Annotated in this window: 56 protein-coding genes, 1 tRNA gene and 1 other RNA gene (1 of these 58 cut by a window edge); 25 read left to right on the top strand and 33 right to left on the bottom strand. The window is 67.9% G+C overall.

What is annotated here, in order from left to right:
- Nucleotides 1-187, top strand: partial view of a 3-hydroxyacyl-CoA dehydrogenase NAD-binding domain-containing protein gene (locus MF270_RS19165; RefSeq protein ID WP_238367387.1) — the end only. 1,877 nt of this gene lie to the left of the window's left edge; only the last 187 of its 2,064 coding nucleotides appear in the window; the start codon falls outside the window, past its left edge; its stop codon occupies nucleotides 185-187.
- Between the two features lie 7 nt (nucleotides 188-194).
- Here the strand turns inward: MF270_RS19165 and MF270_RS19160 are convergent, their stop codons facing one another.
- Complete coding sequence (locus MF270_RS19160; RefSeq protein ID WP_238367386.1) at nucleotides 195-410, bottom strand: hypothetical protein; 216 nt, start codon at nucleotides 408-410, stop codon at nucleotides 195-197.
- 161 nt (nucleotides 411-571) lie between these two features.
- On the opposite strand from MF270_RS19160, the gene MF270_RS19155 reads away from it, so the two are divergent.
- A complete protein-coding gene (locus MF270_RS19155; RefSeq protein ID WP_238367385.1) occupies nucleotides 572-844 on the top strand; it encodes a DUF2312 domain-containing protein in 273 nt (90 codons plus the stop codon).
- Between the two features lie 37 nt (nucleotides 845-881).
- Here the strand turns inward: MF270_RS19155 and MF270_RS19150 are convergent, their stop codons facing one another.
- A complete protein-coding gene (locus MF270_RS19150; RefSeq protein ID WP_238367384.1) occupies nucleotides 882-1,757 on the bottom strand; it encodes a hypothetical protein in 876 nt (291 codons plus the stop codon).
- Between the two features lie 112 nt (nucleotides 1,758-1,869).
- Here MF270_RS19150 and MF270_RS19145 point away from each other — a divergent pair, with 112 nt between their 5' ends.
- Nucleotides 1,870-3,522: an ABC transporter permease gene (locus tag MF270_RS19145; RefSeq protein WP_238367383.1), complete on the top strand. Its 1,653-nt coding sequence runs from the start codon at nucleotides 1,870-1,872 to the stop codon at nucleotides 3,520-3,522.
- 103 nt (nucleotides 3,523-3,625) lie between these two features.
- Here MF270_RS19145 and MF270_RS19140 read toward each other — a convergent pair whose 3' ends face one another.
- Complete coding sequence (locus MF270_RS19140; protein ID WP_238367382.1) at nucleotides 3,626-3,982, bottom strand: roadblock/LC7 domain-containing protein; 357 nt, start codon at nucleotides 3,980-3,982, stop codon at nucleotides 3,626-3,628.
- 600 nt (nucleotides 3,983-4,582) lie between these two features.
- Between MF270_RS19140 and MF270_RS19135 the strand changes: the two genes are divergently transcribed.
- The 4 genes from MF270_RS19135 to MF270_RS28380 all read left to right on the top strand — a co-directional run bounded on the left by MF270_RS19135 (nucleotide 4,583) and on the right by MF270_RS28380 (nucleotide 5,821).
- Complete coding sequence (locus MF270_RS19135; RefSeq protein ID WP_238367381.1) at nucleotides 4,583-4,981, top strand: helix-turn-helix transcriptional regulator; 399 nt, start codon at nucleotides 4,583-4,585, stop codon at nucleotides 4,979-4,981.
- Nucleotides 4,974-5,360, top strand: coding sequence for a PAS domain-containing protein (locus MF270_RS19130; protein ID WP_238367380.1), 387 nt, complete (start codon nucleotides 4,974-4,976; stop codon nucleotides 5,358-5,360). The genes MF270_RS19135 and MF270_RS19130 overlap by 8 nt, the downstream gene beginning before the upstream one ends.
- A gap of 66 nt (nucleotides 5,361-5,426) precedes the next feature.
- A tRNA-Thr gene (locus tag MF270_RS19125) sits at nucleotides 5,427-5,502 on the top strand.
- A gap of 61 nt (nucleotides 5,503-5,563) precedes the next feature.
- Nucleotides 5,564-5,821 carry a DUF6538 domain-containing protein gene (locus MF270_RS28380; RefSeq protein ID WP_336246037.1) on the top strand — a complete coding sequence of 86 codons (258 nt, stop codon included), beginning with the start codon at nucleotides 5,564-5,566 and terminating at the stop codon, nucleotides 5,819-5,821.
- On the opposite strand, the gene MF270_RS19120 is transcribed toward MF270_RS28380, so the two are convergent.
- The 4 genes from MF270_RS19120 to ppk2 all read right to left on the bottom strand — a co-directional run bounded on the left by MF270_RS19120 (nucleotide 5,755) and on the right by ppk2 (nucleotide 7,768).
- Nucleotides 5,755-5,964: a hypothetical protein gene (locus MF270_RS19120; protein ID WP_238367379.1), complete on the bottom strand. Its 210-nt coding sequence runs from the start codon at nucleotides 5,962-5,964 to the stop codon at nucleotides 5,755-5,757. The genes MF270_RS28380 and MF270_RS19120 overlap by 67 nt on opposite strands.
- A 239-nt stretch (nucleotides 5,965-6,203) precedes the next feature.
- The gene (locus MF270_RS19115) at nucleotides 6,204-6,356 is read right to left on the bottom strand and encodes a hypothetical protein (protein WP_238367378.1); all 153 of its coding nucleotides are present in this window, start codon (nucleotides 6,354-6,356) and stop codon (nucleotides 6,204-6,206) included.
- A 126-nt stretch (nucleotides 6,357-6,482) separates the two neighbouring features.
- Complete coding sequence (locus MF270_RS19110; protein WP_238367377.1) at nucleotides 6,483-6,626, bottom strand: hypothetical protein; 144 nt, start codon at nucleotides 6,624-6,626, stop codon at nucleotides 6,483-6,485.
- Nucleotides 6,627-6,850: 224 nt separating this feature from the next.
- On the bottom strand, nucleotides 6,851-7,768 hold the full coding sequence (ppk2, locus tag MF270_RS19105; RefSeq protein WP_238367376.1) for a polyphosphate kinase 2: 918 nt from the start codon (nucleotides 7,766-7,768) through the stop codon (nucleotides 6,851-6,853).
- A gap of 80 nt (nucleotides 7,769-7,848) precedes the next feature.
- On the opposite strand from ppk2, the gene MF270_RS19100 reads away from it, so the two are divergent.
- On the top strand, nucleotides 7,849-8,172 hold the full coding sequence (locus tag MF270_RS19100; protein ID WP_238367375.1) for a hypothetical protein: 324 nt from the start codon (nucleotides 7,849-7,851) through the stop codon (nucleotides 8,170-8,172).
- A gap of 219 nt (nucleotides 8,173-8,391) precedes the next feature.
- Nucleotides 8,392-9,339 (top strand): SDR family NAD(P)-dependent oxidoreductase, encoded by a 948-nt coding sequence (locus MF270_RS19095; RefSeq protein ID WP_238367374.1) that lies wholly within the window; start codon nucleotides 8,392-8,394, stop codon nucleotides 9,337-9,339.
- 36 nt (nucleotides 9,340-9,375) lie between these two features.
- On the opposite strand, the gene MF270_RS19090 is transcribed toward MF270_RS19095, so the two are convergent.
- Genes MF270_RS19090 through MF270_RS19055 form a run of 8 tightly spaced genes read right to left on the bottom strand, consistent with a single transcriptional unit; the run spans nucleotide 9,376 to nucleotide 18,888 of the window.
- Nucleotides 9,376-10,941: a flotillin family protein gene (locus MF270_RS19090; protein ID WP_238367373.1), complete on the bottom strand. Its 1,566-nt coding sequence runs from the start codon at nucleotides 10,939-10,941 to the stop codon at nucleotides 9,376-9,378.
- A 13-nt stretch (nucleotides 10,942-10,954) separates the two neighbouring features.
- A complete protein-coding gene (locus tag MF270_RS19085; protein WP_238367372.1) occupies nucleotides 10,955-12,430 on the bottom strand; it encodes an aldehyde dehydrogenase family protein in 1,476 nt (491 codons plus the stop codon).
- A gap of 15 nt (nucleotides 12,431-12,445) precedes the next feature.
- On the bottom strand, nucleotides 12,446-13,627 hold the full coding sequence (locus tag MF270_RS28235; RefSeq protein WP_272490818.1) for an ATP-binding cassette domain-containing protein: 1,182 nt from the start codon (nucleotides 13,625-13,627) through the stop codon (nucleotides 12,446-12,448).
- The gene (locus MF270_RS19075; RefSeq protein WP_238367371.1) at nucleotides 13,620-14,348 is read right to left on the bottom strand and encodes an ABC transporter ATP-binding protein; all 729 of its coding nucleotides are present in this window, start codon (nucleotides 14,346-14,348) and stop codon (nucleotides 13,620-13,622) included. The genes MF270_RS28235 and MF270_RS19075 overlap by 8 nt, the downstream gene beginning before the upstream one ends.
- Entirely contained in the window at nucleotides 14,345-15,277 is a 933-nt protein-coding gene (locus MF270_RS19070) for a branched-chain amino acid ABC transporter permease (RefSeq protein WP_238367370.1), read from the bottom strand. The genes MF270_RS19075 and MF270_RS19070 overlap by 4 nt, the downstream gene beginning before the upstream one ends.
- Nucleotides 15,274-16,140, bottom strand: coding sequence for a branched-chain amino acid ABC transporter permease (locus MF270_RS19065; RefSeq protein ID WP_238367369.1), 867 nt, complete (start codon nucleotides 16,138-16,140; stop codon nucleotides 15,274-15,276). The genes MF270_RS19070 and MF270_RS19065 overlap by 4 nt, the downstream gene beginning before the upstream one ends.
- Before the next feature lie 57 nt (nucleotides 16,141-16,197).
- Entirely contained in the window at nucleotides 16,198-17,397 is a 1,200-nt protein-coding gene (locus MF270_RS19060; protein WP_238367368.1) for an amino acid ABC transporter substrate-binding protein, read from the bottom strand.
- Between the two features lie 42 nt (nucleotides 17,398-17,439).
- Nucleotides 17,440-18,888: an aldehyde dehydrogenase family protein gene (locus MF270_RS19055; protein ID WP_238367367.1), complete on the bottom strand. Its 1,449-nt coding sequence runs from the start codon at nucleotides 18,886-18,888 to the stop codon at nucleotides 17,440-17,442.
- A gap of 135 nt (nucleotides 18,889-19,023) precedes the next feature.
- On the opposite strand from MF270_RS19055, the gene MF270_RS19050 reads away from it, so the two are divergent.
- Nucleotides 19,024-19,914, top strand: a complete 891-nt coding sequence (locus MF270_RS19050) for a helix-turn-helix domain-containing protein (protein WP_238367366.1) — start codon at nucleotides 19,024-19,026, stop codon at nucleotides 19,912-19,914.
- 36 nt (nucleotides 19,915-19,950) lie between these two features.
- Here MF270_RS19050 and MF270_RS19045 read toward each other — a convergent pair whose 3' ends face one another.
- Both MF270_RS19045 and MF270_RS19040 read right to left on the bottom strand, forming a co-directional pair.
- Nucleotides 19,951-20,427, bottom strand: coding sequence for an anthrone oxygenase family protein (locus MF270_RS19045; RefSeq protein WP_238367365.1), 477 nt, complete (start codon nucleotides 20,425-20,427; stop codon nucleotides 19,951-19,953).
- 12 nt (nucleotides 20,428-20,439) lie between these two features.
- Nucleotides 20,440-21,069 carry an NAD(P)-dependent oxidoreductase gene (locus tag MF270_RS19040; RefSeq protein ID WP_238367364.1) on the bottom strand — a complete coding sequence of 210 codons (630 nt, stop codon included), beginning with the start codon at nucleotides 21,067-21,069 and terminating at the stop codon, nucleotides 20,440-20,442.
- A gap of 168 nt (nucleotides 21,070-21,237) precedes the next feature.
- On the opposite strand from MF270_RS19040, the gene MF270_RS19035 reads away from it, so the two are divergent.
- Entirely contained in the window at nucleotides 21,238-21,735 is a 498-nt protein-coding gene (locus MF270_RS19035; RefSeq protein WP_238367363.1) for a TetR/AcrR family transcriptional regulator, read from the top strand.
- Nucleotides 21,736-21,792: 57 nt separating this feature from the next.
- On the top strand, nucleotides 21,793-22,590 hold the full coding sequence (locus MF270_RS19030) for an SDR family oxidoreductase (protein WP_238367362.1): 798 nt from the start codon (nucleotides 21,793-21,795) through the stop codon (nucleotides 22,588-22,590).
- Nucleotides 22,591-22,908: 318 nt separating this feature from the next.
- Here MF270_RS19030 and MF270_RS19025 read toward each other — a convergent pair whose 3' ends face one another.
- The 4 genes from MF270_RS19025 to MF270_RS19010 form a co-directional block, all read right to left on the bottom strand.
- The gene (locus MF270_RS19025; protein ID WP_238367361.1) at nucleotides 22,909-24,396 is read right to left on the bottom strand and encodes an aldehyde dehydrogenase family protein; all 1,488 of its coding nucleotides are present in this window, start codon (nucleotides 24,394-24,396) and stop codon (nucleotides 22,909-22,911) included.
- Nucleotides 24,396-25,889, bottom strand: a complete 1,494-nt coding sequence (locus MF270_RS19020; protein WP_238367360.1) for a tripartite tricarboxylate transporter permease — start codon at nucleotides 25,887-25,889, stop codon at nucleotides 24,396-24,398. Before MF270_RS19020 ends, MF270_RS19025 begins: the two co-directional genes overlap by 1 nt.
- 1 nt (nucleotide 25,890) lies before the next feature.
- Nucleotides 25,891-26,430, bottom strand: coding sequence for a tripartite tricarboxylate transporter TctB family protein (locus tag MF270_RS19015; RefSeq protein ID WP_238367359.1), 540 nt, complete (start codon nucleotides 26,428-26,430; stop codon nucleotides 25,891-25,893).
- A 70-nt stretch (nucleotides 26,431-26,500) separates the two neighbouring features.
- A complete protein-coding gene (locus MF270_RS19010) occupies nucleotides 26,501-27,436 on the bottom strand; it encodes a tripartite tricarboxylate transporter substrate-binding protein (protein WP_238367358.1) in 936 nt (311 codons plus the stop codon).
- A gap of 139 nt (nucleotides 27,437-27,575) precedes the next feature.
- Here MF270_RS19010 and MF270_RS19005 point away from each other — a divergent pair, with 139 nt between their 5' ends.
- Together MF270_RS19005 and MF270_RS19000 are read left to right on the top strand one after the other, a co-directional pair.
- Nucleotides 27,576-28,361, top strand: coding sequence for an IclR family transcriptional regulator (locus MF270_RS19005; protein WP_238367357.1), 786 nt, complete (start codon nucleotides 27,576-27,578; stop codon nucleotides 28,359-28,361).
- 15 nt (nucleotides 28,362-28,376) lie between these two features.
- Nucleotides 28,377-29,729: an aspartate aminotransferase family protein gene (locus MF270_RS19000; RefSeq protein ID WP_238367356.1), complete on the top strand. Its 1,353-nt coding sequence runs from the start codon at nucleotides 28,377-28,379 to the stop codon at nucleotides 29,727-29,729.
- Nucleotides 29,730-29,756: 27 nt separating this feature from the next.
- Here MF270_RS19000 and MF270_RS18995 read toward each other — a convergent pair whose 3' ends face one another.
- Genes MF270_RS18995 through araD form a run of 4 tightly spaced genes read right to left on the bottom strand, consistent with a single transcriptional unit; the run spans nucleotide 29,757 to nucleotide 34,043 of the window.
- Nucleotides 29,757-30,659, bottom strand: a complete 903-nt coding sequence (locus MF270_RS18995; RefSeq protein WP_336246038.1) for a 5-dehydro-4-deoxyglucarate dehydratase — start codon at nucleotides 30,657-30,659, stop codon at nucleotides 29,757-29,759.
- A 20-nt stretch (nucleotides 30,660-30,679) separates the two neighbouring features.
- Nucleotides 30,680-31,405, bottom strand: coding sequence for a ribonuclease activity regulator RraA (locus MF270_RS18990; RefSeq protein WP_238367354.1), 726 nt, complete (start codon nucleotides 31,403-31,405; stop codon nucleotides 30,680-30,682).
- Nucleotides 31,402-32,313, bottom strand: a complete 912-nt coding sequence (locus MF270_RS18985) for a dihydrodipicolinate synthase family protein (RefSeq protein ID WP_238367353.1) — start codon at nucleotides 32,311-32,313, stop codon at nucleotides 31,402-31,404. Before MF270_RS18985 ends, MF270_RS18990 begins: the two co-directional genes overlap by 4 nt.
- Nucleotides 32,313-34,043 (bottom strand): L-arabinonate dehydratase, encoded by a 1,731-nt coding sequence (gene araD / locus MF270_RS18980; protein WP_238367432.1) that lies wholly within the window; start codon nucleotides 34,041-34,043, stop codon nucleotides 32,313-32,315. The genes MF270_RS18985 and araD overlap by 1 nt, the downstream gene beginning before the upstream one ends.
- Nucleotides 34,044-34,321: 278 nt before the next feature.
- Between araD and MF270_RS18975 the strand changes: the two genes are divergently transcribed.
- From MF270_RS18975 to MF270_RS18955, 5 genes are all read left to right on the top strand, one after another.
- Nucleotides 34,322-35,032, top strand: coding sequence for a GntR family transcriptional regulator (locus MF270_RS18975; RefSeq protein ID WP_238367352.1), 711 nt, complete (start codon nucleotides 34,322-34,324; stop codon nucleotides 35,030-35,032).
- Nucleotides 35,033-35,129: 97 nt separating this feature from the next.
- On the top strand, nucleotides 35,130-35,894 hold the full coding sequence (locus MF270_RS18970) for an SDR family NAD(P)-dependent oxidoreductase (protein ID WP_238367351.1): 765 nt from the start codon (nucleotides 35,130-35,132) through the stop codon (nucleotides 35,892-35,894).
- Between the two features lie 85 nt (nucleotides 35,895-35,979).
- Nucleotides 35,980-36,840, top strand: coding sequence for a DMT family transporter (locus tag MF270_RS18965; RefSeq protein ID WP_238367350.1), 861 nt, complete (start codon nucleotides 35,980-35,982; stop codon nucleotides 36,838-36,840).
- A gap of 66 nt (nucleotides 36,841-36,906) precedes the next feature.
- On the top strand, nucleotides 36,907-37,845 hold the full coding sequence (locus MF270_RS18960; protein ID WP_238367349.1) for an AEC family transporter: 939 nt from the start codon (nucleotides 36,907-36,909) through the stop codon (nucleotides 37,843-37,845).
- A gap of 150 nt (nucleotides 37,846-37,995) precedes the next feature.
- Nucleotides 37,996-40,467, top strand: coding sequence for a calcium-binding protein (locus MF270_RS18955; protein ID WP_238367348.1), 2,472 nt, complete (start codon nucleotides 37,996-37,998; stop codon nucleotides 40,465-40,467).
- Nucleotides 40,468-40,488: 21 nt separating this feature from the next.
- Here the strand turns inward: MF270_RS18955 and MF270_RS18950 are convergent, their stop codons facing one another.
- Complete coding sequence (locus MF270_RS18950) at nucleotides 40,489-40,803, bottom strand: DUF6476 family protein (protein WP_238367347.1); 315 nt, start codon at nucleotides 40,801-40,803, stop codon at nucleotides 40,489-40,491.
- Here MF270_RS18950 and MF270_RS18945 point away from each other — a divergent pair.
- Nucleotides 40,802-41,827 (top strand): RluA family pseudouridine synthase, encoded by a 1,026-nt coding sequence (locus MF270_RS18945; protein ID WP_238367346.1) that lies wholly within the window; start codon nucleotides 40,802-40,804, stop codon nucleotides 41,825-41,827. The genes MF270_RS18950 and MF270_RS18945 overlap by 2 nt on opposite strands.
- 347 nt (nucleotides 41,828-42,174) lie before the next feature.
- Here the strand turns inward: MF270_RS18945 and MF270_RS18940 are convergent, their stop codons facing one another.
- The 4 genes from MF270_RS18940 to MF270_RS18925 all read right to left on the bottom strand — a co-directional run bounded on the left by MF270_RS18940 (nucleotide 42,175) and on the right by MF270_RS18925 (nucleotide 46,166).
- On the bottom strand, nucleotides 42,175-43,176 hold the full coding sequence (locus tag MF270_RS18940) for an MBL fold metallo-hydrolase (RefSeq protein ID WP_238367345.1): 1,002 nt from the start codon (nucleotides 43,174-43,176) through the stop codon (nucleotides 42,175-42,177).
- Between the two features lie 14 nt (nucleotides 43,177-43,190).
- Nucleotides 43,191-44,504: a TRAP transporter large permease gene (locus MF270_RS18935; protein WP_238367344.1), complete on the bottom strand. Its 1,314-nt coding sequence runs from the start codon at nucleotides 44,502-44,504 to the stop codon at nucleotides 43,191-43,193.
- Nucleotides 44,501-45,034, bottom strand: coding sequence for a TRAP transporter small permease subunit (locus MF270_RS18930; RefSeq protein ID WP_238367343.1), 534 nt, complete (start codon nucleotides 45,032-45,034; stop codon nucleotides 44,501-44,503). Before MF270_RS18930 ends, MF270_RS18935 begins: the two co-directional genes overlap by 4 nt.
- Before the next feature lie 61 nt (nucleotides 45,035-45,095).
- Nucleotides 45,096-46,166 carry a C4-dicarboxylate TRAP transporter substrate-binding protein gene (locus tag MF270_RS18925; protein ID WP_238367342.1) on the bottom strand — a complete coding sequence of 357 codons (1,071 nt, stop codon included), beginning with the start codon at nucleotides 46,164-46,166 and terminating at the stop codon, nucleotides 45,096-45,098.
- Nucleotides 46,167-46,265: 99 nt separating this feature from the next.
- Between MF270_RS18925 and MF270_RS18920 the strand changes: the two genes are divergently transcribed.
- From MF270_RS18920 to MF270_RS18900, 5 genes are all read left to right on the top strand, one after another.
- Complete coding sequence (locus MF270_RS18920) at nucleotides 46,266-46,997, top strand: TetR/AcrR family transcriptional regulator (protein WP_238367341.1); 732 nt, start codon at nucleotides 46,266-46,268, stop codon at nucleotides 46,995-46,997.
- The gene (locus MF270_RS18915) at nucleotides 46,978-47,934 is read left to right on the top strand and encodes a fumarylacetoacetate hydrolase family protein (protein ID WP_238367340.1); all 957 of its coding nucleotides are present in this window, start codon (nucleotides 46,978-46,980) and stop codon (nucleotides 47,932-47,934) included. Before MF270_RS18920 ends, MF270_RS18915 begins: the two co-directional genes overlap by 20 nt.
- A gap of 231 nt (nucleotides 47,935-48,165) precedes the next feature.
- Nucleotides 48,166-48,610: RNase P RNA component class A (rnpB, locus tag MF270_RS18910), an RNA gene on the top strand.
- A 316-nt stretch (nucleotides 48,611-48,926) separates the two neighbouring features.
- Nucleotides 48,927-49,094 carry a 50S ribosomal protein L33 gene (rpmG, locus tag MF270_RS18905; RefSeq protein ID WP_076622039.1) on the top strand — a complete coding sequence of 56 codons (168 nt, stop codon included), beginning with the start codon at nucleotides 48,927-48,929 and terminating at the stop codon, nucleotides 49,092-49,094.
- A 133-nt stretch (nucleotides 49,095-49,227) separates the two neighbouring features.
- Entirely contained in the window at nucleotides 49,228-49,917 is a 690-nt protein-coding gene (locus MF270_RS18900; RefSeq protein ID WP_238367339.1) for a nitroreductase, read from the top strand.
- 4 nt (nucleotides 49,918-49,921) lie between these two features.
- Here MF270_RS18900 and MF270_RS18895 read toward each other — a convergent pair whose 3' ends face one another.
- The 3 genes from MF270_RS18895 to MF270_RS18885 all read right to left on the bottom strand — a co-directional run bounded on the left by MF270_RS18895 (nucleotide 49,922) and on the right by MF270_RS18885 (nucleotide 53,339).
- Nucleotides 49,922-50,716 carry a DUF1194 domain-containing protein gene (locus tag MF270_RS18895; RefSeq protein ID WP_238367338.1) on the bottom strand — a complete coding sequence of 265 codons (795 nt, stop codon included), beginning with the start codon at nucleotides 50,714-50,716 and terminating at the stop codon, nucleotides 49,922-49,924.
- A gap of 59 nt (nucleotides 50,717-50,775) precedes the next feature.
- A complete protein-coding gene (locus tag MF270_RS18890) occupies nucleotides 50,776-52,263 on the bottom strand; it encodes a replicative DNA helicase (protein ID WP_238367337.1) in 1,488 nt (495 codons plus the stop codon).
- Between the two features lie 398 nt (nucleotides 52,264-52,661).
- A complete protein-coding gene (locus MF270_RS18885; protein WP_238367336.1) occupies nucleotides 52,662-53,339 on the bottom strand; it encodes an orotate phosphoribosyltransferase in 678 nt (225 codons plus the stop codon).
- Nucleotides 53,340-53,381: the final 42 nt, after the last annotated feature.

Below are 53,381 nucleotides of genomic sequence, written 5' to 3'. Positions count from 1 at the left end.
GGTCTATGGAAACGGCTTCCCGCGGGTGTTGGGCGGGCCGATGAAGGCGGCCGACCTTGCGGGGCTCTTCACGGTCCAGCGGCGGCTCGAACGGCTGGCCGAGCGGGCCCATGCCGTCTTTGCGCCCGATCCCAAGCTGCTGGAGCTTGTCCGAAACGGCCTGCTGTTCAGCGATCTCGACGGCTGAGCGGTGCCTAGCCGAGGAAGATGCCGACGATCACCAGCATCAGCCCCAGGGTCGAGCAGAGCAGCGAGGCCAGGTTGACCGGGATCAGCTTGCGCAGCCGCTCGCGCGTCGTGTCGTCGTCGAGGCCCTGACCGCGCAGGCGGGCGGCGGCGACGATGCAGTAGATGATGCCGATGAGGCCGAGGACCGAAATGCCGGCTCCGATCCAGATGAGCGATTGCATGGCGCTGTCCCTCCTGCGCTGCGGGCCGCGCGGTCCTAGCAGGTTGCGGGGCGGGCGGGAACCCCTTGCGGCACCGCGCCGGGGCGGCTAACCAGAGGCTCGGCCCGGGGCAGGGCGCCCATGCGGCGCGGCCCGGCAATAGCGATAACGGAGGCGGCAGCATGGACGACCTGGAACCGGAAACGAAACCCGACAGCTACCGCGTCACCGCGGACGAGCTGCGCCAGTTCATCGAGCGCTACGAGCGGCTCGAGATGGAAAAGAAGGACATCGCCGACCAGCAGAAAGAGGTGATGGCCGAGGCCAAGGGCCGCGGCTACGACACCAAGGTCATGCGCAAGGTCATCGCCCTGCGCAAGCGCGAGCCCGACGACATCGCCGAGGAAGAGGCGGTGCTGGAGATGTACAAGGAAGCGTTGGGCATGCAGCCCTGAGCCCTGCGCGGCGCGGGCCCCTGCGGCCTGCGCCCGCCTATGGCGAGATCAGCGTCACCCCCGGCAGGCGCGCGATCCGGTAGACGTCTTCCTCGTAGCCCTCCGTCATGGTCTCGACCAGCTCGGGCGACCAGCCGGGCAGGTCGAGTTCCTCTTCGACCTTGTCGTCCTCGACATACTTGGCGAGAAAGGCGGCCATGACCCGGCGTTTCTGGATCTCGGGCATCTGCGGATGCTGCTTGAGATAGGCGCGGAAGCGCTTGGTCCCTTCCGGCGCCATGATGTTGGTCAGGATGTCGAAGGCGCCCTTGATCTTCTGCGTGCTGTCGAGCCCGCCGATGTCGCGCACGATCTGGCCCCAGGTCAGCGGCGTATCCTCGTTGCACCAGGCGGTGATGCGCAGGCCCGGCACCTCTTCGAGGATGCGCTCGACCATCTCGGACCAGCGGAATTCCAGCGGATCGCAGCCGCCGAGGAAATCGCGGTAATCCGTCGCCCCGCTGAACTTATAGACCGCCGGGATCCAGGTCGCCGGGTCGCGCAGGCCGAGGTACAGCTCGACCTCGTCGCCCTGCATCAGCTCGCGCAGGTAAGCGAGGTGTTCGCTGGCCCGCGCATAGGGCATCCCCCAGGCCAGCGCGCCCCGGTCGGTGGCAAAGAAATTGGTGTCCGACAGCACCAGCCTTTCGACGTGGTCATCGTCGAGGATCGCGTCGAGGAACACCTCGCGGGCATCTTGCGCCAGCGGCGCCTCGCGCGCGGCGCCAAGGATCTGCGCCAGCAGGCCGCGGTAGCGGCTGGGGCCGGGGACAACGGTGCCCTGGCTGCGCAAGAGGTCGGAGTTTCGCAAGAGGCATTTGACGAGGCGATCGCCGCCCGTGCAATGAACGCCCGCGTGGATGATGACCTGCATGGCTTGTCCGACCTTGTTATCCCGATGGTTGTAGCGCAGGGGAATGCAAAGGTGAACCACCCGCGCGCGGCCCCGTCTGGACAGGCGCGGGGCTTTGCGGCAACAGGGGGGCATGAGCGATACTGCCTCCTCCCCAACGCGGCTGCGCCTGCCCCGTGTCAGCCCCTGGTCCCTGGGCGCGATCCTGATCGCGGTCGTGGTGCTGGGGCCGATCCTGTCGGTGATCTGGATCGCCTTCCACCCGACGCAGAACATCTGGCCGCATCTCGTGTCGACGACGCTGCCGCGCTATCTCAAGACCACGGTGCTGCTGATGGGCGCGGTAGGGCTCTTGACCGCCTGCGTCGGTTCAGGCGCGGCCTGGATCGTGACGCGCTACCGCTTTCCCTTCGCGGGGTGGATCGAGTACCTCTTGCTGCTGCCCCTCGCCATCCCGGCCTATGTGGGTGCCTATGCGCTGGTCGATTTCCTCGAATACGCGGGGCCGGTGCAGACCGGGTTGCGGCAGCTCTTTGGCTGGCAGACGGCGCGCGATTACTGGTTCCCCGAGATCCGGTCGATGGGCGCGGCGATCCTGGTGCTGTCGGCGGCGCTTTACCCTTACGTCTACCTGCTGTCCCGCGCGGCCTTCCGCGAGCAATCGGGCGATGGCGAGGAGGTGGCGCAATCGCTGGGCGCCGGGGCCATCGCGCGGTTCTGGCGCATCGGGCTGCCGCTGGCGCGCCCCGCCATCGCCGCCGGCGTCGCCGTGGTGATGATGGAGACGGTGAACGATTTCGGCACGGTCGATTACTTTGCCGTGCAGACGCTGACCACGGGCATCTTCTCGGTCTGGCTGGAAAGCTCGAACGCGGGCGGGGCGGCGCAGATCGCCTGCGTGGTGCTGACGCTGGTCATCCTGCTGGTCACGCTGGAGAAACTCAGCCGCCGCCGGCTGCGGTTCTTTGCCCTGTCGCGGCGCAATCGCCCCGTGACGCGGCAGCAGCTCAAGGGGGCTGCGGGCTGGCTGGCGCTGGCGCTGTGCTTTGTCCCCTTCGCCTTCGGCTTCCTGCTGCCGGGCGGGGTGATCCTGTCGCACGCGCTGGCGAACATGGAGCTTTGGGCCGACCCCGCGCTGCTGCGTGCGCTGTGGCACACGTTGACCGTGGGCGGGATCGCCGCCGCCGTGACGGTGCTGGCCGGGGTCTTCATGGTCTACGGGGTGCGCCTCTCGGGCCACCCGCTGCCGCGCCTGCTGCTGCCGATCACCACGATCGGCTATGCCGCGCCGGGGGCTGTGCTGGGGGTCGGCATCCTGATCCCGCTCGCCTCGGTCGACCACGCGCTGGCCGATACGGTCGAGGCGGTGACGGGCATCGACATCGGCCTCGTGCTGACCGGCTCGGCCTTCGCGCTGGTGCTGGCCTATGGCGTGCGCTTCTTTGCCATCGCGCAGGGGGCGGCCGATGCGGCCATGGGGCGCGTGTCGCCCAACCTGGCCGCCGCCGCGCGGTCGCTGGGCCGGGGCAGGGGGCAGGTCCTGCGCGAGATCTACTACCCGCTGATCCGCGGCTCGGTCGCCTCGGCGCTGCTGCTGGTCTTCGTCGATTGCGTCAAGGAACTGCCGGCGACGCTGCTGCTGCGCCCGTTCAACTACGACACGCTGGCGACGCGGGTCTACGACCAGGCCAGCCTCGAGAACCTCGGCGATGCCTCGCCCGCCGCGATCCTCGTGATCGCCGTGGGGCTGGCCGCCGTGGGCCTGCTGGCCCGCGCCAACCGCTGATCGCCGGGACAAGGTCGCCAGGCGGCGCCCCGAAGAGCGCGCGCAACGGCAAAAGGGGCGCCCCGAAGGACGCCCCGGCCTGGTGACCCGAGGGAGAGGGTGATCAGACGGCGACTTTTTCCTCGATCCGCTTCAGCTGAAGGCGGGCCATGCCGAGGTTGGCGTTCTTGCGGTCCAGCGCCACGTAGATGAACTTGGACTGGTCACGGTCCAGCGGGCGGATCAGGTGGATCTGCGTGCCGAGGGTGATCAGGATGTCCTCGATGTTGGTGTCGAGCTGCAGCACTTCCATCGCCTCGCGCTTGGCGCGGATGAAGGTGGTGTTCATGGCCGCGGCCGCTTCGAGGTCCAGCTTGCCTTTGCCGCCGCCGACAGCGTCCAGCATCATGCCGGATTCGGTGTCCACGAGGCAGGCGCCGATGAAGCCGTGGATCTCTGCGGTTTCTGCGATGAGGCTCATGTCGAAATTTCCTTTCGTGATGATCGTCCGGGGTTCTGCCGGGGGGTCGATCTTGGTTTCTGTCTTCGTCTCTGGTTGAGGGTCGATCGCGGTCCCGATCGCCTCGTCTCGCCCGTCCGATGAGGGACCCTGCGGTTCGGCCCGGATGACATCAGCCTGCCCGTGGAACTTCCACGGCATCACCTGCCGCGCCAACTCCACAAGATTCCGCCTTGTCATCCGTCTTTCCCTTCTCCGGTCCGCCGTGTCCCTTGTGCCGTCTGGCCGTTTCGGGGGGCGTCTCTCTTCGTTTGGTCGATGTTCTTATTTATTGAGGTTACTCGTGGCTCCAACGTGACTCGAATGAGGTAAATTCGCGGCTCAACGGGGCGAAATTGCCGCATTCACCACAAAAAACGAGAAAAAACGCTGAAATTCCACGATGCCGGGCAGAGCTTCGCGAATAAATTGAGAATTTGGCGACGGAGTCGTGGGAGTCTCGCGTTCTGCGAGAGGCTTTCGGGAATCGCGGGCCGGCCCCGGCTTGTGCCGATTCTTGCGCCGTGCTAGCCCTGACGCATCCGCCCTGCGAGGGCGCGGCCAGCGATCCCCTGCAACCGGATGGACATGCCCAACCAGGTCTACAGATACATCGGCACCCGTCTGAAAGAGCTGCGCGCGGAACGCGGGCTGACCCAGGCGCAGGTGGCGCAGGTCCTGTCTGTCAGTCCGCAGCAATACCAGAAATACGAGGATGCCAGCACCAAGTGCAGCCTGATCCACATCTATTCACTGGCCCAGCACTACGGGATCGCGGCGTCGGACATCCTGCCGATCCGCAACAAGACGAACGGTGAGCCCGATCCCAACTACCACGCGCCCGAGGAGGACACGGGCAGTGATGCCGACCTGGTCGCCCGGCTCGTTACAGCCTTCGTGGCGATCAAGGATGCCAAGCTGCGCCGCAGCCTCGTGCACGTGATCGAGTCGGCGGCGGCCAATGGGAGCAAGAATGAGTGAGAGTAAGAAGTCGGGCGAAGCTTTCTCGGAAAACGAGATGCGCTTCGATCCTGACGTGCGTTGCGTGGTGATCTGTTCCGCCGAGTCCGGCAATCCGGTCACCTCGGTCACGGAGACGTTCTACCGTTACACCGGCTACACACCGGGCGAGGTGATCGGCCGGTCGCTGAGCATGCTGCACGGGCCCGACACCTCGCCCGAGGCGGTCGACATGTTCCGTTACCTGATCCACAGCGGCGAGTCCGGCAAGGTCAAGATCCTGAACTACGCCAAGGACGGCACGCCGTTCTGGCACCATTGCGAGATCCGTCCGATCAGCAACGGCTCGGGCGAGTTGACGCATTTCATCTGCGTGCAACGCCCCGAGTCGCTGGATTGACCAGTCGAGCGGGCGGGATTCTCTCTTGCGCCCCGGCCTGCGGCTGCTGTATCTGACGCCCCGAGTGCCCCTATAGCTCAGCTGGTAGAGCAACTGATTTGTAATCAGTAGGTCCGCGGTTCGAGTCCGTGTGGGGGCACCATCTCTTCGACTAACGCATTGGTTTCGCTTCAGATTCTTGCAGTTTCTTGGAGCCGTAGACCATGTCGGAGACCAATTCACCCGCGTTCAGGTATCCGAATTCAGGGATTTGTTACTTCAGCCGTCGCAACCCGACCGAGTTGGAAGCCCACGACATATCGCCTGGCATCGCGTTTTCGTTGCGCACCGGATCAGCCCGGATAGACGAAACCAAAGCCAGACGCGAAGCCGATCAGCTGGACGAGTACTGGTCTTATCTGCGGTCGCAGTCCGAGGAACTACTGGGAAAGGTGTCACAGCGTTCGAGGAAGTCTGCATGATGGAAGCCATAGGGAAGCCCGAGTGCTTCTATGAGGGGCTGGTCCAGCACATACCAAACAGAGCCGCCGCCATCATGGTGGGTGGCGATGTGGGTGGGCAGGGCGCAGAAGTCGTTGATGTCCATCGGGCTGGTCATGGTCATGGGGTTTCCTTTCCGGGTGTCGGAGGGCGCATTGGAGTGAACGATTGTGTGATCCGGCTTGCTTGTGAAAGGGTGCCGGGCATCATGTCGCGCAGAGGCGTGAGCGCAACAGGCCGAATGACAGTCAGGCTGAGCAAAGGTGGCACTTATCCCCCTCGATGGGGTGGGGGCGCTGAGGCGAAGGGCGTAAATCGCTCGGTCGCTGTATCGATAAGGCGCTCAGATGTCTGACCCCTACATCAGCCCAGGTCGGAGATCGTGACGTCGGCCGCCGGGTCCACGGGGAAGTCATCTTCCCGGCGCTGGATGCCTTTGGCCATCCTCAGCCCCTTCGAGGTCCGGCGCTCCAACTCGGTCACGGCGTAACCCCGGCCAGCGATCTCATCGAGCAAGCGTCGATCCGTGCCGATTTGCTTGTGGAAGGGGTAATATCCAAACTCTGTGGCGTTCGAGGCCCGCACCAAGCAAACTTGACCCGCTGTCCACGAAACCGGCAGCAAGCCAGGCCACGGGGATGGTCACTTCGGCTGCCTCGACAGCGTCGATGTTGGCGAAGAGCACCGGCGGAGAGGGGTGAACGGCAGGCCGATCCCATTGCCGCCGAGATCGGCATGGATGTTGCGCACGCCGGCGATGTCGAAATCGACGCCGGTCCGCTCCATTCGGTCATATCCCGCGACGGTCGCGCCGTGGGTGCCGGTCCCGGTGGTGCCCGCCGTCCGAAAGAAATGGCTCTGCCGCGGCGGTGCAATGGCGCCATCTCCGCGCCTGCGCTCGGGATACTCACCGCACCGGGATGCGCCCGGAGGCGGGCTGTGACAGCCCGGTCAAGGGAATGTCGAACTTGGGACGAATGCGCCGGGCGGGGGATGCCCCGGCGCCCGGGTCAGTACTTGGAGGGTACGTAAAGCTCGGGCGGCAGCACGGCGCGCTCGTACTCGGGGTTGTACGTCCGCTCGGGCAGGGTGACGTCCTCGTGCGGAACCGGCTCGTACGGGATGCGCGACAAGAGGTGGTCGATGCAGTTCAGCCGGGCGCGCTTCTTGTCGTTGCCGGGGACGATGTACCAGGGCGCCTCGGGGATGTTGGTGCGGTGCATCATCTCTTCCTTGGCCTTGGTGTACTGTTCCCACCGGACGCGGGATTGCAGGTCCATCGGCGACAGTTTCCACTGCTTAAGCGGGTCGTGGATGCGCATGAGGAAGCGCATCTGCTGTTCCTCGTCGGTGATCGAGAACCAGTACTTGAAGACGCGAATCCCCGACCGCACCAGCATCCGCTCGAACTCCGGCACGTCATCGAAGAACTGTTCGACCTGGCTCTCGTCGGCAAAGCCCATCACCCGCTCGACCCCCGCGCGGTTGTACCATGAGCGGTCGAACAGCACGATTTCGCCCGCGGCGGGCAGGTGCGGCACGTAGCGCTGGAAATACCACTGGCTCTTCTCGCGCTCGGACGGGGCGGGCAGGGCGACCACGCGGCAGGCGCGCGGGTTCAGCCGCTGGGTGATGCGCTTGATGACGCCCCCCTTGCCGGCGCTGTCGCGGCCCTCGAACAGCACCACGACCTTTTCGCCGTGGTACTGCACCCAATCGTGCATCTTGATCAGTTCCGATTGCAAATACAGCAGCTTGCGCAGGTAGTCGCGACGCTCGAGGCTGGGCGGATGCGCCTTCTGGTAGATCTTGCGAATCTCCATCGACAGCGCCGGCTCGGACAGCTCGAGCTCGTAATCCTCGTCCAGCGTGTCGGCCAGCTCCGCCTCGAGCCAGTCCAGCTCGGTCTCGTCCCTTTTCTTGTCCATCTCTCGCTCCGTTCGGCCCGGGCCCGTCATGCCGCGGGGGGCATGGGCCCCATTTCGTGACAAGTTTATGTGACAGAACCATGATCGTGCGATTTTGCAGCTTGTGCGAGGGCTATCTGCGCGGATATGGCGTCACGCTCCGGATGCACGCGCGTCGTCATTCGGTCACGATATGCGGGTACATCCGGTCCCGCGAGCGTTTCGAGAGTGAAGACATGATTACGGTATCCCGTGAGAGCGGCGGTTTCCTGGTGACCTGCCTGAGCAAGGCAGGCGAGGTCGAGGCCAAGGTGCGGTTCGACGCCGAAGCGGATGCGTGGGATTTCGCGCAGACCTGGGGCGATTGGGTCGGCGCGAAGGATGCGATCCTGGTGGAACAGACGGCGCGCCCCGACGCCGCCTGACAGGCCGATAGCTGACAACGCGAACGCAATGACCCGGCCGTGGCCGGCAGGACAGTCATGCGCGCAGAGAATGCCTTTGCCGGATGTTCCGCGCACTGGGGCACATCGCCGGTGCGGACGTGGGCGAGGCATCGGGCACCCTGGGGGAATACCTGTGTGACAGGCGGGACGGTGCATGCAAGCCCGGGCCCGCCCCCAGGAAATAATCCGGAGCATACAATGTCTTATGATCTGACAGGCAAGACCGCCATCGTCACCGGCGCGGCCGCCGGCATCGGCGCCGCCATCGCCGAGGAGCTTGCCTCGGCCGGCGCCACGGTGGTGATCGCCGATCTCAAGCAAGAGACCGCAGAGGCCCAGGTGGCGGTGATCGAAAGGGCCGGCGGCACAGCGCTGGCCGTGGCCGCGGACGTGTCGAACCCAAAGGATGTCGAGGCCATGGTCGCCTTCGCGGTCGAAAAGACCGGCGGGCTGCATATCCTTGTCAACAATGCGGGGATCGGCGGGCCGGACGTGTCGACGGGCGACTACCCGCTGGATGCCTGGCATGGCGTGGTGAACGTCGACCTGCACGGCACCTTCTACGGGCTGCGCTATGCCATCCCCGAGATGAAGAAGGCCGGCGGCGGCGCCATCGTCAACATCGCCTCGATGCTGGGCGCGGTGGGCTTTCCGGGCAACCCGGCCTATGTCGCGGCCAAGCATGCCGTCGTCGGGCTGACCCGAAACGCGGCGCTGGAACATGCCGCAGACAACGTGCGCATCAACGCCGTGGGGCCGGGCTTCATCAACACCAAGATCCTCGACACCAACCTTGACGAGGCGGGCAAGCAGTTCCTCAAGGATCAGACCCCGCTGGGCCGGTTGGGCGAGCCTGCGGACGTGGCCGCGCTGGTCGGATTCCTGGTGTCGGACCGGGCGTCCTTCATCACCGGGTCGTTCCACATGGTCGACGGCGGCTATACCGCGAAGTTACCCCAGCGCCGGGCGGACATCGCGCCCGCCCGGTCGCGCCACTGTCGGCGGGCGGGGCGCCATCGGCGTTCACAGTTCGATAACCATTTGTCGGACATGCTGCCCGAAGGCACCGGGGCGCCATGGATGAAAGCAAGAGGCCCGGACCCTGCGTCGCCGCAAGGTCCGGGCCTCCGCCCGACCCCGATTTGACCCGGCTGGTCCCCGCCGGGTCTTGTCCCCACGAGGTCAGTCCCGCGGCTTTCCCGGTGCCCCGGCGACATGGTCGCCGATCTGTTCGCCCAGCCGGGTCATCGCCGGCATCGACACCGCCATGTCGAGGATCGCGTTCACGACCTGCGACACCGGAGAGCCAGTGCCCGGCTCGCCTGCCTGCCCCTCGGCCCCGCCGCGCGGCCCGAGGCCGGACAGCTGGTGCACGGTGATGCTGTCGATCTTCTCGGCCGGCTTGACCATCTGCGCGATGATCCCGGGCGCCGCCGCAAGCCGCGCCTTTTCCAGCTCGAGCGCGGCCAGCGCCTCGGAGCGGGCATTCTCGGCCTCGATCCGGGCCGCGTCCGCCTCGATTTCGGCCATGCGCAGAAGCTTGAGCGCCTCGGCCTCGGCGCGCTTGGCCTCGGTCCGGTCCTTGGCCGTGGCCTTGTCGCTTTCGGCGGCGATCTTCGCCCGAGTCGCGGCCGTCTCGGCATCCTGCTGTGCGGCGATCAGGGCGATGGCCTTGCGCCGTTCGGCCTCGGCCATCTGGCGCGCGGTCTGGATCGCCTCTTCGGCCTTCACGGCCTCGGCCCGCACGGTGTCGGCCTCGGCCCGGGCGCGGCTTTCCTCCTGGCTCTTGGCCGAGATCTGGATCTGCCGCTCCTGCTCGGCGATGTTCAGGGCGCGGTCCTGCGCGATCTCGGCCTCGCGGATCGCCAGCTCGCGGGCGATGTCGGCGGACTGGATCTCCTGCTCCATCCGGATGCGGGCATGGGCGGCGTCGCGTTCGGCATCTGCCTTGCGGCGGGCCACCTCGGCCAGCTGCGCGGCCATCAGCGTCTCGACCTCCTGCGCCTGGGCAATCTCGGCCCGGCGTTCCTCGAGGTCGATCTCGAGCTTGCGGCGGCTGGCCTCCATCGCGGTGCGCCGCACCTCGACCTCGCTGTCGCCCTCGATCTGCGCTCGCTCGCGCTTGGACTTGGCGATCACCTCGGCCAGCTTGCGCATCCCGACCGCGTTGAAGGCGTTGGTCTCGTCCAGAGACGAGAACGCCGTCTGGTCGAAATCGGTCAGCGACACGGAATCAAGCTGCAGCCCGTAGCGCCCCAGCGTCTCGCCCAGGATGTTGCGCACCTCGCGCACGAACTCGGCGCGGTCCTCGTGCAGCTCGTCCATGGTCATTTGCGCAGCCACCGTGCGCAGCGCGTCGACCATCATGCCGTCGATCAGCGATTTCAGCTCGTCGGGCTGGAAGGTCCGCCGCCCCAGGGTCTGTGCGGCGCGGGCGATCGCATCCGCCTCGGGCACCACGGAGGCGTAGAATTCCGCGCCAACATCCACGCGCATCCGGTCTTTGGTGATAAGGGCGCTGTTGCCGCGCCGGACCACGTCCATGCGGATCGTCTGCATGTTCACGCGGTTGATCTCGTGGAAATACGGGATCGCCAGGGTGCCGCCGTCGATCACGACCTTGCGGCCGCCGATGCCGGTACGGACGAGGCTGACCTCGTTCGTGGCCCGTTCGTAGAACCAGGCGGCCAGCGCGATCAGCGCGGCGGCGAGGATCAGAAGGACGATGATCCATCCAAGTGCTGTCATGTTTCCATCCTCCTCAGAAAACCGGCGGGAAGTGCCGGCCGCCGCGATCCAGCGTGATCCAGCGCAGTTCCGTGAACGCGTCCAGCGACCAGCGCCCGCCGTAACGGCCGACGCCCGAAGCCTTGGTGCCACCGAAGGGCACGTGCGGCTCGTCGTTGATGTTCTGGCAATTGACGTGACAGATGCCGGTCTCGATATGCTCGGCCATGCGCAGGGCACGGGCCTCGTCGCGGGTCATGATCGCCGCCGTCAGCCCGTATTCGGTGTCGTTGTTCAGCGCGATGGCCTCGGCCTCGTCGCGGAAGGGGGCGACGATGACGACCGGGCCGAAGGTCTCGTCGTGCCAGATGTCCATCTCGGTCGTCACGCCCGTCAGCACGGTCGGCTCGACGAAGTTGTCCCAGGCCTTGCCGCCGATCTCGGCCCGAGCCCCCTTGGCCAGCGCGTCGTCGATCAGCGCCTTGACGCGCAGCGCCTGGCGGGTGTTCACCAGCGGGCCGATGACGTTGTCCTTGTCGCGGGTGTGGCCGGTCTTGAGCTTGGCCGCGCGGGCGAGGAACTTGCGCATGAAATCGTCGTAGATGCCTTCCTGTACCAGGATCTTTTCCGTCGACATGCAGACCTGGCCCTGGTGCATGAAGGACCCGAAATTGGCCGCCTTGGCCGCGTGGTCGAGGTCGGCATCCTCGAGGATGATCATGCTGTCCTTGCCGCCCAGCTCGACGCAGGCCTTCTTGAGATGCGCGCCGCACTTGGCCGCGATGTGCCGCCCCACGGCGGTAGAGCCGGTGAAAGACACGGCCTTGACGGTCGGGCTCTCGATCATCTCGTCGCCCACCGCGCCGACGCTCTCGCGCGAGCAGGTGACGACGTTGAAGACGCCGGCCGGGATGCCCGCCTCTTCGAGGATCTCGGCAAAGTACAATCCGCCGGCGTAGGGTGTGTCCTCGGACGGTTTCAGCACCACGGTGTTGCCGACAGCCAGCGCGGCGGCAAAGCCGCGCGAGGTCAGGATGCCGGGCATGTTCCAGGGGCTGATCACGCTGACCACGCCCAGCGGGAAGCGGGTGGCCATCATGAACTTGTGGTGCTCGGAGGGCAGCACCTCGCCGATGTTCTGGTAGCAGAGGGCCGAGGCGCTGCGGAACACCTCGGCGACATAGCCCGCCTCGAACATGCCCTTGCCGAACCAGCCCCCGCCTTCTGCCACGGCGGCCGCGACGAAGTCATTCTTGCGGCGGTCCCAGGCGTCGGCGATCTTGAGCAGGTAATGGGCGCGCTCGTGGAAGGCGAGGCCCGACCAGGCCGGAAAGGCCTTTTTCGCGGCGGCGATGGCGCGGCGCGTGTCCTCGGCCGAGCCGTCCGGGATGCGGGCGTAAAGCGAATTGTCCGACGGGTTGAGGTCGTCGAAGGTGCGGGCGGCGGGCGTCCATTGCCCATCGATATACATGCCCTTGATGGTCGGGGCGGTGGCGGAGTGGTCCAGCATGGGTGGCTCCTTTCCTCAGGGTTGGCGCGTGCGATTGCGCGAACGGTCGCGGGCACGGGCAGCGGCGGTTTCGATCTCTTGCAGCATGTCGCGCAGCCGGTCCGACTGGCCCGTCAGGTCGGGCATGACGGGGCGGGGTGGGCTGGCCGCGCGGGCGGGTTTCGTCGGCGCGGGCATCGGCCCGGGCTTGGGCGCGGCTGGCGGCTGGCCCCGGCGCGAGGCCATCTGGCTGGCCCGCGCCACGAGGTCGGCCGTGTCGATCCTTGCCGGCGGGACCGGGGCCGGTTGCGAGACCGCCCGCTGGGGCGGATGAGCCCTTGGCTCAGGCTGCGGCGTGGGCGTGGGCGCAGGCGCTGCGGCCGGTTTCGCCGGCGGGGCCATGCGCGCCATGGCCTGCGCGGCGATCTCGGACGGCGAGGGCCCCTTGGCGGGGCGCGGGGCCGACGGGGCAGGGGCGGGCATGCCCTTGCCGGCCCCAGGTTTCGCCGCCGCCCCGCCCAGGTAGGCCTTCTGCACCGCCGGGTCCTTGGCGAGGTTCGCGGCCGTGTCCTCGTGCACCACCTGGGTGTTCTCGAGCAGGTACCCGCGATCCGCGATGGCCAGCGAGGCCTTGGCGTTCTGCTCGACCAGCAGGATGCCGATGCCGGTGTCGCGCACCGCGCGCAGGCTCGAAAACAGTTCCTTCGACAGCAGCGGCGACAGGCCCAGCGACGGCTCGTCCAGCGTCAGCACTGCCGGGTTCGACATCATCGCGCGGCCGATGGCGACCATCTGCTGCTCGCCCCCCGACATGGTGCGCGCCACCTGTCGCCGCCGCTCGCGCAGCTTGGGGAACAGCGTATAGACGCGGTCGAGGTTCACCTCTTCGGCGTCCTTGGCGCGTTGGGCATAGGCGCCCAGCGTCAGGTTCTCCTCGACCGTCAGGTCGCCAAAGATGCCGCGCCCCTCGGGCACCAGCGCAATGCCTTCCTCGACGATCCGGTCGGGTTTCATTCCGACCAGCTCGTGCCCGTTCATGGTGATCGAGCCCGTGACCTTGCCCTCGCAGATCCCGCTGATCGCCTTGAGCAGCGTCGATTTCCCGGCCCCGTTGGCGCCCAGGATCACCACGATCTCGCCCTTGCCGACGCGGACCGAGGCGCCCTTGAGCGCCGGGTGCTGGCCGTAGGCGGCGGAAATGCCTTTGACTTCAAGCATCGTCGTCCCCCAGGTAGGCGCGGATCACCTCGGGGTCCGACAGGACCGCCTCGGTCGAGCCTTCCGCGATCTTCTTGCCCGAGGACATGACCACGCAGGCGTCGCAAAGCGACCGGATCGCGTCCATCACGTGTTCCACCAGGATGATCGTCCGCCCCTCGTCCCGCAGGCGGTGGATCAGGTCGATGCCTTCCGTCAGCTCGGTCGGGTTCAGCCCGGCCAGCCATTCGTCCAGCAGCAGCACCTCGGGCTCGCCCGCCAGCGCGCGGGCCAGTTCCACGCGCTTGGTGTCGATATAGGTCAGTTGGCTGACGTGGGACCGGGCCTTGTCGGCGATCCCCACGGTTTCCAGCACATGCTTTGCATGCCGCTCGGCCGAGGCGCCCCAGCGACGGCGGTGGCCAAAGACCGCGCCGGCCATCACGTTCTCGACCACGTTCATGGATGGCAGCAGCCGCACCAGCTGGAAGGTCCGCGCCACGCCCTTGCGGGCGATCTCGCGCGCGGGAAGCCCGGTGATCTCGCGGCCGCGCAGGGCGATGTCGCCATCGGTGACGGGCAGGGCGCCCGAGATCAGGTTCAGCGTGGTCGACTTGCCCGACCCGTTCGGGCCAATGAGCCCCAGCACCTGGTGCTCCTGCACTTCGAAGCTGACGTTGTCGACAGCGACGAGCCCGCCGAACTGCTTGGTCGCGCCGGAAAGTTTGACGACAGCGGTCATGCCAGGGCCCTCCGCCGGGCCGAGCGGTGCTTCACCCGGTCCCAGAGCCCGACGAAACCGCCCGGCAGCAGGTAGACGATGGCCAGGAAACTCAGCCCCAGCAGCAGTGTCGTCTGGTTGGGGAAAGAGGACGAGATCGCCTCCCACAGCAGGGTAAAGGGAATGACCCCCACGAGCGGTCCCCAGAGGCGCCCGGTGCCGCCCAGGAGCGCCATGATGACAACCTGGAAGGACAGCATGGGGGTAAAGGCGGTCGAGGGCTCGATATAGACGTAGCGGGGCGCGATGATCGCGCCGACCACGGCGGCGACCGCGCCCGAGACGATGAAGAGCGCGACCTTGCTGAGCGCGGTGTTGATGCCGACATGGCGGGCCACGTCCTCGTCATCGCCGATGATGCGCAGCGCAAAGCCAAGGCGCGACCGGCCCACGGCCCAGCCGATCAGGAACACGAGACCCGCGAGCGCGACCAGCTGCCAGTAGATGTCGTTGTCCGTGAGGTCGGTCAGCACGTAGGTGCCCTTGTGGCCCGTCTTGTTCTGGTACCAGGTGACGACCTGCCGCGTCATCTCGGCCAGGCCCAGCGTGAAGATGACGAAGTAGACGCCCGACAGGCGCAGCGTCGCCAGCCCCACCAACGCCGCCAGCACGCCGCCGACGACGGCGGCGATGGGCAGAAGGGTCCAGTAGGGCAGGTGGTCGATCCCCGCGCCGGTGACATAGGTGCCGACGCCGAAAAAGGCCGCCGTGGCGAGAGAGATGTAATGCGTCGGCCCCGAGAACAGCGCCCATGACGTGGCGAGCACGGTATACATCGCGATCGTCACGCCCAGCGAGATCAGGTAGCCGTCGCCGGTCAGCGGCAGCAGCGCCGCCAGCACCAGAAGGGCAGCGCCCCATGCAAGGTTGCTCAGGTCGCCGCGTTTCATGTCGGTTTCCTTCCGAAAAAGCCCTGCGGCCGGAACAGCAGGATGGCGATGAACAGCGCATAGGCGGCGGCCAGCGTCAGGCCGGGGTCGATGAAGGTGGCCACGAGCGTCTCGCCCAGCCCCAGCACCAGCGCGGCGAGGATCGTGCCGCGCACGTCGCCGACCCCGCCCATGATGACGATGATCAGCGCCTTCATGGTGAACATCACCCCGGTCGAGGCGTCGAGCGTCAGGAAGGTCGAGATGACCGCGCCGCCGACGGCCGTGACCGCTCCGCCAAGGGCAAAGGCACGGGCGGATAGCTTGGGCACGTCGATGCCGACCAGGCGCGCGTTCTCGGGCGACACGGCCACGGCGCGGATCGCCATGCCGGCGCGCGAGACGTTGAGCCAGAGGTAGAGCCCGGCGCAGAGCAGCGCCGCGCAGCCAAAGGCCACCACGCGGTTCAGGCCGAAATTGTCACCGAAGATGACCACGGGGCGCGCAAGGTAGGAATAGCTGAAGTAGTCGCCGCCAAAGGCCCAGAGCATCAGGCCCACCATGACGAATGAGAGGCCGAAGGTGGTCAGGATCGCGTCTTGCTCCAGCATCCCGCGGCTTTTGGCGCGTTTGACCAGAGGGCGCAGCATGATCCGGTAGACCAGCCAGTTGAGCACGTAGGCCACCGGCGCCACGATGAAGATGGTCAACAGCGGGCTGACCTGCCCGGCGGTGTAAAGGGCAAAGGCGGTGAAGCCGCCGATCACCAGCATCTCGCCATTGGCGAGGTTCATGATGCGCGACACGCCGTATTGCAGGTTCAGCCCCATGGCGATCAGCGCATAGGTGCCGCCCAGGATGAGGCCGGTTATCAGGATGTCCATGTCTGCTCCGCTTGGGGTCGCGCGGCCCCGGGATAGGGGCCGCGCGGGTCTTGGGGATTATTCCCAGCCGGTCTTGAGGATCGGGGCCACCGCGCCCTCGCGGCCGGTTTCCTTGATCCCCTTGAACTCGCCGCCCTGCCACTGGCCGACGGTCCAGTAGGCCGTGTTGTTGTTCTCGTCGTCGAAGTCGATCGTGCCCATCACGGTCTCGAAGGAATTGTCCTTGATGAACTGCGTCACCTCGGCCATGTCGAGCGTGCCGGTCGTCTCGATCGCCTCTTCGAGGATCTGAAGCGAGGCGTACATCATGCCCGAGGCCCAGTAGTCCGGCTTGGACCCGGTCGCGGCCTCGAGGCGCGCGGCGTAATCCTGGAACGCGGGCGAGGCGGTGTTCACGCCGCCGATGCCCATCACGCCCTCGGCCGCTGCGCCAAAGCGCCCGCCATAGGCCGGGAAGGCGGTGGCGACGGCAGTGTAGAAGGCCTTGACGTTCAGCTCTTCGATCATCGCCTGTTCGGTCAGCCCGAAGGTGTCGGGCGGGTAGGACCAGGCGACGAAGGCGTCGGGCTCTGCGGCCTTCGCGGCCTTCATGATCGGCGACAGGTCCGGCGTGCCCAGGGGATAGGAGGTCTCGTAGACCAGCTCGAACCCGGCCGCCTCGAGCGCGGGTTTGCCGACGGCCGCCAGCTCGATGCCGAAGGCGTCGGCGACGTTGACCATGGCGACGCGGTTGCCGATCTCGCCGGCCTCGCGCAGTTCGGCCAGCACCTCGACCGCGTCCTCGGCCAGGTCGGACGAGCGGCCCAGCAGGAAGAACATGTCGTTGAACTGGGCCGAAAGCTCACCGATCTGGTCGGTCGCGGCGGACGAGGTGATCTGCGGGAACCCCAGCCGGTCAAAGATCGGCGCGGCGGCAAGGTTCAGGCCGGTTGAATAGGGCGCGAGGATGATGTCGGCATCGTCCTGCGTGGCCAGGCGCTGCACGGCCTTGATCGTCTCGGCCGGGTTGGTCTGGTCGTCGTATTCGATGACCTCGAGCATGCGCTGCTCACCGCCGACGGTCAGCCCGCCGCGCTCGTTCACTTCCTTGACCCAAAGCGCGATGTTCGGCCAGTGGGTGACCGCCGCGCCGCCCGCCAGCGGGCCGGTCTTGGGCGCGACCGCGCCGACGATGATCGGATCGGCGGCCATGGCGGCCCCGGCCACCAGCGACGCGGCCAGCAGCGTCGTGGCCTTGAAGAACGTTCTGCGTTTCATTGTCGTTTCCTCCCTTTTGCCCGCGCCGAACGGCGCGGAAGTTTACATCCAGAACGGATAGTCGTGCCTGGGTTCCTGGATGGTGATCCACCGCAGCTCGGTGAATTCCTGGATGGCGGACGTGCCGCCGAACCGGCCATAGCCGGATGCCTTGCGCCCGCCGAACGGCTTGCTCGGGTCGTCGTAGACGGTGGGGCCGTTGATGTGGCAGACGCCGTTTTCCAGCCGCGCCGCCAGGTCGCGTGCGCGGCTCGTGTCGGCGGTGAAGATCGAGGCGACCAGCCCGTATTGCGTGTCGTTGGCGATCGAGAACGCCTCGGCCTCGTCGCCCGCGCGCATGATCGCGGCCACGGGGCCGAAACTTTCCTCGCCGTAGATCTGCATCTCGGGCGTTACCCGGTCGATCAGCGTGGGCGCGACATGGGCGCCCGAAACCTGCCCGCCCGCGATCAGCGTGGCGCCGCGCGCCAGGGCGTCGTCGATCAGCCGCTCGACCCGGCGGGCGCTGTCCGCGCTGATCAGCCCGCCGACCTTGGCGCGGTTCTTGCGCGCCAGCAGCTCGGCGCAGGCGGCTTCCATTTCCGAGACAAAGGCATCGGCGACGGAATCCAGCACGATCACCCGCTCGGTCGCCATGCAGATCTGGCCCTGGTTGAAATAGGCCCCGTAGACCGCCGCGCGGGCGGCGGCGGCCAGGTCGGCATCCTCGAGCACGATCAGCGGTGCCTTGCCCGACAGTTCGAGCAGGCAGGGCTTGAGATAGCGCGCGCCGATCTCGGCCACGATGCGGCCCACACGGGTCGAGCCGGTAAAGTTGATGCGCCGCACCGCCGGGTGGGCGGCCAGCGCGGTCACCACCTCTTCGGCCCTCTCGGGCGCGTGCAGGACGGATGTGACTGCGCCCTCGGGCAGCCCGGCCGCGCTGATCACGTCGACGATGCGCGAATGCAGCATCGGGCAAAGCTCGCTGCCCTTGAAGACCACGGTGTTGCCGCAGGCCAGCGGCCAGACGATGGCGCGGATCGCCAGGGTCACCGGCGCGTTCCACGGCGCGATGGACAGGACCACGCCCACCGGCTCGCGGAAGAGGGTCGAGGCGATGCCGTCCTTTTCCGACTGTTCCTGCCACCCGGTCACGGCGTCCGGCATCTTCATCGCCTCGTTGAAGACATCGACGGCGATCGAGACGTTGAACCGGATCCAGTCGGGGGTCGAGCCGAGCTCTTCGGCGGCGATTTCGACGAATTCCTCGGTATGGGCGACGATCAGGTCGCGGGCGCGGGCCAGGATCGCGCGCTTTTCGGCATTCGGCAAAGCGCGCCACGCCGGAAAGGCGGCGGCGGCGGCGCTGGCGGCATCCTGCGCGTCCCGCGTGCCTGCCGCGGCGGCACGGGTCACGGGGGTGCCGCTCACGGGCGAGCGACGCTCGAACACCGCGCCGTCGCGCGCATCGACACCCGCTGAACGGATATGAAGCCGGGCTTCGTACATGATCCTCCCCTGCGCCCCAGACTCCTCTTCCGGGGCGACAATCGTCAGCCTGCCCGAGTTCGGAGGCGAATTTAATGCTGTGAAATGGGCAAGAGTTGCTAAAACGTGGGAAGTATCGTCGGGGAAGGGAGGCCCATGTTCGATTCGCCCTCGGCACGGCTGCGATCGGGGCGCGTGGAATGCGCGTTGCAGGAACGGGTGATCGGCACCCGGTCGGCGGCGGCGCAGTACCAGTGGTTCGTCTTTTTCCTCGACGATGGTCACGCTGTGGCCGAGACGCATTCGGGTGAATTCGAGATGTCGGGCCCGGCGATGCGCTGGGGGCCGCTCGAGGAGGAGACGCGGCTGCGGCTTTCGGCCGGCAGCTCGGGCTATTACCTGTTCTTCGCGCAGGCGGTGTTGGACGATGCCATCGGCGCGGCGGCTGAATCAGCCGAGCTGCGGATGTTTGCCGCGCAACACCTGGTGGCCTCTTTTGGCCGGGCCGACCCGCTTGGACCCCGGCTCGAGACGCTGTTCCAGCGCATCCTGACCGAGGCGCGGTCGAACGCCTTCGGGGCCGAGATCTCGGTCGCGGCCTATCTGCGCGTGCTGCTGGTGTTGTTCTGGCGCAGCACCGACCGGGCGCCGCCCGCGCGCGAGGCGACGGGCCGGGGGCAGGGCGACGTGACCCAGTTCCGCCACCTGGTCGAGGCACATTTCCGCGCCCGCTGGTCCGCGCGGCAGTATGCAGAGGCGATGGGGATCACCTATGACCGGCTGCACGACATCTGCATGCGGACGGTCGCCAAGCCCCCCGCGCTGCTGATCCGTGAACGGTGTTTGCACGAGGCGCAGGTGCTGCTGCAACGCACCACCCTGTCGTCGGAACGGATCGCGGCGATGCTGGGATTTTCCTCGGCCAGCCAGTTCACGCATTTCTTCAAGGCGATGGCGGGCGAGACGCCCGGCGCCTGGCGCAAGCAGGCGCTGGCGCGCAGCGCGGACAGCGCCGCCTCGGCCCCGCGCTTTGCCGATTGGCCGTGATGCGGCGCCGGGCCGGTGACCGGCCCGGGCCCCGTGTCAGCTGGCATGGGCGAGGCCTTGCGCGGCGACCAGCCAGCAGGCGGCCGTCAGGGCCGAGGCGAGCGTGCGCAGGTGGTTCAGCCGGGTCCAGCGCCGGGCATAGCCCTGCCAGTAGCCCTCCGCCGCCTGCGCCAGCGGCATCCGGTCAAGCACCTGGTTCATCGGCACGTTGCCCCGGCCGGTCACGGCCATGACACCCAGGGCATAGCTGACCGCGCCGGCGATCATCCAGGCGCCCGCTGGTCCGCCAAGCCAGATGCCGGTGACGGCCAGCGCCAGCGACACCGGCACCAGCCCGATCAGCAGCACCATGAAGACCGACCGGTAGACGACCCGGTTGATCTGCTGCATCGCTTCGGCGCCGGCCTCCGGCGCCGACCCCGCCAGCCCCCGCATCACGAAATCCGAGAAGGTCAGGAACACGCCCGCGACCAACGCGGCGGCGAGGGCGGAGAGGGTGAGAAGTGTGATCATGGCGCCCTCCGCTCAGTTCGAGATCGCGACCGCGCGGTGGCGGTAGGTCAGGTCCGACACCTGCCGGGCGAGGAAGGCGGCGATGTCCGCGCGCGGGATCTTGAGGCTGAGGCCGCGTTCACGGGGGCCAAATCCTTCGCGGTAGCTGCTTTGCGCCGGGCCGTCGGCAAAGGCTGAGGGGCGCACGATGGTCCAGTCGAGGCCGCTCGCCTCGACCAGCTGTTCCTGCAGCTCGTGGTCGCGGTGCACGGGGCGCAGCAGGGCACCGAACATGATGCGTTTCCAGAAGAAATTCAGGTTTGCCCAGCTCTCGCGCGCGCCCAGCGTGGACTGGCAGACAAGCCGCCGCACCCCGGTCGCCTGCATCGCGCGGATCACGGTCAGCGTGCCCTGGCTGCGGATCGTGCCCGAGCGTTTCAGCCCCGCGCCCAGGGTGATGACGGCGGCGTCCTGCCCCTTCATCGCGGCGGTCACGGCGGCAAGGTCGGTGGCGTCGCCCGCCACGCGGCGCAGCTGCGGGTGGTCGATGTCCAGCCGCTCGGGGCGCCGGGCGAAGGCGGTGACGGTGTGGCCGTTGGCCAGCAGGCGTTCGGTGGCCAGGCGGCCGACGGTGCCGGTGGCACCAAAGACGATGACGTTCATGGGATGTCCTTTGCTTGGATTTTGATGGATCAACTTGACAGCGTGTAAAGTTGACACGGTGTCAATAGTCTTTACCTTGACGTAATGTCAAGTGATTTGCCCGATACCCGCACCCGCATCCTGACCGCCACCTGGAAGATCCTGGAATCACGGGAAAATCCGGCGCGCATGTCCGATATCGCCAAGGCGGTGGGGATCAGCCGGCAGGCGCTGTACCTGCATTTCCCGAATCGGGCCGAGCTGTTGGTCGCCGTCACGCGCCATATCGACGAGGTGAACGATATCGACGCGCGGCTGGCCCCGAGCCGGGCCGCGACGGGCGTCGCGCGGCTTGACGCCTACGTCGCGGCCTGGTCCGATTACATTCCCGAGGTCCAGGGCGTCGCCCGCGCGCTCATCGCCCTTCAGGACCGCGATGCCGAGGCCGCGCGCGCCTGGGCGGGCCGGTTGGCGGCGGTGCGGCACGGGTTCGAGGCCGCCGTGCAGGCGGTGGATGACAGCGGCGCGTTGCGCCCCGGCCTTGCCCCCGCGCAGGCGGTGGACCTTCTGTGCGCGCTGGTCTCGGTCGAGACATGGACGCGGCTGGTGCAGGAGGACGGCTGGCCGCAGGACGTCTTCACCGCCACCATGGTGCGGCTGGCGCGGAACGCGGTCTGTACCCGTTAGCGCTCACTTCCCTTTGCCGCGCCGCTGTGCCAGCGTGGCGGCAAGGAGGACGCGGCGATGGATCACCCACATGCAGAGACCGGCGCGCTGATCACCGGCGGCGCCCAGGGGCTGGGCCGCGCCGTGGCCGAGCGGCTGATCGCCGAGGGTTGCCGGCGGCTGGTGCTGGTCGATCTCGACGCCCGAAAACTTGCGGCCACGGTCGAGGAACTGCGCGCGAATGGCGCCGAGGTCCACGCCCTGCCGCTCGACATGGGCGACATCCCGGCAGTGCAGGGCATGGTGGCCGAGGCGGTTGCGCGGATCGGCCCGGTGACGGCGCTGGTCAATGGCGCGGCGAACACGGCGCGCGGGTCTGTGCTGGACACCACGCCCGAGCAATGGGACGCGATCATGAACCCGAACGCCAAGGGCGCCTTCTTTGCCATGCAGGGCTTTGCGCGGCATTGCATCGCGGCGGGGCATCCGGGCGCGGTGGTCAACATCCTGTCGATCGTCGTCCATGGCGGCTTGCCGGTGCTGGCGCCCTACGTGGCCTCCAAGGCGGCGCTGCTGGGGCTGACCAAGAACGTCGCCGCCGCGCTGCTGCCGCATCGCATCCGGGTGAACGGGATCAACGTCGGCTGGATGGACACGCCCGGAGAGGACGCGCGGCAGAAGCTCAGCCATGGCCGGGCCGACGGCTGGCAGGCCGAGGCAGCGGCCAGCCTGCCTTTCTGCCGGATGGTGCGGCCCGAGGACGTGGCCTGGCAGGTCGCCTTCCTGCTCGGCCCGCGCTCGGGCGTAGTGACGGGGTCGGTGATGGATTTCGACCAGCAGGTGGTCGGGGCCTATCCGGATACGGACGCGCATTGAGTCGGTAACTATGCCGCTACAAGCCGCCGGTTGATCGGGGCCCCAAGCTCGGAATCAAGGCCGAAGGGCGCCGCGCATCGCCTGCGCGCCCCCACGCGCTGGCGATTTGGCTGGGCTGGGCATGCCCTTCCAAGGTCTTCCGGTTGCGGCTGGGATAAAGTGCCCCCCATGACGGTTGGATCGCCATCGCGCGCGCAGGCAATGCGCGGCTTGGTGACCCGGGCGAGGTAACGCTGACGCCGGGACCCTCCGCTTTGACCTAATTCGGACCGCTGCCTTGAAGCCAGCGATCTGCGGCTCATCACTTCGACGCGCCCTTCAAAGCTTGATCCACGCCGTCTTCAAATCGAGGTATTTCTCGAACGCATGAAGTGACTTGTCGTGCCCGTTCCCCGATTGCTTCACGCCCCCCAGCGGCACCGTGTTGTCAGCCCCGCCGTAGGTGTTCACATGCACGACCCCGGCGCGCAGGCCCCGGACCATGCGGTGCGCGCGGCTCAGGGACCCGGTCCAGACCGCCGAGGCCAGCCCGAACTCGGTGCCGTTGGCGATCTCCAGAGCCTCGGCCTCGGTGTCGAAGGGGATGACGGCCAGCACGGGGCCGAAGACCTCCTGCTGCGCCAGCCGGTCGCCTGGTTCGACCCCGGTCACGATGGTGGGGGCCATGAAATAGCCGCCCGTCTCTTCGAGGATGCGCTGCCCGCCCAGCCGGATCTCTCGGCCCAGCTCGCGGGCCTCTTCGACAAAGCGCAGGTTCTGCATCAGCTGGCGTTCCGAGTTCACGGCACCTGCGTTGGTCGCGGGGTCGAGCGGATCGCCAACCTTCATCTTCGCGGTCGCCTGCGCCAACAGGTCGACGAATTCGTCATGCACCCCGCGTTCCACCAGCAGGCGCGATCCCGCGACGCAGACCTGGCCCGAGTTGCGGAAGATGCCGGCAGCCGAGACCTTGGCGGCCTCGGCCAGGTCCGGCGCATCGGCAAAGACCACGTTGGGCGACTTGCCGCCCAGCTCGAGGTAGACCCGCTTCATGTTCGACGCGGCCGAGGCTTGCAGCAGGCGCCGCCCCACGGGGCCCGAGCCGGTGAAGACCAGCACGTCCACGTCCATGGATTCGGCGATGGCCTGGCCGACCACGGCGCCTTCGCCGGTGACGACGTTCAGCACGCCGGCGGGGAGGCCCGCCTCGACGCCCAAAGCGCACATCTTCAGCAAGGACAGCGACGCGGTTTCGGCCGGTTTCAGCACGACCGAGCATCCGGCGGCCAGCGCCGGGCCCAGCTTCCACGCGCCGATCATCAGGGGGAAGTTCCACGGCACGATGGCGCCGACGACGCCCGCCGGTTCCTTGTGCACAAGGGCCAGCACGTCGGGCGCGGTGGGCGCGATCTCGCCGTAGATCTTGTCCAGCGCCTCGGCGTAATAGCGGATCGTGCCGGCGGCCGACATCGGTTCCGCCTTCAGCGCCATGCCGATCTCGGTCCCGTTGTCGCGCACGCCCAGCACGGCGAGCTCCAGCGCGTTCTCCTCGATCAGCGCGGCCCATTTCAGCATCACCGCCTTGCGGGCGCCCGGTGCGAGGCCCGCCCAGACACCGGCGTCAAAGCTGCGCCGTGCGGCGGCGCAGGCGGCCTCGGCATCGGCCTTGGTGCCCCTGGGAATCGTCGTCAGGACGGTGCCGTTGAGGGGCGAGATCACCTCCATCACGCCGTCGTCAGAGGCGGGGCGTTGCGCCCCGTCGATCAGGTGCTGGCCGGGGGAGACGGGCGCATCGCGCAGCGCCTCGATTGCGGATTGGTCAAGCATCATTCCTCCCTTTGGACGCGGCGCGCCAGAAATTGCCTTAACACGTTAACTATGTGTAAGCCGACGAGGAGCACGATGGCAACCGCCAGCAGCGCGGCGATGGGCCGGTCTACGAAATCGAGCGGGGTCTTCACGCGGGCCATGGCGGAGCGCAGCTTCACCTCCATGATGCCGCCCAGCACCATGCCGAGGATGATCGGCACGATGGGCAGGTTCAGCCGTTTCAGCACCAGCCCGAAGACGCCGAACCCGGCGGCGATGGCGCAATCGGTGACCGAGTTGCGCAGGGAATAGACGCCGACGAAGCTGAGCGTGAGGATCATCATGCCCAGGAACCGCGTCGGGATGCGGATGATCCTGAGCAACCAGTTCGAGGCAAACAGCATGAAGACCACGACGATCACGTTCAGCAGGATCATCGCGATATAGAGCGCGTAGACAAAGTCGAGCTGGGTTTGGAACAGCCCCGGCCCGGGCGTCACGTTATGCACGTAGAACACCGACAGCATCATGGCCGTCAGCGCCTCGCCCGGGATGCCGAGCGCCAAGAGGGGGATCATCGCGGCGGCGGGGACGGCGTTGTTGGCGGATTCGCTCGCCACCAGCCCCTCGGGGCTGCCCTTGCCGAACAGGTCGGGGTCCTTGGAGGTCTTCTGCGCATAGGTGTAGCTGAGGAATTGCGCGGTGAACTCGCCGACGCCGGGGATCATCCCCATCAGCACACCGAAACCCGACCCTATTGCCGCGATGCGCTTGAAGCGGAAGACCTCGCCGATGGCGCGCAGCATGGAGCCTTCGACGCGCTGGGTGGTCGGCGCCTCTTCGGGGTCGTTCAGCAGCAGGAAGGCTTGGCTGAGGGCAAAGAGTCCAAGGATCACAACGATCAGGTCCACGCCCGAGGCCAGCCAGTCCTGCCCGAAGGTGTAGCGCTGGGTGTATTTCACCGGCTCGAGCCCGATGGTGCCAAGGAAGATGCCGAAGGCCGCCATCATCCCGGCGGCGAAGGTCTGGCCGCGATGGGCGAGGATCACCAGCACGATGCCCAGGAGCGCGGCCAGGAAGATCTCGCGCGAGCCGAACATGGGCGCGACGCGCGCCAGCAGCGGTGACAGCAGGATCAGCGCGAGGATCGACAGGATGCCCGACACGAAACTGGCGCCATAGGCAAGGCCGAGCGCGCGGACGGCCTCGCCCCGCTGGGTCATCGGGTGGCCGTCGTAGGTGGTCAGCGCGTTGACGGCGGTGCCGGGCGTGTTGATCAGGATCGCGGGCAGGGCGCCGCCGAACATCGAGCTGCCGTAGATCCCCAGCAGCATGACCAGCCCCACCAGCGGGTCGAGCGCGAAGGTGGCGGGCAGCAGGATCGCGATGGCGACGGCAGGGCCGACGCCGGGGATCGCGCCGATGATGACGCCGCCGATGGACCCGATCAGCAGCGCCATGAGCACGTCGAGCCGCGCCAGCAGGTCGATCCCGGAAAGCAGGGCGTCCATGTCAGAAATTCACCATCATGAAGGTGCGCAGCGCGCCCGGGGGCAGCGCCTCGTAGATCGCGCCGGCGGGGATCTTGACCGACAGCAGGGATTTGAAGACCACGACCACGGCGAGGCCAAAGCCGCTGGCGACCAGCAGCGTGCGGCCGCGATAGCCGAGGCGCAGGCACAGCAGCGGGCAGAAGACCAGCGTGGACAGCAGGTACCCGGCCAGCGGCACCACCCAGACATAGGCCAGGAACCACGCCGCCCATTCCAGGGACCGTGCCCAGTACAGAGCCTCTTGCAACCGGCCCGGGATGCGGGGCGAGCTGAACGAGCCCAGGAGGTGAAGCGCGGCGAAGACGGTCATCGCGACGACCGACACGGCGGGCCAGAAGGCGGGCTGGGCGAACAGCTTGGTGCGTTTGACCCAGGTGGTCTCGGTCGGCATGGCGGCCAGAAGCACCAGCGCCAGTGCGAGGAAGGCGAGGGCGAACACGAGGTCTCCGCGCCGGCGGTCGCGGCGGAAGAGCTCCTGGAAGGTGCGGATGCGGCTCATGAGGCCCCCAGGGCAAGGTCGCCCCCGCAGGGGCGCACGAAAAAGCCGCCCCCGAAGGGGCGGCGATGGGTCATTCCAACAGGCCGGCGATGGTGCCCAGCGTGGCCGTGTCGGCCTCGATCTGCGCGGCGGCCTCGGCGGCGGGCTGCCAGTAGACCAGCGCGCCGGTCTGGGCCATCAGCTCTTTCGCCTTGTCGCCGGTCATGACCTTTTCGGCCACGGCGGCGATCTTGTCGCGCGCCTCGGCCGGCACGTCCTTGTGCACGAAGAGCCCGTTCCAGAGCGACACGTTCAGGTCGGGCGCCAGCTCGGCCACCGTCGGCGTGTCGGGGGTCAGCCCGATGCGTTCCGACCCGATCGAGGCCAGCACCTGCACGTCGCCGAGGCAGGGCAGGATCAGCTGCAGCGTGGTGTTGATGACATCCACGTCGCCGCTGGCCAGCGTGTTGCAGTCGAGCGCGTCGAAGGCCGCTTCGGAGGCGTAGTCGAAGCCCATCTTGGCGGCCAGCGCAAAGGTCACCTGCGTCGGGATCAGCACCGACCCGAAATGGCCAAGGGCCACGTCGTTGTCCTGGGCATAGGCGGCCAGTTCCTCCATCGAGCCGTAGGGCGCGTCGCCGCCAGTCGCGATCACGAAGGGGTAGGTGAGGAAGGTGCCGATGGGCTCGAACGGGTTCGGGTTCAGCGCCGGGATGCCGGTTTCCGGCCCCACGATCGGCACGCCGATCACGAAGGACCCGACCGTGTAGCCATCGGCCGGGGCCTGTGCCACCTCGGCCGCGCCGGGGAAGGGGCCGCCGCCGCCGCCGGGCTTGTTCACCACCGCCGCGGGCACGCCGTAGGTCGCCTGGAACTCGTCCGCGATCATCCGCGTCAGCACGTCCTCGAGGTCGCCCGGAGGCCAGGGCACGACGAATTCGACGGGTTTCTCGGGGTACTCGGCCTGCGCGGCCAGCGGCAGGGCGGCGGCGATCAGCGCGACTCCGGCGATCAATTGGCTTTTCATGTGACCTCTCCTTGTTGGTCAATAAGATGGGTTCATTATTTGAACCTCTGGTAACAAATATCTTGATGCGCCGGAGCATTTCTGTCAACGAATGTCTTGTTCGCAGCACGACGAAATCCACGGCGGCACCGGAGGCCCGATGGGGACGATCACCAAAGCCCTTGAAATGCTGGATCATTTCTCGCGTCACCGGCCCGAGCTGGGGCTGGCGGATTTCGTGCGCCTGACCGGCCGCGACAAGGCGACGGTGCATCGCCACTTGGTCGAACTCGCCGCGAACGGCTTTCTCGAACAGGACGAAGGCAGCCGCGCCTACCGTCTCGGTCCGGCGATTCTGCGGCTGGCGGGGGTGCGCGAACGGACCCACCCGGCGCGGTCGGTCCTGCGGCCGGTGGTGCAGGCGCTGGCCGAAGAACTGGGTGAGCTGGTGCACATGTCGATCCTGCAGGGCGAGCTGCTGTCGCCGCTGGTCCATGCCGATCCCTTTGCCCATGGCACCCAGGTGCATTTCGACGAGGCCGAGATGCTGCCGCTGCACGCGACCTCGTCGGGCCTTGCCGTGCTGGCCTTTGGCGATCCGGCCTGGGCCGAGGGCATCCTGGCCGCGCCGCTGCCGCGCTTTACCGACAACACCGAAACCGATCCCGCCCGCCTGCGGGCCATGATCGCCGCGACGCAGGCCAGCGGCATCGCCGCGCTCGACCGCGCCTTTGACGGCGAGGTGGTCAGCCAGGGCGTGCCCGTCTTCGGCCCCGACGCGCGGGTCTTTGGCGCGCTGTCGGTCGCCGTGCCGCGCGTGAGGGCGGGTGCCGCAAAATCGACCGAGATCGCGGCCGCGCTGCGCCGGGGATGCGTTGTCGCGACCCGTGCGCTGGGCGGCCAAGTGCCCGAGGCGCACCGCGCGCTCTGGCCCGAGGGAAACTGAACGGAAGGCCCCGCCATGAAGGACATAAACTTTCTCAAGGAAAACAACGCCCGCCACCTGTGGCACCCCATGGCGCACCCGGCCGAGAGCCAGGCCAATCCGCCCGACATCATCGTCGGCGGCGACGGGGTCGAGATCTCGGATGTGGACGGGCACCGCATGGTCGACGCGGTGGGCGGGCTGTGGAACGTGAACCTCGGGTACAGCTGCGCCCCGGTGAAGGCGGCGATCGCCGAGCAGCTCGAGCGGCTGCCCTATTACTCGATCTTCCGCGGCACCTCGAATGACCAGGTGATCGAGCTGTCGTACATGCTGCGCGACTTCTTCGCCCCCGACGGCCTTTCCCGCGCCTTCTACACTTCGGGCGGATCGGATTCGGTCGAGATCGCGCTGCGCCTCGCCCGGCAATACCACAAGGTGCGTGGTGAGGCGGGGCGGGTGAAATACCTCAGCCTCAAGAAGGGCTATCACGGCACCCATACCCTGGGCGCATCGGTCAACGGCAACGCCAATTTCCGCACGCAGTATGAACCGCTGATGCCGGGCTGCTTCCACATCCCGGCGCCCTACACCTACCGCAACCCGTTCAACGAGGCCGACCCCGAGCGCCTCGCGCAGCTTTGCCTCGCCGCGCTCGAGGACGAGATCGCCTTTCAGGGCGCCGGCACCATCGCCGCGATGATCATGGAGCCGGTGCTGGGCGCGGGCGGGGTGATCCCGCCGCACGAAAGCTTCATGCCCGGCGTGCGCGAGATCTGCTCGCGCCACGGGATCCTGCTGATCGCGGACGAGGTCATCACCGCCTTCGGCCGCACCGGCGACTGGTCGGGCAGCCGGCACTGGGGCGTGCAGCCGGACCTGATGTGCACCGCCAAGGCGATCACCAACGGGTATTTCCCCTTCGGTGCCGTGATGATTTCCGATGCGGTGGCCGAGGTGTTCGAGCGCGACGAGACCGGCCGCGCCGCCATCGGGTCGGGCTACACCTATTCCGGCCACCCGGTCGGGGCGGCGGCGGCGGTGGCCTGCCTGAAGGAAACCGAGCGGCTGGCCGTCAAGGACAACGCCGCCGCGCGGGGCGCCCAGCTGTTTGCTGGCCTAGAGGCGCTGATGGAGACGCACGACATCGTCGGCGATGTGCGCGGCGGTCACGGGTTGATGTGCGCGATGGAACTGGTGAGCGACCGCGCCACCAAGGCCCCCATCGACAAGGGCGCTATCGCCCGTGTCCACCGCGCCGCTTACGAGGCGGGGGCGATGCTGCGCATCTCGGGCAACAACATCATCTTCTCGCCGCCGCTGGTGCTGACCGCGGACCATGCTGACAGGATCCTGTCGGCGCTGGACACCGGCCTGAACGCCGCCTGACGCGCCGTCTGAGGGCCCGCCGGGCCCTCAGCGCCGCCCCTCGATCAGCGCGCCGAGCAGGGCGCGCTCTTCGTCGCTGAGGTCGGTCAGGGGCGACCGCACGGGCCCGGTGTCGAACCCCCGCAGCGCGACCCCGGCCTTGATCGCCGACACCGCGTAGCCCGTCTTGCGGTCGCGGATCTTGGCAAAGGGGTAGTAGAAATCGCGCAGCATCGCCTCGCAGGTCGCATCGTCCCCGGCGACAAAGGCTGCGTGAAAGGCAAGCGCCGTCTCGGGGACAAAGTTGAACACGGCCGAGGAATAGGTGTCCACGCCCGCGCCCCGGTAAGCCTGCGCGAACAATTCATGCGTGGGCATGCCGCCGATATAGGCCAGCCGGTCGCCAAGGCCCACGGTGATGCGCTTGACCGTGTCGATATCGCCGGTGCCGTCCTTGAACCCGATGAGGTTGGGGCAGGCCTCGGCCAGCCGCGCCAGCGTCTCGGCGCCCACGACCGACTGGCCGCGGTTGTAGACGATGACGCCCATGCGGGTGGCGTTGCAGACGGCGCGGATATGCGCCTCGATCCCGTCCTGCGGCGCGCCGATCAGGTAATGGGGCAGCAGCAGGATGCCGTCGCCGCCCGCCGCCTCGATCCCCTGCGCCAGCTCGCAGGCCATGCGGGTGCCGTAGCCGCAGCCGGCGATGATGGGCGCGCCGGGCTGGGCCGCCTTGGCGGTGCGGGTGACCTCGACGATCTCGTCGGGGGTGAGCGAGAACATCTCGCCCGTGCCGCCCGCCACGATCAGCCCGGCGACCGGGTGGGCCGAGAGCCAGTCGAGATGCGCGGCAAAGGCGGTCGCGTTGAACCGGTCGTCACCGTCGAAGGGGGTCACGGGAAAGGACAGCAGGCCGGAACGGATGATGTCGCGCAGGTCGGTCGGGGCAATCATGGGGAATCCTCTTGGTCTCAGCGGCCGTTGGCCTTGCGCCAGGCGGCGAATTTTTCGAGGTTTTCGGGGTTGGTCGCGGGGTAGAGGCCGATGATGGTCTGGCCGCTGCGCACCTGTTCAATGGCGAAATCCTCGTAGGCGGTCATCTCCACCGCTTCCTCGGCCACCTCGTCGGCCAGGTGCGCAGGGATCACGATCACGCTGTCGTCGTCGCCGACGATGATGTCGCCGGGAAAGACCGGCGCGTCGCCGCAGCCGATGGGGACGTTGATGTCGATCGCCTCGTTCGTCGTCAGGTTCGTGGGCGAGGAGGGGCGCGCATGATACGCTGGCATTTCGAGCGCGGCGATGTTCATCGCGTCGCGAAAGCCGCCGTCGGTCACGATCCCGGCCCCGCCGCGCACCATCAGCCGCGTGACAAGGATGTCCCCCGCGCTCGCCGCCCGGGCCGAGCGGCGGCTGTCCATCACCATGACATGGCCCGGCGGGCAGGTCTCGATCGCCTTGCGCTGCGGATGGTCGGGGTTGCGGAACTCGGCCAGCTGGTTGCGGTCTTCGCGGGCGGGCATGTAGCGCAGGGTAAAGGCGGGGCCGACCATGTTGCGGCCCTTGGGCGCAAGCGGGCGCACGTCCTGGATCACCTGGCCGCGCAGCCCGCGCTTGAAGAGCGCGGTGGCAAGCGTCGCGACCGACACCTGTTCAAGTCGCGCCTTGGTTTCGGGTGTCAGCGGGTGGTCGGTCATGTCGTCTCTCCGGGGCGGCCGATCAGGCCATTGTCGGTCATGAAGCGGGTGAGTCGCGCCATCTGGTCTTCGCTGAGCGGCCAGGCCGCAGGCGGACGCGCGGCGCCGCAGTCTTCGCCCATCAGCGCGAGGGCCGCCTTGACGCCGGGCACGTTGGCGCCGCCTTGCTCCTCGGCGCGGATGTCCTCGAACACCTGCATCCCGGCGATAAGGCGGCGGGCTTCGGCGTAGTCCCCGCCTTCGAGTGCGGCGTTGATCGCCACCGACCGCTCGGGCCAGACATTGATGAGGCCCGAGGTGAAACCGCGCGCCCCCATGGCGTAGAAGGCAGGCGCCCAGACCTCGGCCAGCCCGCCGGTCCAGGTGATGTGATCGGGCGAAGCCTCCATCGCGGCCTTGAGGCGCATCGGGTTGGGCGTGGCCCACTTGACGCCCGCAACGCCCGGGGTGCGGGCGAGGGCGGCGATCGCTTCGGTCCCGATGGCATCGTTGCGCAGGTAGAGGATCAGTGGCAGGTCGGCCGCCTCGCGGATACCTTCGAGGTAGTGGACCAGCCCGCGCGGGGCCACGAAAGGATCGGGCGGCTGGTGGATCATCAGCGCCGCCGCGCCTGCGCGGGCCGAGGTTTCGGCCAGCGCCTGCGCGTCGCGGATGCCGCGCCCGACGCCGGCCACCAGCGGGACGCGGCCGGCGATGTGGGCGGCGGCGGCCTCCGCCATGACCTGCGCCTCGGCCAGCGTCAGGCCGTAGAATTCGCCGGTGTTGCCATTGGCGGTCAGCACCTGGACGCCCGCCGCGATGGCGCGGTCCACGATGGGTTTCTGGCGGTCGGGCGCGATCTCTCCGGCCCCGTCGAAGGGGGTGGCGAGGATGCCCGAGACGCCGGTCAGCGAATTGCCGAGGTCCATCAGTTGATCTCCGGCTCGGGGACCGCGCCGCCATAATCGGTGCGCAGGAAGTCGAAATCGCAGCCCTTGTCGGCCTGTTCGACGTGCTGGCTGTACATCCGGCCGTAGCCACGCTCAAAGCGCGGTGCGGGCGCCTGCCAGCGGGCGCGTCTTGCGTCCAGTTCGGCGTCCGTGAGGTCCACGCGCAGGGTCCGGTTCGGCACGTCGATCTCGATCACGTCGCCGGTCTCGATCAGCGCCAATGGCCCGCCGATGAAGGCCTCGGGCGCGACATGCAGCACGCAGGCGCCGTAGGAGGTGCCGGACATGCGCGCATCGGAAAGGCGCAGCATGTCGCGGTGACCCTGTTTCAACAGCGCCTTGGGCATCGGGATCATGCCCCATTCCGGCATCCCCGGCCCGCCCAGCGGCCCTGCGTTGCGCAGGACCAGCACGTGGTCCGGGGTCATCGGGTGGTCTTCGTCGTTGATGATCTCTTTCAGCTGCGCATAGCTGTCGGCGACGATGGCCGGGCCGCGATGGGTCTGGAAGCGCGGGTCCATGGCGGCGGGCTTGATCACCGCGCCGTCGGGCGCGAGGTTGCCGCGCAGCACGGCCAGCGAGCCTTCGTGGTAGACCGGGTTCGTGAGCGGCCGGATCACGTCGGCGTTGTAGTTCACGGCCTCCGCGATGTCCTCGCCCAGCGTGCGGCCCGACACGGTGCGCGCGCCAAGCGCCAGCTTGTCGCCCAGCTCCTTCATCAGCGCGGGCAGGCCCCCGGCGTAGAAGAAATCCTCCATCAGGTAGTCCTTGCCCGAGGGCCGGATGTTCGCCAGCACCGGCGTCGTGCGGCCGATCGCGTCGAGGTGATCGAGCGTCAGGTCGATCCCGGCGCGGCGGGCCATGGCGATGAGGTGGATGATCGCGTTGGTCGAACAGCCCGTGGCCATGGCGACCGTCACCGCGTTGCGCGTGCTGTCCCAGGTCATGACCTTGTCGGGCGTCAGGTCGTCCCACACCATCTCGACCGCACGGCGGCCGCAGGCGGCGGCCATGCGCTTGTGGCCCGCGTCGGGGGCGGGGATGGCCGAGGCGCCGGGTAGGGTCAGGCCCCAGGCCTCGGCAATGCTCATCATGGTCGAAGCGGTGCCCATGGTCATGCAGGTGCCGTAGCTGCGCGCAATGCCGCCCTGTACGCCATCCCATTGCTCTTTCGAGATAGTCCCGGCGCGCCTTTCGTCCCAGTATTTCCAGACGTCGGTGCCGGACCCCAGCTTCTGCCCCGCGTAATTGCCGCGCAGCATGGCGCCGGCGGGCAGGTAGACAAAGGGCAGCCCGGCGCTGACCGCGCCCATGACCAGGGCCGGCGTGGACTTGTCGCAACCGCCCATCAGCACCACCCCGTCGATCGGGTGGGCGCGCAGCGTCTCTTCGACCTCGAGCGCGCCCATGTTGCGGTAGAGCATCGAGGTCGGTTTGAGGAACTGTTCGGAGAAGGAATGCACCGGCATCTCGACGGGCATCCCGCCGGCCTGGTAGACGCCCTTCTTCACGAACTCCGCCCGGTCGCGCAGGTGGTGGTGGCAGGGCGACAGGTCCGACCAGGTGTTGATGATGGCGATGACCGGCTTGCCCTCCCAATCCGCGCCGTCCAGGCCCATCTGCATCGCGCGGCTGCGGTGCCCCATGGAGCGCAGGTCATCCGGCGCGAACCAGCGGGCGGAACGGAGGTCTTCGGGGCGTTTCGTCATCATGCATCCTTGGGTCATGGCGGGATCAGTTCGGGGCGCGCCCTCGTTCAAGGGGGAGGCGGGGCGGCCCCTGCGGGCCGGCGCAAGGACAGCCCGTTTTCGCGGTCTCTATTTGGCGGGACGGCCGCGGCCCGTTCGGTCGATTGTCATGCCTGCTCCTCCCCTCGCCGCGTCCGGAGTCCTCCCGACTCCGCGCTTGATAACCTAATATATCAGTTGACAGCCGCTGGCAATCGCAGGATTTTTCGGGCGCCCATGCAGGGCGGCGGAGCATGCGGATGGCGGAGAGACTGGCAGGGCAGGAGACGGGCGGCACCGGGGCGGGCGCGCCCGACCGCGTCTATGCCGCGCTGCGGGCGCGGATCCTGAACTTTGACCTGCCGCCGGGCGCCGTGCTCAGCCGGAATGAGATCGCCGAGGCCTACGGGGTCAGCCAGACGCCGGTGCGTGACGCGTTGCAGCGGCTGGGGTCGGACGGGCTGGTGCGGATCTACCCGCAATCGCGCACCGTGGTGGCGCCGATCGACGCGCGGCAGCTGTCCGAGACGCATTTCCTGCGCGTCGCGGTCGAAACCGAGGTGGTGCGCCGCCTTGCCCGGACCGGCGCGCCCGAGACGATCAAGCGGGCGCGCGGGCTGGTACAGATGCAGCGGGCGCTGGTCGGGTCGCTCGACCAGATGGACCTGTTCTGGGAACTGGATCGCGACTTCCACCGCAGCCTGTTCGATGCGGCCGGGGTCGGCGCGCTTGACACCATGGTGACCGACCGGATGGGCCATTTGATCCGCTGCCAACGGCTCGAGCTGCCGCGCGCCGGCAAGACCGAGGCCATCGTGGCGGCCCATGCGGCGATCCTCGACGGCATCGCCTCGGGCGATCCCGAGCGGGCGGCGCAGGCGATGCGGGATCACCTCTCGGGCACCATCGGGCGGGTGGAAAGCATCCGGGCCGAGCATCCGGGCTATTTCACCGAAGGCGCGCTGGGCTAGGCGCCGATTTGGGGGTTTCGCGCCCCGGCCGATCGGGCCAAGGTGCGCGCAAAAGCGGCCCGCCCCGCGGGGCCTGCGCGTCACGAAGGACACTGACATGGACCTGCCCAACACCCCCAGCTTCGACCTTTCCGGCCGCCGCGCCATCGTGACCGGCGCCGGGCGCGGCATCGGCCTTGCCTCTGCCGCCGCGCTGGCCCAGGCCGGGGCCGCGGTGACGCTGGTCGCCCGCACCCGGCCCGAGATCGAGGAAGCCGCCGAGGCGATCATCGCCCGGGGCGGGGCGGCGAACGCGGTGCCGCTCGACATGAGCGACGTGGGCGCGGTCGAGGCGACCATCGCGGCCGAGGGCCCGTTCGACATCCTCGTCAACAACGCGGGCACCAACCGGCCCAAGCCGGTCTGGGAAGTGACCGAAGACGATTACGACGCGGTCATGGGGCTGAACATCAAGTCCGCCTTCTTTGCCGCCCGGGCGGTGGCTGACGGGCTGATCGCGGCGGGCAAGCCGGGATCGCTGATCCACATGTCCAGCCAGATGGGCAAGGTCGGCGGGCCGAACCGGTCGCTGTACTGCGGGTCGAAATTCGCCATCGAGGGGATGTCCAAGGCCATGGCCATCGACCTCGCGCCCAAGGGGATCCGGTCGAACACGATCTGCCCGACCTTCATCGAAACGCCGCTGACGCGCCCCTTCCTGTCGGACCCGGAGTTCATGGGTTTCGTCATGTCCAAGATCAAGCTGGGCCGGCTGGGCCAGGTCGAGGACCTGATGGGCGCCGTGGTCTTTCTGGCCTCGGACGCCTCGGGGCTGATGACCGGCACGTCCATGGTGGTCGATGGCGGATGGACGGCGGAGTGACCTCATGCATCGCGTGAGGTTCGGCCGGCAAGGGTATGCCCAATTTGACTAAAGTTCCTCCGAAAGCCATCTGGCGCGCGCCCGCATGACCGCCGTCTTCGCCTTGCTGGCGGCGGCCTGTTTCGGCTTCAACGTCCATGTCCACCAGGCGGCGCTGGACGAGGCCGACCCCTGGTCCGGTGCGCTGGTGTCGGTCGGAGCGACGGCTATGCTCTTCTGGCTGGCCGCGCCCTTTGCGCTTGATCCGGCCTGGCTGCTGACGCCGGCGGCGCTGATCTTCCTTGGCGTCGGGCTGCTGTACCCGGCCACGGCGCAGACCTTGCAGATCCTGTCGGTGACGCGGGTCGGGCCCGCGATCAGCTCGGCCCTCGGCTCCTTCACCCCGCTTTTCGCGGTGCTCTTTGCCGTGACCTTGCAGGGTGAAGAAATGACCTGGCAGGCCGGCCTCGGCCTTGCGCTGATGATCGGCGGGCTGGTTCTGGTGGCGCTGCCGCGCGGCGGCATCCGGCGCAGCTGGCCGCTGATCGCGCTGGCGCTGCCGCTGGGCGCCTCGCTGGCGCGGGGGATCAACCAGCCGGTGACCAAGGCCGGGCTGGCCATCGTCGCCTCGCCCTGGTTGGCGACGACGCTGGCCGCGACCATGTCGACGCTGAGCCTTGCCCTCGTGGTCGCCCTGCGTCACCGCGCCGGCAGGACCGCGCGACGCGGGCGGCGGGGGCTCGGGCTCTTCGCGCTGTCGGGCGGGATCAACGGGCTGGGCCTTCTGTCGCTTAACACCGCGCTGGGGCAGGGCGCGGTCGTGTCCATCGCGCCGCTCACCTCGACCGCGCCGCTGTGGTCGCTGGCCTTCGGCGCGCTGCTGTTCCGGCGCGAGGCGCTGGGCCTGCGGCACCTCGTCCTTGCGCTGCTGGTCGTGGCCGGAGGGACGCTGATCCTGACGCGCTAGCCGCGGCCCCTCGACATTTCCGCGCGCTGCGGTTTTACCTCGGCCCGGGATACAGGAAAGAGGCCCATGCTGGACGTACTCAACATCACCGGAACGCTCTTTGCCGTGGTCGCCATCGGCTATGTGCTGGCCTGGCGCGGGATCTTCGACCGCACGGCGCTGCAGGTCATGGGCCGCTTCGTTGTCACCATCGCCCTGCCGGCGCTGATCTTCCGCACCCTGGCCGAACGCGACCTGGCCGAGATCGTCATGCCCACCTACCTGGTCGCCTATGCCATTGGCGGTCTGCTCATCATCGCGCTCGGCTATGTCTTAGCCCGGGCCGCGCTGGGACAATCGCCGGTGCAGGCGACATTCCAGGCGATGGGCATGTCCTGCCCCAACTCGGGCTATGTCGGCTACCCGCTGCTGCTGCTGGCCTACCCGTCGCTGGCCACCCAGGTGCTGGCGATGAACTTTGTCGTCGAGAACCTGATCCTGCTGCCGCTGCTGCTGACCCTGGCGGAACGCAGCGCGGGCACCTCCTCGGGCTTGCGCCTGTTTGCCGAGACGGCGAAACGCGTGCTGCTGAACCCGATCCTGCTGGCGCTGCTGGGCGGGCTGGCCGTGTCCCTGTCGGGGCTGAAGCTGCCCTACGTGGTCAGCGAGCCCTTGCGGATGCTTTCCCTGACCAGCGCGGGGCTGGCGCTGGTGGTGATCGGCGGCACATTGTACGGGCTGCCCCTGCGCACCGTGCGCCTGCCGGTGATCTGGGCCGTGGTCGGCAAGCTGCTTATCATGCCGTTGGCGGTTCTGGCGGGGCTCGTGGTGGCCCGCGCCCTGGGCCTGGGCCCGCTGTCCGACGGCTTGCGCGCCGGGCTGATCATCACCGCCGCTTTGCCGCCCATCGCCATCTACCCGCTGCTCGCCCAACGCTTCGGGCAGGAGGAACAGGCGGCGCTGGTCATGCTCATCACCATCCCCGCGTCCTTCGTCACGCTCAGCGCGCTTTTGCTGATGCTCTGACGCCGCATTACCGCAAGGGTTGCGGAAACGCCCGCGTTTCGCCCCAGAAAAGGCGCGTTTTGCGTCGAATACGTCGCCAATTCGCCCGAAATTTCGAGGGGCGATAGGGTCGATTTGACGGGGCTCCGCGATTGCGCGGGGGTGGTGAGTATGGTGACGATTGCGCGGCTTTACGATGGCGAAGGCCATGAATGGGATTTCCTGACCGACGGCCGAATCTACGACGGCTGGCTTGATGCCTTTGACGGCGGCATGGTGCTGTCGGGCTTCGATGACGCGGACGGGCGGGCCAGCTGGTCGATGGACGGGCGCGAATTCTCGCTGTCCGGAAGCTATTCCGACGGCAAGCACACCGTCGCGACGCAGCGCGACATCTACGTGCCCGAAGGCGCGGCCTTTGCCCGCTGGCACGACAGCTTTACCAACACCGGCCCCAAGGCGATCACGCTTCAGGTCACCTACCTGAACTCGCTCGGCTCGGACCTGCTGACCAACGTGCTCGAGACCTCGAGCGGAGACAACCGGCTCACCAGCGCCGACACCTATTTCATCTCGGACGATTCCATCCTTGGCCTGGTTGGCTTTGACGCGACGGTGGCCGAGGCCTGGGGCGACGGCAGCCACCTGCCGACCAGCGCCACGATCGGCGCGTATGGCACGCCCGATTCCGACAATCCGACGATCACCTTCAGCCTCGACATCGCGGCGGGCGAGACGGTGTCGCTGCTGATGTTCGCCACGCAATCGACCAGTTGGGCCGAGGCGCGGGTCGACACGCTGCACATGCGCGACCCGGGCGTCACCTGGCTGGCCGGGCTAAACGAGGCCGAGCGGGCACGAATCGTCAACTACGACCTCGCCCCCGATCCGGTGGCCCCGCTGGTCGAGATCCGCGACATGGGGCTCACCTACGACTTCGCCGCAAGCGGGCTGGCCGATTACAACTACACCCTCGACCGCTCGGTCGATCACCTGGCCTGGCGCACCTCGGGCGGGCACCGGCTGACGGTCTACGGCGAGGACTTTGCCTTCGACTGGGCGCTGCGGCCGGTCGCGGGGCGGATCACCCGGGTTGCGCTGGATCTCGGCGACAACGACCACCGCGCGACGCCCGACCTGACCATCTCGGGTCTCGACCTGGCGCTCACCGAGCTCGACCTGTCCTTTGGCAGCCGGGGCAACGACGCCTTCTGGCGGCAGGTGCTGGGCGGGGCGACGGCCTGGCAGGTTGCCGCAGGCGGAGCGGCGAACACCTTTGCCGGGGACGTGTCCGGCGCGGCGCTGGGCAATGACACGATGACCGGGGCCGAGGCACCGGGGCTGGTGCTGGTCGGCGACCTGGCACGGCTCTCGGGCGCGGCCACGGCAGGGCATGACCACCTCTTCGGCCCCGCCGCGCGGCTGGTGGGCGATGTCGACCGGCTCGAGGCGACGGGCGACCTGGTGGCCGGGCACGATGTGCTGACCGGAAGCGATGCGGCGGACCGCCTGGTCGGCGATGTCGAGCTTCTGGTCGCCGGCGCACGTGTGACGGGCGGGTCCGATACGCTGCTGGGCGGCGCCGGCAATGACACGCTGCTGGGCGATCTCGGCACCTGGGGCGCGGCCCCGGGCGTCACCGGCGGCAACGACCTGATCGACGGCCAGGACGGCGCGGATTACGCCGAGGGGCAGGGCGGCGACGACACGTTGCTGGGCGGCAAGGGCGCCGACACGCTGCTGGGCGGCTCCGGCCACGATGTTCTCAAGGGCCAGCAAAAGGCGGATCTGCTGGATGGCGGCGACGGGAACGATTCGATCTTGGGCGGCTACGGCGCGGACACCGCGACCGGCGGCGCCGGGTCCGATACGCTGGACGGGGGCGACGGGCTTGACCAGCTGTCGGGCGGTGCGGGCGCCGACCTGCTGACCGGCGGCAAGCACGGCGACATGCTGTACGGCGAGGCGGGCAACGACATCCTGCGCGGCGGCCTCGGCCATGACGGCCTGTGGGGCGGGCTCGACCACGATTCGCTTTATGGCTGGAGCGGGAACGACCAGATCTGGTGCGAGGATGGCGATGACATCGCCGATGGCGGAGAAGGTTACGACACCCTCGGTGGCGCGACGGGGGACGACACGCTCAGCGGCGGCGACAACGGCGACCTGATCTGGGGCGGCGACGGCAACGACAGCCTGTCGGGCCAGTCCGGCAACGACGTGATCGACGGCGGCGCGGGCGATGACTGGATCGCGGGCGGCAACCATGCCGACACGATCTGGGGCAGCACCGGCGCCGACACGATCTACGGCGGGGCGGGCAACGACCTGCTGGCAGGCGGCGGGCAGGATGACCAGGTCTTCGGCGGCGACGGCGCGGACACGATCGAGGGCCAATGGGGCAACGACGTGATGCAGGGCGGCGACGGCGCGGACCTGTTCCTGTTTTCCGGCAGCAGCGGCCAGGACACGATCGGCGATTTCCAGAACGGCACCGACCGCTTGCAACTGAACGGTTTTTCCTGGGGCGACGTCACCGTCACGGCCCTTGGCACGTCGCGCCTGGTCGAATGGGGCGCGAACTCGGTCCTGCTGGACGGCACCGGCGGCGTGATCGACGCCGCAGACTTCCTGTTCGCTTGACTGCGTGAGGCGGGGCCGGGCCTACTCTGGCCGCGTAAGCTCGACCTCCTGCCACAGCGCCCCGTCGAGCCCGTAAATCAGGATCCGCCCGTCGCCGGTCACCACGGCCAGCCAGTCGGGGCCCCGGGTAAAGGCCGCGGCCGTCGCGCCCTCGGGCAGGGCGATGCTGGCAGGCAGCACCATCGGGTCGGGCTCGGACGTCAGCCGCGTGACAAGCAGCGTGATCACTGTTACCAGCCCGACGATCATCACGAGGGTCAGCGCCGTCACCAGCCGCCGCAGGAAACGCAGGCTGCCCGGTTCCTCGAATGCCGTGTCCTCGGGAGTGTCGCCCATGCCTGTCCTCACCTTCCTGATCGGGGCCGAGCCGCCCCGGCGCCTTGATAAGGCGCTGGCCCGCGATGTGCCAGAGGAGGCGTCCCTGTCCCGCTCGCGCCTGGCGAAACTGCTGGAGGGTGGCGCGATCGCGGTGAACGGTGCGGTGGTGACCGACGCCAAGGCGCGCTGCGACGAGGGCGACAGCGTGGCGATCACGCTCGACGAGGCCGAAGAGAGCCATATCGGCCCCGAAGATATTCCGCTGACCGTTGCCTACGAGGACGAGGACCTCATCGTCATCGACAAGCCCGCGGGCATGGTGGTCCACCCGGCGCCGGGCACGCCTTCGGGCACGCTGGTGAACGCGCTGCTGGCCCATTGCGGCGACAGCCTGTCGGGCGTCGGCGGGGTCAGGCGGCCCGGCATCGTGCACCGGATCGACAAGGACACCTCCGGGCTACTGGTCGTGGCGAAATCCGACCGCGCGCATCACGGGCTGGCCGCGCAGTTCGAGGACCATTCCTGCGAACGGGCCTACCTTGCCCTCTGCCACGGCCTGCCCGATCCGGGCGATCCGCGCCTGCGCGGGCTGCGCGGCGTCAGTTTCGAAACCGGCGGGGTGATGAAGATCACCACCCAGCTTGCCCGCCACAAGACCGACCGCCAGCGCCAGGCGGTGCTGTTCGAAGGCGGCCGCCACGCGGTCACCCGGGTGCGGGTCATCGCGCCGCTTGGAGCGCCTCCCGTCGCGGCCCTGGTCGAATGCCGGCTGGAAACCGGGCGCACCCACCAGATTCGCGTGCACATGTCCCATGCCGGTCACGGCCTGATCGGCGATCCCACTTACGGCGGGCGCCGCAAGATCTCGGAAAAGGCGGTGGGGGCCGCCGGTGCGGAGGCCGCCCGCGCCTTCCCCCGCCAGGCCCTGCACGCCGCCGTGCTCGGTTTCGACCACCCGGTCACGGGCGAGGCATTACGGTTCGAAAGCCCCCTGCCGGAGGATATGGCGGCGCTGCTCGCGGCGCTGGGGGGCAGCGTCTGACCTCGGGCCGGATCCTGGCGCCCGGCGGATGGGGCGGATGCCTCCGGCGGGAGTATTTGGGGAATAATGAAAGCAGGGCGCGTGTCAGGTTGGCCGCAGGTCCCTTGGTGCTGACCGGACTGCCTCCGGCGGGCATATTTGGAGAAAGATGAAAAACTGGGCGCGGCCGATCCCCCTTCATTTTGCCAATAAACTCCGGGGAGTGTGAGGGGCTGGCCCCTCACGGCCCGACACAGGCCAAAGGGGCGACCTGTCTGAAAGGGACGCAAGCCTTTCAAGCAACGCGGGCGCGCGGCGTCAGCCGCGCGCCCGCCGGTCGGATCGCCCAGCGATCCGAAACCATTTCTTCAATGGTCGTGGTTGCAGAAGTAATCGTGGTGCACCGAGGGTTTGCCGAGGTGCTCCCGCATCTCGGCCATCTCGGCGAAGAACGGGATCGGGACGTGGACGGGGCGCGTCGGCGCCTCCTCGAAGTCATCCCAGAGCGTGCGCAGGGTCACGATGATCCGCTCCGCATCGTTCCAGTCGCGGTACTCCCCAAGGTCGATCTTGTAGGCCGCGTCGAGATAGCTGAGACCCGCCTCGTACAAGGGCCGCGCGCGTTCGGTCATGTCGACGAGGTAGTCGCGCATCCGCCGCACGTCCTCCTTGGTCGAGATCGGGCCATGGCCGGCCACCACGACCTCAACATCCATCTCGAGCACGATGTTGCAGGCGTCGATCCAGCGCTTCACCGGCCCGTACCAGGCGATTGGTGTGCCTTCGGAGAAGAGGATGTCGCCGGTATAGACCACCTTGTCATCTGGCACGTAGATCAGCGTGTCCCCAAGCGAATGGGCCGGGCCGACCTCGATCAGCTCGACCCGCTTGTCGCCGACCATGAGGGTCATGCGGTCCCGGAAGGTCTCGGTCGGGGGCGTCAGTGTGATGCCCGAAAAATCGAAGGGCCGGAAGCATTCGGCCATGAAATGCCCGGCCTTGCCGAACTGGTCGGGGTTCTGCGCGATCCCGTGCAGCAGCGCGGGGTCGAACCGGTCGAAATCGGTGACGGTGCCTTCGGTGCCGATGATCCGCGCGCCTTGGACCAGCTGGTTGCCGAAGGTGTGGTCGCCATCCGCATGGGTGTTGACCAGAACGCCGATTTCCTTCGCGGCGGGGATCGAGGCGCGCATCACCTCCAGCATCTCGGCCGTGCATTTTAGGTCGAACAGCGTGTCGACCAGCAGGCAGGCGTCGCCGTCCGTGACCATCCCCGCGTTGGACCAGCCCCAGGAGCCGTCGGGCACGATGTACCCCCAGCAGCCGTTTCCGAGGTCATGCAGCCCCTTGGTATAGCTCCAGTGTCCCATGGTCGTCTCCTTTGTCAAAGCAGGGCGGTGGCGAGGAAGGGGAAGAAGAAGACCAGCAGCAGCACGGCCCCCATCATCGCCGCGAAGGGCGCGGCCCCCAGGAAGATCTGGCCCAGCGTGATGTCGCTGTCGGGCCCGAGCGTGGATTTGATGACATAGACCGCGATGCCGAAGGGTGGGGTCAGCAGGCCGATCTCGACCGACAGGATCGCGATGACGCCCAGCCAGACCAGGTCGACGCCCAGCCCCTGCAGGATCGGCACCGCGATGGGCAGCACCAGCAGCAGGATGGACGAGCTGTCGAGGATCGTGCCCAGCACGATCATCACCAGCATCATCGCCAGCACCACGCCCTCGGCGCTGAAGCCGCTTTCGATCACCGAGGTGCCCAGCCAGTTCGGCATGCCCGAAAAGGCCAGCATCCGGGAATAGAGGCTCGCGCCCATGATCAGGAAACAGATCGCCGCCGTGGTGTGGCCGGTCTGGACCAGCACCTGCCAGAAATCGGACCACGACAGGCGCCGTTTCAGCACCGCGATCAGCAGGGCGCCGGCGGCACCGGCCGCCCCCGCCTCGGTCGGGGTGAAGAGGCCGCCGTAGATCCCGCCCAGCACCAGCGCCACCAGCGCCAGGATCGGCAGCAGCTTGGCCGCGATCTCGCCCCAGCCCATCAGCGGCGCGTCTTCCGCGTCGTCCGGGCCGCCGCCGATGAAGGCAGGGGTGAACCGGCCCATGGCCACGATGCCGAGGGCGTAGATCACGGCCAGCAGAAGCCCGGGTATGATCCCGGCGATGAAGAGATCGCCCACCGATTGCTCGGTCAGCACGCCGTAGAGGATGAACAGCAGCGAGGGCGGGATCAGCATGCCCAGCACCGAGCTGCCGGCCACCACGCCCACGGCGAAATGCGGCGTGTAGCCGTGGCGGCGCATCTCGGGGACCGCGACCTTGGTGAACACGGCGGCCGAGGCGATGGAGATGCCGGTGATCGCGGCAAAGACCGCATTTGCGGCCACGGTGGCGACGCCAAGCCCGCCGCGGATGCGCCGGAACGCCTGTTGCGCCACGTCGAAGGTGTCGCGGCCGATCCCGGCCACCGACACGACAAGGCCCATGAGCACGAAGAGCGGCACGACGCCGAACAGATAGTCGGAGATGGAATCCTTGAACGCCGCCACCATCATCCGCGCGGCCAGGTCGAAATTGTCGCGCAGCAGCCAGACGCCGATGAAACTCAGCAGGATCAGCGTGATGGCGACATGCAGCCCCGACCAGATCAGCACCAGCATGACCGCGATGGAGCCGAAGGCGATCTCGAGCCCGCTCATGCGTCACGTCCCCGAAGCGCGGCAAGGGCGGAGGCGCAGAACTGCACCACCGTGGCCGCCATGCCGATGCTCATCAGCCCGTACAGCGGCCAGGTCGGGATCTGGAAGAAGCCGGGATTGCCCATGAAGTTGCGCTCGGGCCGGGTCCAGGCGCTTTCGAGCGAGGGCAGGAAGTGCCAGAGCGCCACGGCCAGCAGCGCCGCTCCGATCAGGTTGAAGAGCGCCAGCGCCAGCCGTTTCAGCACCGGCGCGCGGCGGCCGAGGTAGGTCAACAGCAGGTCCGACCGGGTCAGCGAGCCGCTGCGCAGCGTATGCGCCAGCTGCAGGAACACGATACCGACAATGGAAAAGCTCACCATCTCGGGCACGCCGGCGATGGGCGCGTTGAACAGGCCACGCATGGTGATGTCGGCGCAGACCAGCAGCATCAGCGCGATGATCCAGACCGAGCCGGCGGCGTTCAGCCCGGCGACAGCGGCACCAAGCGGCCCGGCGCGGGGCGCGGACCTTGGAGGGGTCGTCTCTGACATGCAGACTCCGAAGGGCAGGGCGGCCCGATCCCTTGTGCAAGGGGCCGGGCCAGGTGCGGGTTCAATCGGCCAGGTAATCGCGTTCGAAGGTGAAGCCGCGTTTCGCGAGGGCCTCCTGGTAGGCTTTGAGGACGGCTTCGGCCGGCTCGCCCCGCGCCTCGGCTGCCGCACGCCAGGCGGTGGTCGGGTTCTTGACCTCGGCGATCCAGGCCGAGCGCGCCTCGGGCGCCATCTCGACGATCTCGCCGCCGCCGGCGATCATCGCCTCCTGCGCCGCGTCGAACCGGGCGGCTTGTTCGTTGAAATAGGCGTCCTGGTAGGCTGCCGCCGCGGTGCGGAAGGCGGCCTTGGTCTCGTCCGAGAAGCTGTCCCAGCGGTCCTGGCTGATGCCGAGGCCGCCGATGTACATGGCGCCGAAATCGACCTTGTTGAAATAGGGCGCGACCTCCCACATCTTGGACGGCGCATTGGCGGTCATCCAGCCGATCATGCCGTCATACACGCCGGTCTTGATGTCGTTGTAAAAGCTCACGTAGCTGCCCTGCACGCCGACCGCGCCGGTGGTATCGAGCCAGGCCAGGTTCGGCCCCGCTCCGCCGATCTTGATACCCTCCATGTCGGCGCGGCTGGTAAAGGGCTTGGTCGCGGCGATGTTGTAGCCGTCAATCGCGATCCCCCCGCCCAGGTAGACCACGCCCGACGCCTCGGCCAGCTCGTCCAGCAGGCCCTCGGTATTGGCAAAGGCCTCCTCGACCGCTTCGGTCACCATGCGCGGGTCGGTGGGGCCAAACGGCATGGCATAGGTCACGTTCAGGATGCCCATCTGCGCCGGGTCGAACACGCCCGAGGCGACGGCGATGTCGACGATCCCGTCGCGCATCGAATCCGCCTCGGCGCCCAGCTTCATCAGCGTGCCGCCATAGGCCTCGGTCCACTCGATCTCGACCTCGCCGGTCTTGGCGAGCTCCGCATCGACGGTTGGAATGAAGGTTTCGCCCAGGTGCTTGACCCAGAGAAAGACCGCCGGATGTCCCGAGGCCACGGTGACCTGGATCGTCTCGGCCGAGGCCGGCAGGGCCGTGCCGGCCAGCAAGGCGGCGAGGGCCGCGCTGCGGAATGCTGCATATGTCATGATGTCTCCTCCCGTTGCGGCACCCCTCCCAAGGTGCCGTTCGAAGGTGACGGTAATTCCAGTTGAACAATCGTTCAAGATTTTTATGATCCTGTTCAAATGATGGGAGCGATCATCCGCATGAATGCCTCGGACGATACCGGCACGCCGGCGCAGGCCCCCGCGCGGGCCCGCATCCTCGACGCGGCCGAGGTGGTCTTTGCCCGCCATGGCTATGACGCGGCGACGACGCGGCGCATCGCCGAGACGGCCGAGGTGCCGGTGGGGCTGGTGAATTACCACTTCGGCTCCAAGCTGGGGCTTTACCGCGCGATCTTCGAGCTGAGGGCGCCGACGGTGATGGACCAGCGGGCGGCGGGCCTGGCCATGGCGCGGTCCGAGCCAGACCCGGACCGGCGCATCGAGCTGGTGATCAAGGCGCTGATCCTGCCGATGTTCGGGTTGCGGGCCAGCCCGTCGGGCCTGCGATTCGGCCAGATCATGAGTCGCGAGCTGTCGGACCCCAGCAGTGACGAACGCGGGATCTTTGCCGAGTTTTTCGATCCGGTGGCCCGGATGATGATCGGGGCGATCGGGGAGTGCTACCCCGACTGGAGCGTGGCCGAGGTGCATTGGGCCTACCAGGCGATGCTGGGCGCGATGATGATCGTGATGACCGACGCGGGGCGCATCGCGCGCCTGTCGGGCGGGGTCGTCGCCCCCGAGGATCACGAGATCGCCGCGCGGCACATCGTGGCGATCCTGGCCGCAGGCCTGCGCCACCGCGACCGCAGCCTGACGAAAGACACACCGGCGATGGGAGGAAAGCCGAATGAAACTGGTGACATATGACAAGGGGGACGGCATCGGCCGCCCCGGCGTCCTGGTCGAGGACGGGACCGGCATCGTCGATCTCGCCCGTGCCACGGACGGGGCCATCGCCTCGATCCAGGGGCTGATCGAGGGCGGCGACGCGGCCCTGGCCCGCGCGCGGGAGGCGGCGCGACAGGCGTCCCACGTCAAGCTTGCCGACGTACGCCTGCAGGCGCCGGTGCAGCCGCCGATCCAGATGCGTGACTGCCTGTGCTTCGAGACGCACCTGAAACAGGCGTTCTCTTCGGCCCGCAAGCTGCGCGCTTCGCAGATGCCCGACCCCGAGGCGGCACTGGCCGAGATGGAGGCCAAGGGTGTTCTCGCCATTCCGCAGACGTTCTACGACCAGCCGATCTACTACAAGGCCAACCGGTTCTCGGTCGTGGGGCACGAGCATGACGTACGCTGGCCGGCCTATTCCAACTTCATGGATTTCGAGCTGGAGTTCGGGGTCTATATCGGCAAGACCGCGCTGGACGTGACCGCGGCGGAGGCGCGGCCCTACATCTTCGGCTACACGATCTTCAACGATTTCACCGCCCGCGACGCCCAGACCGCCGAGATGGGCGGCCAGCTTGGCCCCGCAAAGGGCAAGGATTTCGACACGGCGAATCCGATGGGCCCCTGCCTCGTGACCGCGGACGAATTCGGCGACCCCTATGACAAGATGATGATCGCGCGGGTGAACGGCGAGGAGTGGGGGCGCGGCTCGACCTCGACGATGTTCTGGAGCTTCGAGCAGCTGATCGAACACATCTCGGCCTCGGAGACCCTGCGGCCGGGCGAATTCCTTGGCTCGGGAACGGTAGGCAACGGCTGCGGGCTGGAGCACATGCGGTTCCTGAACCCCGGCGATGTGGTCGAGCTCGAGGTCGAAGGCATCGGCACCCTGCGCAACCGGATCGTCAAACCCTGAGCCGGGCAGGGGGCGCTGCCCCCGTCCGCCAGGGCGGACTCCCCCGAGGTATTTGGAAAACAATGAAGATTGGGCGCAGATCCTCCTTCATCTTGCCAAGTAAACTCCGGGGAGCGCGAGGGGCTGGCCCCTCGCATGGCCGGATGCCGTGCCCATGGCGCGGGGTCTGACCTCTCGCAGCCATCGCTCCGAGCTTGACGCGCGGCCCCGGTCCCGCCTACATCGCCCGGCGCGGAGGGTTGGATGACCGCTGGTACGGGGAGACCCGCACGAGAGGAAAGTCCGGACTCCCTGAAGCAACGGTGCCGGGTAACGCCCGGGCGGGGCAACCCGACGGATAGCGCCACAGAGAACAGACCACCCGTCGCACCGAAGGTGCGCCAAGGAGGCATGTGCCCGAGGTTCGCCAAGGGGACGGCCCCGAGGCACGCCGACGGAGCCTGCGCACGGGCCAGGGTGAAACGGTGGGGTAAGAGCCCACCGGGGGGCTGGCAACAGCGCCCGCATGGCAAGCCCCACCGGGAGCAATGCCAAATAGGGATGCCACCATGGGCCGCTTCAGCCCCGGCATCCGGGTCGGCAGCTGGAGGTGTCCGGTAACGGGCATCCTAGAGGAATGGTCATCCAGCGGAGGCGACTCCGTGGACAAAATCCGGCTTACAGACCCTCCGCGCACTATCACCAAGGTGCCCGACCCGCCGCGGTTGTCGGATGTGAGGGGCCAGCCCCTCGGGTCGGAGGCGCGGCACAAGGGTGGGCTCTGCGAAGTCTATCGGGAAGGTAAAGAGGGATTCGGCCCTGCTTTCACTATTCCGGAAATACTCCGGGGGTGAATGCCGAAGGCAGAGGGGGCTGGCCCCCTTGCGCGCCCCGGCCGGGCGAAAACCCGGCGAATCCTGTTGACAGGTCCAAGCCAATGTTGCATTGGCACGGCTCAATGGATTTTCCGGAGAGGCCGCCCCTCGTGCTGCCCCCGACGCAGGAGAGACACCATGGCGAAGCCGACCACTATCAAGATCCGCCTGAACTCGACCGCAGGCACCGGCCACTTTTACGTGACCAAGAAGAATGCGCGGACGATGACCGAGAAGATGACCGTGCGCAAGTTCGACCCGGTCGCCCGCAAGCACGTCGAATACAAGGAAGGCAAGATCAAGTAATCTTGCCCGCCGCCCCCCTCGGGGCCTTTCTTGAACCGCCGCGGCCCGCCCGCGGCGGTTTTTTGCGTCGGGTCGCTCTTGTGCCGGGCGCCCGCCCGCGCAATCCTGCCCGCAGGCCAGCGGGAGGGGTGACATGGACGGGCAACCGGTACGGGACGGGGATTTCGAGGCGTTCGAGCGGCTGCTGGGCGCGCGCTATTCCTGCCGGGCCTTTTTGCCGGGCGAGGTCCCGCGCACGGATATCCGCGCCATCGTGGCCGCCGCGCAGCAGGTGCCGAGCTGGTGCAATTCGCAGCCCTGGCAGTTGACGGTGCTGGGCGGCGAAACCCTGGCCGCGTTCCGCGATGTGATGACCCAGGCGGCTCTCAACGACCCGCCGGAGCCCGACCTGCCTCTGCCCGAGGCCTACCTTGGCACCTACAAGGACCGGCGCCGGACCTGCGGGTTCCAGCTGTATGACGCGGCGGGCATCGCGCGCGACGACCGTCAGGCAAGGGCGGCGCAGATGATGCGCAATTACGTCTTCTTCGACGCGCCGCAGGTCGCCATCGTCACCACGCCCCGCGCGCTGGGCGCTTACGGGGCGCTGGACTGCGGGGCCTTTGTCAGCGCCTTCATGGTCGCGGCCGAGGGGCGGGGCGTGGCCAGCATCGCCCAGGGGGCCATCGCGCCCTATGCCCCGGCGGTGCGCCGGTTCCTGGGCATCTCCGAGGACCGCCTCGTGCTCTGCGCCATCTCGTTTGGATATGCGGACCCCGACGCCCCGGTGAACCGGTTCCGCACCGAACGCGCCTCGGTCGACGAGGTTGTGGAGTTCCGCTAAGCCCCTAAGGTTCCATCCAGATCTGGCGATTGCGCTCCCACAGCTTCTCGCCCACGAGGCAATCGTAGGGCGGCTCCTGCCGCAGCTGGGCCGGGATGATCCGCGGCTCGAGCCCCGAGATTTCCAGCACCAGCTTGCGCCGCACCGCCTCGGCAAAGTCGCGCCAGTCGGTCACCGGGATGACGAAGGCCCCCGGCCCCCCGATCACGCAGCGGGTGTAATAGACGTCGAGGTCGGGAATGCCCCAGCGGGTCGAGAACGGGTCCTCGGTCATCAGCGGAATGCCGTTGATGATGATCCCCTCGGCCAGCGCACGGTCCCGCGCGGCGGTCACCTCGGGCCCCATGTTGTTCGGCCCGTCGCCCGAGACGTCGATCACCCGGCGCAGCCCGTGGATCTGGTTGCCCTCGATCAGCGCGCGGCCCGCGTCCAGCGCGCCCGAGATCGAGGTCCGCCGCATTCCGCCGGTGATCTGCCACGAGATCGTGTTCGCCACCCGCGCCGCATCCTCGGGCCCGGCGATGATCGTCCAGGGCACGATCACGTTCTGCATGCCCGAGCCGGCCCATTCCACGTAGGTGACCGCGATGGTGCCAATGAGCCCGTTCCGGATCGCCGCGATCACCTGCGGCGAGGTCAGCGCCTCGGCATAGCCCTGGCGCTGGATCTCGAGCTCTTCCTCGTTCATCGACCGCGAGACATCGACGGCAAGCACCAGCTCGACATCGACCTCGACCAGGGTCTGGGCCGGAGCGGTGACGGGGATCAGCGAAATCAGCAGGATCAGGAGCGCGCGCATACCCGCAGCGTCGCCGCGAAAGCGCCCCCCTGTCCAGTCACAAATGCCGTGAGGCGCGCCTAGAAGCGGTCGTCGCCGCCTTGTTGCCAGGCTTTCACCAGGTTGCCGAAGCGGGTGAACTGCGCCTCGAAGGCCAGCTCGACCGTGCCGATGGGGCCGTGACGCTGCTTGCCGATGATCACCTCGGCCTTGCCGTGCAGGCGCGACATCTCTTCCTGCCAGGCGGCCATCTTCTCCAGGTCATGCTCGCCCGGCTTCTCGCGTTCCTTGTAGTATTCCTCGCGGAACACGAACATGACCACGTCGGCATCCTGCTCGATCGAGCCCGATTCGCGCAGGTCCGAGAGCTGCGGGCGCTTGTCCTCGCGGCTTTCCACCTGGCGCGAGAGCTGCGACAGGGCGATGACGGGGATGTTCAGCTCCTTCGCGACGGCCTTGAGGCCCATCGAGATCTCGGCGATCTCGTTCACCCGGTTCTCGGCGGTGCCGCGGATCAGCTGCAAATAGTCGACGATCAGCAGGTCGAGGCCGTGGGTCCGCTTCAGCCGCCGGCAGCGCGCCGCCAGCTGGGCGATGGGAATCGCTGGCGTGTCGTCGATGTACAGCGGGCAGGCCTCGAGATCCTTGGCGGCCTGGACAAAGCGGCGGAATTCCTCTTCGGTCATGTCGCCCTGGCGGATCTTGTGGCTCGAGATCTGCGACGCCTCGGCCAGGATCCGGCCCGCCAGCTGCTCGGCGCTCATCTCGAGGCTGAAGAAGCCCACGACACCGCCCGACACGGCGCCCTGGCTGCCATCGGGCAATTCGCCCTTCTTGTAGGCCTTGGCCACGTTGAAGGCGATGTTGGTCGCGAGCGAGGTCTTGCCCATCGAGGGGCGCCCGGCGAGAATCAGCAGGTCCGACTTGTGCAGGCCGCCCAGCTTGCCGTCCATGTCGATCAGCCCCGTCGAGATGCCGGCCAGGCCCCCCTCGCGCTGGTAGGCGGCATTGGCCACGTTCACGGCATCGGTCACGGCGCGCAGGAAGGACTGGAAGCCGCGTTCGGCCTGGCCCTGCTCGGCCATCTTGTAAAGCGCCTGCTCGGCCGCGACGATCTGCTCGCGCGGCTCTTCACTCACATCCATCTTGGACGCCCGGGCGGAAATGTCCCGGCCCAGCCGGATCAGCTCGCGCCGGACGGCGAGGTCATAGATCATCTGCGCATAGTCACGCACGGCAAAGCTGGAAATCGCCGCGCCGGCAAGGCGCGCGAGGTAGGCTGGCCCGCCCAGTTCCTTCAACCCCTCGTCGTCCTCCATGAAGGTCTTGAGGGTCACCGGCGAGGCGAGGTTATTCTTGGCGATCCGCGCGGCGGAAATCTCGTAGATGCGGGCATGCACCGGGTCGTAGAAATGCTCGGCCCGGATGATGCTGGCGACGCGGTCGTAGACGTCGTTGTTGGTCAGGATCGCGCCCAGCAGTTGCTGCTCGGCCTCGATCGAATGCGGCATGGTGTCCGGCGACTGGATCTCGGCCCCGGTTGCATTGAATGTCGCGACTTCGTTCATGCCTGCTGTCCCCTGATCTGCCTGTTTGTCGGCCCGTTGTCCCCGAGCCTGCTCCCTACCGCATTCCACCAATTTCAAGCAAATTGTATGTTCGCGGGGATATCCTGTGGATAATCCATTTCTACCACATCTGGCCCCATCTGGCTACGACCGGGCCAGATATATTCAGGCGCCGGCCTGCCGACGCGCCGCATCGGCGCCGCGCCGCCCAGGTTCTGCGCACCCCCGGCGCATCGTCCCTGAGGCCGCGCCAACGGCCCCGCAGGCATGAGTATTTGAAGAATAGTGAAAGCAGGGACGCCCCGATCCCCCTTCATTGTGCCGATAAACTCCGGGGGGAGTCGCCGCAGGCGACGGGGGGCTGGCCCCCCATCCGGCCCCTGTCAAAGGCGCGCCGCTCAGCTCTTGCGCGCGGCCTGCCAGGCGCGGGGGTCGTTCAGGAATTCCTCGACCCCGTCCAGCGTCGCCGTGTCGAAACTGCCCTGCCGCTTGGCCTCGGCCAGAACGTCCCACCAGGTGCAGAGGTGATGCAGCGTGACGCCGTGATCGCCCAGCGTCTGCTCGGTCTCGGGGAAGATGCCGTAGTAGAAGATCACCGCCGTATGGGCGCAGGTGGCGCCGGTGTCGCGGATCGCGTCGACGAAGGAGATCTTGGAGCCGCCGTCGGTGGTCAGGTCCTCGACCAGCAGGACGCGCTGGCCCTCGGTCATGGCGCCCTCGATCCGGGCATTGCGGCCGTAACCTTTCGGCTTTTTCCGCACGTAGGTCATCGGCAGCGCCATCCGCTCGGCCACCAGCGCGGCGAAAGGGATGCCCGCCGTCTCGCCGCCCGCGATGTTGTCGAAGGCCTCAAGCCCCGCGTTGCGCATCACTGTCACCGTCAGGAAATCCATCAGCGTCGACCGGATGCGCGGATAGGAGATCAGCTTGCGGCAGTCGATGTAGGTCGGCGAAGGCAGGCCCGAGGCGAGCGTGAAGGGCTCGGCCGCGTTGAAATGCACCGCCTGGATTTCCAGCAGCATCCGCGCCGAGAGGCGGGCGATTTCTTCGGGCGACGGGTAGGCGGTGGGGATCATGGGGCAGCTCCTGGCAGGTCTCCCGCGCGGTCTAGACCGAAC

This window comes from Mesobacterium pallidum, from assembly GCF_019966535.1.
GTDB classification, from domain to species: domain Bacteria; phylum Pseudomonadota; class Alphaproteobacteria; order Rhodobacterales; family Rhodobacteraceae; genus Mesobacterium; species Mesobacterium pallidum.
Note: the sequence above shows the minus strand (reverse complement) of the source record. Positions and strands in the feature narration are given on the sequence as shown.

What these genes read in the sequence shown, in the direction of transcription:
- MF270_RS19160 (WP_238367386.1), bottom strand. Translation starts at nt 410, where the DNA reads ATGCAATCGCTCATCTGGATCGGAGCCGGCATTTCGGTCCTCGGCCTC.
- MF270_RS19155 (WP_238367385.1), top strand. Translation starts at nt 572, where the DNA reads ATGGACGACCTGGAACCGGAAACGAAACCCGACAGCTACCGCGTCACC.
- MF270_RS19150 (WP_238367384.1), bottom strand. Translation starts at nt 1,757, where the DNA reads ATGCAGGTCATCATCCACGCGGGCGTTCATTGCACGGGCGGCGATCGC.
- MF270_RS19145 (WP_238367383.1), top strand. Translation starts at nt 1,870, where the DNA reads ATGAGCGATACTGCCTCCTCCCCAACGCGGCTGCGCCTGCCCCGTGTC.
- MF270_RS19140 (WP_238367382.1), bottom strand. Translation starts at nt 3,982, where the DNA reads ATGAGCCTCATCGCAGAAACCGCAGAGATCCACGGCTTCATCGGCGCC.
- MF270_RS19135 (WP_238367381.1), top strand. Translation starts at nt 4,583, where the DNA reads ATGGACATGCCCAACCAGGTCTACAGATACATCGGCACCCGTCTGAAA.
- MF270_RS19130 (WP_238367380.1), top strand. Translation starts at nt 4,974, where the DNA reads ATGAGTGAGAGTAAGAAGTCGGGCGAAGCTTTCTCGGAAAACGAGATG.
- MF270_RS28380 (WP_336246037.1), top strand. Translation starts at nt 5,564, where the DNA reads ATGTCGGAGACCAATTCACCCGCGTTCAGGTATCCGAATTCAGGGATT.
- MF270_RS19120 (WP_238367379.1), bottom strand. Translation starts at nt 5,964, where the DNA reads ATGACCATGACCAGCCCGATGGACATCAACGACTTCTGCGCCCTGCCC.
- MF270_RS19110 (WP_238367377.1), bottom strand. Translation starts at nt 6,626, where the DNA reads ATGGAGCGGACCGGCGTCGATTTCGACATCGCCGGCGTGCGCAACATC.
- ppk2 (WP_238367376.1), bottom strand. Translation starts at nt 7,768, where the DNA reads ATGGACAAGAAAAGGGACGAGACCGAGCTGGACTGGCTCGAGGCGGAG.
- MF270_RS19100 (WP_238367375.1), top strand. Translation starts at nt 7,849, where the DNA reads ATGATCGTGCGATTTTGCAGCTTGTGCGAGGGCTATCTGCGCGGATAT.
- MF270_RS19095 (WP_238367374.1), top strand. Translation starts at nt 8,392, where the DNA reads ATGTCTTATGATCTGACAGGCAAGACCGCCATCGTCACCGGCGCGGCC.
- MF270_RS19090 (WP_238367373.1), bottom strand. Translation starts at nt 10,941, where the DNA reads ATGACAGCACTTGGATGGATCATCGTCCTTCTGATCCTCGCCGCCGCG.
- MF270_RS19085 (WP_238367372.1), bottom strand. Translation starts at nt 12,430, where the DNA reads ATGCTGGACCACTCCGCCACCGCCCCGACCATCAAGGGCATGTATATC.
- MF270_RS28235 (WP_272490818.1), bottom strand. Translation starts at nt 13,627, where the DNA reads ATGCTTGAAGTCAAAGGCATTTCCGCCGCCTACGGCCAGCACCCGGCG.
- MF270_RS19075 (WP_238367371.1), bottom strand. Translation starts at nt 14,348, where the DNA reads ATGACCGCTGTCGTCAAACTTTCCGGCGCGACCAAGCAGTTCGGCGGG.
- MF270_RS19070 (WP_238367370.1), bottom strand. Translation starts at nt 15,277, where the DNA reads ATGAAACGCGGCGACCTGAGCAACCTTGCATGGGGCGCTGCCCTTCTG.
- MF270_RS19065 (WP_238367369.1), bottom strand. Translation starts at nt 16,140, where the DNA reads ATGGACATCCTGATAACCGGCCTCATCCTGGGCGGCACCTATGCGCTG.
- MF270_RS19060 (WP_238367368.1), bottom strand. Translation starts at nt 17,397, where the DNA reads ATGAAACGCAGAACGTTCTTCAAGGCCACGACGCTGCTGGCCGCGTCG.
- MF270_RS19055 (WP_238367367.1), bottom strand. Translation starts at nt 18,888, where the DNA reads ATGTACGAAGCCCGGCTTCATATCCGTTCAGCGGGTGTCGATGCGCGC.
- MF270_RS19050 (WP_238367366.1), top strand. Translation starts at nt 19,024, where the DNA reads ATGTTCGATTCGCCCTCGGCACGGCTGCGATCGGGGCGCGTGGAATGC.
- MF270_RS19045 (WP_238367365.1), bottom strand. Translation starts at nt 20,427, where the DNA reads ATGATCACACTTCTCACCCTCTCCGCCCTCGCCGCCGCGTTGGTCGCG.
- MF270_RS19040 (WP_238367364.1), bottom strand. Translation starts at nt 21,069, where the DNA reads ATGAACGTCATCGTCTTTGGTGCCACCGGCACCGTCGGCCGCCTGGCC.
- MF270_RS19035 (WP_238367363.1), top strand. Translation starts at nt 21,238, where the DNA reads ATGTCCGATATCGCCAAGGCGGTGGGGATCAGCCGGCAGGCGCTGTAC.
- MF270_RS19030 (WP_238367362.1), top strand. Translation starts at nt 21,793, where the DNA reads ATGGATCACCCACATGCAGAGACCGGCGCGCTGATCACCGGCGGCGCC.
- MF270_RS19025 (WP_238367361.1), bottom strand. Translation starts at nt 24,396, where the DNA reads ATGCTTGACCAATCCGCAATCGAGGCGCTGCGCGATGCGCCCGTCTCC.
- MF270_RS19020 (WP_238367360.1), bottom strand. Translation starts at nt 25,889, where the DNA reads ATGGACGCCCTGCTTTCCGGGATCGACCTGCTGGCGCGGCTCGACGTG.
- MF270_RS19015 (WP_238367359.1), bottom strand. Translation starts at nt 26,430, where the DNA reads ATGAGCCGCATCCGCACCTTCCAGGAGCTCTTCCGCCGCGACCGCCGG.
- MF270_RS19010 (WP_238367358.1), bottom strand. Translation starts at nt 27,436, where the DNA reads ATGAAAAGCCAATTGATCGCCGGAGTCGCGCTGATCGCCGCCGCCCTG.
- MF270_RS19005 (WP_238367357.1), top strand. Translation starts at nt 27,576, where the DNA reads ATGGGGACGATCACCAAAGCCCTTGAAATGCTGGATCATTTCTCGCGT.
- MF270_RS19000 (WP_238367356.1), top strand. Translation starts at nt 28,377, where the DNA reads ATGAAGGACATAAACTTTCTCAAGGAAAACAACGCCCGCCACCTGTGG.
- MF270_RS18990 (WP_238367354.1), bottom strand. Translation starts at nt 31,405, where the DNA reads ATGACCGACCACCCGCTGACACCCGAAACCAAGGCGCGACTTGAACAG.
- MF270_RS18985 (WP_238367353.1), bottom strand. Translation starts at nt 32,313, where the DNA reads ATGGACCTCGGCAATTCGCTGACCGGCGTCTCGGGCATCCTCGCCACC.
- araD (WP_238367432.1), bottom strand. Translation starts at nt 34,043, where the DNA reads ATGACGAAACGCCCCGAAGACCTCCGTTCCGCCCGCTGGTTCGCGCCG.
- MF270_RS18975 (WP_238367352.1), top strand. Translation starts at nt 34,322, where the DNA reads ATGGCGGAGAGACTGGCAGGGCAGGAGACGGGCGGCACCGGGGCGGGC.
- MF270_RS18970 (WP_238367351.1), top strand. Translation starts at nt 35,130, where the DNA reads ATGGACCTGCCCAACACCCCCAGCTTCGACCTTTCCGGCCGCCGCGCC.
- MF270_RS18965 (WP_238367350.1), top strand. Translation starts at nt 35,980, where the DNA reads ATGACCGCCGTCTTCGCCTTGCTGGCGGCGGCCTGTTTCGGCTTCAAC.
- MF270_RS18960 (WP_238367349.1), top strand. Translation starts at nt 36,907, where the DNA reads ATGCTGGACGTACTCAACATCACCGGAACGCTCTTTGCCGTGGTCGCC.
- MF270_RS18955 (WP_238367348.1), top strand. Translation starts at nt 37,996, where the DNA reads ATGGTGACGATTGCGCGGCTTTACGATGGCGAAGGCCATGAATGGGAT.
- MF270_RS18945 (WP_238367346.1), top strand. Translation starts at nt 40,802, where the DNA reads ATGCCTGTCCTCACCTTCCTGATCGGGGCCGAGCCGCCCCGGCGCCTT.
- MF270_RS18950 (WP_238367347.1), bottom strand. Translation starts at nt 40,803, where the DNA reads ATGGGCGACACTCCCGAGGACACGGCATTCGAGGAACCGGGCAGCCTG.
- MF270_RS18940 (WP_238367345.1), bottom strand. Translation starts at nt 43,176, where the DNA reads ATGGGACACTGGAGCTATACCAAGGGGCTGCATGACCTCGGAAACGGC.
- MF270_RS18935 (WP_238367344.1), bottom strand. Translation starts at nt 44,504, where the DNA reads ATGAGCGGGCTCGAGATCGCCTTCGGCTCCATCGCGGTCATGCTGGTG.
- MF270_RS18930 (WP_238367343.1), bottom strand. Translation starts at nt 45,034, where the DNA reads ATGTCAGAGACGACCCCTCCAAGGTCCGCGCCCCGCGCCGGGCCGCTT.
- MF270_RS18925 (WP_238367342.1), bottom strand. Translation starts at nt 46,166, where the DNA reads ATGACATATGCAGCATTCCGCAGCGCGGCCCTCGCCGCCTTGCTGGCC.
- MF270_RS18920 (WP_238367341.1), top strand. Translation starts at nt 46,266, where the DNA reads ATGATGGGAGCGATCATCCGCATGAATGCCTCGGACGATACCGGCACG.
- MF270_RS18915 (WP_238367340.1), top strand. Translation starts at nt 46,978, where the DNA reads ATGAAACTGGTGACATATGACAAGGGGGACGGCATCGGCCGCCCCGGC.
- rpmG (WP_076622039.1), top strand. Translation starts at nt 48,927, where the DNA reads ATGGCGAAGCCGACCACTATCAAGATCCGCCTGAACTCGACCGCAGGC.
- MF270_RS18900 (WP_238367339.1), top strand. Translation starts at nt 49,228, where the DNA reads ATGGACGGGCAACCGGTACGGGACGGGGATTTCGAGGCGTTCGAGCGG.
- MF270_RS18895 (WP_238367338.1), bottom strand. Translation starts at nt 50,716, where the DNA reads ATGCGCGCGCTCCTGATCCTGCTGATTTCGCTGATCCCCGTCACCGCT.
- MF270_RS18890 (WP_238367337.1), bottom strand. Translation starts at nt 52,263, where the DNA reads ATGAACGAAGTCGCGACATTCAATGCAACCGGGGCCGAGATCCAGTCG.
- MF270_RS18885 (WP_238367336.1), bottom strand. Translation starts at nt 53,339, where the DNA reads ATGATCCCCACCGCCTACCCGTCGCCCGAAGAAATCGCCCGCCTCTCG.